At 65.0% G+C, this 52,053-nt stretch carries 50 protein-coding genes and 1 pseudogene; 30 read left to right on the top strand and 21 right to left on the bottom strand.

Annotated features, from left to right (window positions below):
• Positions 1–488 precede the first annotated feature (488 nt).
• Both E3T24_RS17940 and E3T24_RS08515 read right to left on the bottom strand, forming a co-directional pair.
• Positions 489–674: pseudogene (locus E3T24_RS17940) on the bottom strand (restriction endonuclease); the annotation flags it as partial.
• A gap of 31 nt (positions 675–705) precedes the next feature.
• Positions 706–2,133 (bottom strand): PucR family transcriptional regulator, encoded by a 1,428-nt coding sequence (locus E3T24_RS08515; RefSeq protein ID WP_166789192.1) that lies wholly within the window; start codon positions 2,131–2,133, stop codon positions 706–708.
• Between the two features lie 182 nt (positions 2,134–2,315).
• Here E3T24_RS08515 and E3T24_RS08510 point away from each other — a divergent pair, with 182 nt between their 5' ends.
• From E3T24_RS08510 to E3T24_RS17330, 10 genes are all read left to right on the top strand, one after another.
• Positions 2,316–3,836 carry an amino acid permease gene (locus tag E3T24_RS08510; protein WP_134406061.1) on the top strand — a complete coding sequence of 507 codons (1,521 nt, stop codon included), beginning with the start codon at positions 2,316–2,318 and terminating at the stop codon, positions 3,834–3,836.
• On the top strand, positions 3,833–4,543 hold the full coding sequence (locus E3T24_RS08505) for an SDR family oxidoreductase (RefSeq protein WP_241976226.1): 711 nt from the start codon (positions 3,833–3,835) through the stop codon (positions 4,541–4,543). Before E3T24_RS08510 ends, E3T24_RS08505 begins: the two co-directional genes overlap by 4 nt.
• Positions 4,543–5,328 (top strand): SDR family oxidoreductase, encoded by a 786-nt coding sequence (locus E3T24_RS08500; protein ID WP_134406058.1) that lies wholly within the window; start codon positions 4,543–4,545, stop codon positions 5,326–5,328. The genes E3T24_RS08505 and E3T24_RS08500 overlap by 1 nt, the downstream gene beginning before the upstream one ends.
• Positions 5,329–5,392: 64 nt before the next feature.
• Complete coding sequence (gene speB, locus E3T24_RS08495) at positions 5,393–6,364, top strand: agmatinase (RefSeq protein WP_134434511.1); 972 nt, start codon at positions 5,393–5,395, stop codon at positions 6,362–6,364.
• Positions 6,361–7,227, top strand: a complete 867-nt coding sequence (locus E3T24_RS08490) for a polysaccharide deacetylase (RefSeq protein ID WP_134406052.1) — start codon at positions 6,361–6,363, stop codon at positions 7,225–7,227. The genes speB and E3T24_RS08490 overlap by 4 nt, the downstream gene beginning before the upstream one ends.
• Positions 7,228–7,322: 95 nt before the next feature.
• Positions 7,323–8,660, top strand: a complete 1,338-nt coding sequence (locus E3T24_RS08485; RefSeq protein WP_134434510.1) for an aspartate aminotransferase family protein — start codon at positions 7,323–7,325, stop codon at positions 8,658–8,660.
• 183 nt (positions 8,661–8,843) lie between these two features.
• On the top strand, positions 8,844–10,343 hold the full coding sequence (locus tag E3T24_RS08480) for a CoA-acylating methylmalonate-semialdehyde dehydrogenase (RefSeq protein WP_134406047.1): 1,500 nt from the start codon (positions 8,844–8,846) through the stop codon (positions 10,341–10,343).
• 236 nt (positions 10,344–10,579) lie between these two features.
• The gene (locus E3T24_RS08475) at positions 10,580–11,047 is read left to right on the top strand and encodes a hypothetical protein (protein WP_134434509.1); all 468 of its coding nucleotides are present in this window, start codon (positions 10,580–10,582) and stop codon (positions 11,045–11,047) included.
• 489 nt (positions 11,048–11,536) lie between these two features.
• The gene (locus E3T24_RS08470; protein ID WP_134403289.1) at positions 11,537–11,710 is read left to right on the top strand and encodes a CsbD family protein; all 174 of its coding nucleotides are present in this window, start codon (positions 11,537–11,539) and stop codon (positions 11,708–11,710) included.
• A 51-nt stretch (positions 11,711–11,761) separates the two neighbouring features.
• Positions 11,762–11,926 (top strand): hypothetical protein, encoded by a 165-nt coding sequence (locus E3T24_RS17330; protein ID WP_166787117.1) that lies wholly within the window; start codon positions 11,762–11,764, stop codon positions 11,924–11,926.
• Positions 11,927–12,036: 110 nt separating this feature from the next.
• Here the strand turns inward: E3T24_RS17330 and E3T24_RS08465 are convergent, their stop codons facing one another.
• On the bottom strand, positions 12,037–12,738 hold the full coding sequence (locus tag E3T24_RS08465) for a FadR/GntR family transcriptional regulator (RefSeq protein WP_134404704.1): 702 nt from the start codon (positions 12,736–12,738) through the stop codon (positions 12,037–12,039).
• A gap of 225 nt (positions 12,739–12,963) precedes the next feature.
• Here E3T24_RS08465 and E3T24_RS08460 point away from each other — a divergent pair, with 225 nt between their 5' ends.
• Positions 12,964–13,881: an NAD(P)-dependent oxidoreductase gene (locus E3T24_RS08460; protein WP_255574097.1), complete on the top strand. Its 918-nt coding sequence runs from the start codon at positions 12,964–12,966 to the stop codon at positions 13,879–13,881.
• A gap of 64 nt (positions 13,882–13,945) precedes the next feature.
• Here the strand turns inward: E3T24_RS08460 and E3T24_RS08455 are convergent, their stop codons facing one another.
• Both E3T24_RS08455 and E3T24_RS08450 read right to left on the bottom strand, forming a co-directional pair.
• On the bottom strand, positions 13,946–14,782 hold the full coding sequence (locus tag E3T24_RS08455; RefSeq protein ID WP_134404706.1) for an aldo/keto reductase: 837 nt from the start codon (positions 14,780–14,782) through the stop codon (positions 13,946–13,948).
• A 58-nt stretch (positions 14,783–14,840) separates the two neighbouring features.
• Entirely contained in the window at positions 14,841–15,818 is a 978-nt protein-coding gene (locus E3T24_RS08450; RefSeq protein ID WP_134404709.1) for an aldo/keto reductase, read from the bottom strand.
• A gap of 184 nt (positions 15,819–16,002) precedes the next feature.
• On the opposite strand from E3T24_RS08450, the gene E3T24_RS17935 reads away from it, so the two are divergent.
• From E3T24_RS17935 to rbsD, 10 genes are all read left to right on the top strand, one after another.
• On the top strand, positions 16,003–17,325 hold the full coding sequence (locus tag E3T24_RS17935; protein ID WP_241978657.1) for a four-carbon acid sugar kinase family protein: 1,323 nt from the start codon (positions 16,003–16,005) through the stop codon (positions 17,323–17,325).
• Positions 17,325–18,344 (top strand): 4-hydroxythreonine-4-phosphate dehydrogenase PdxA, encoded by a 1,020-nt coding sequence (pdxA, locus tag E3T24_RS17930; protein WP_241978656.1) that lies wholly within the window; start codon positions 17,325–17,327, stop codon positions 18,342–18,344. The genes E3T24_RS17935 and pdxA overlap by 1 nt, the downstream gene beginning before the upstream one ends.
• 40 nt (positions 18,345–18,384) lie before the next feature.
• Positions 18,385–19,158: a DeoR/GlpR family DNA-binding transcription regulator gene (locus E3T24_RS08440; RefSeq protein ID WP_134404712.1), complete on the top strand. Its 774-nt coding sequence runs from the start codon at positions 18,385–18,387 to the stop codon at positions 19,156–19,158.
• A 191-nt stretch (positions 19,159–19,349) separates the two neighbouring features.
• Positions 19,350–20,027, top strand: coding sequence for an aspartate/glutamate racemase family protein (locus tag E3T24_RS08435; protein WP_134434508.1), 678 nt, complete (start codon positions 19,350–19,352; stop codon positions 20,025–20,027).
• The gene (locus E3T24_RS08430; protein ID WP_134405091.1) at positions 20,024–21,505 is read left to right on the top strand and encodes a four-carbon acid sugar kinase family protein; all 1,482 of its coding nucleotides are present in this window, start codon (positions 20,024–20,026) and stop codon (positions 21,503–21,505) included. Before E3T24_RS08435 ends, E3T24_RS08430 begins: the two co-directional genes overlap by 4 nt.
• Before the next feature lie 109 nt (positions 21,506–21,614).
• Positions 21,615–22,586: a sugar-binding protein gene (locus E3T24_RS08425; RefSeq protein WP_166787145.1), complete on the top strand. Its 972-nt coding sequence runs from the start codon at positions 21,615–21,617 to the stop codon at positions 22,584–22,586.
• 85 nt (positions 22,587–22,671) lie between these two features.
• Complete coding sequence (locus tag E3T24_RS08420; RefSeq protein WP_134405097.1) at positions 22,672–24,186, top strand: sugar ABC transporter ATP-binding protein; 1,515 nt, start codon at positions 22,672–22,674, stop codon at positions 24,184–24,186.
• Complete coding sequence (locus tag E3T24_RS08415; RefSeq protein WP_134403279.1) at positions 24,183–25,229, top strand: ABC transporter permease; 1,047 nt, start codon at positions 24,183–24,185, stop codon at positions 25,227–25,229. The genes E3T24_RS08420 and E3T24_RS08415 overlap by 4 nt, the downstream gene beginning before the upstream one ends.
• 63 nt (positions 25,230–25,292) lie before the next feature.
• Positions 25,293–26,180 carry an NAD(P)-dependent oxidoreductase gene (locus E3T24_RS08410; RefSeq protein WP_134405100.1) on the top strand — a complete coding sequence of 296 codons (888 nt, stop codon included), beginning with the start codon at positions 25,293–25,295 and terminating at the stop codon, positions 26,178–26,180.
• Between the two features lie 110 nt (positions 26,181–26,290).
• A complete protein-coding gene (rbsD, locus tag E3T24_RS08405) occupies positions 26,291–26,695 on the top strand; it encodes a D-ribose pyranase (RefSeq protein ID WP_134403277.1) in 405 nt (134 codons plus the stop codon).
• Positions 26,696–27,289: 594 nt separating this feature from the next.
• Here the strand turns inward: rbsD and E3T24_RS08400 are convergent.
• From E3T24_RS08400 to E3T24_RS08375, 6 genes are all read right to left on the bottom strand, one after another.
• A complete protein-coding gene (locus E3T24_RS08400; protein WP_134366823.1) occupies positions 27,290–29,074 on the bottom strand; it encodes an ATP-binding protein in 1,785 nt (594 codons plus the stop codon).
• A gap of 256 nt (positions 29,075–29,330) precedes the next feature.
• The gene (locus E3T24_RS08395; RefSeq protein ID WP_241976192.1) at positions 29,331–30,140 is read right to left on the bottom strand and encodes an FAD:protein FMN transferase; all 810 of its coding nucleotides are present in this window, start codon (positions 30,138–30,140) and stop codon (positions 29,331–29,333) included.
• A gap of 13 nt (positions 30,141–30,153) precedes the next feature.
• The gene (locus E3T24_RS08390) at positions 30,154–30,633 is read right to left on the bottom strand and encodes an FMN-binding protein (RefSeq protein ID WP_134366853.1); all 480 of its coding nucleotides are present in this window, start codon (positions 30,631–30,633) and stop codon (positions 30,154–30,156) included.
• On the bottom strand, positions 30,633–31,373 hold the full coding sequence (locus tag E3T24_RS08385) for a hypothetical protein (RefSeq protein ID WP_134434507.1): 741 nt from the start codon (positions 31,371–31,373) through the stop codon (positions 30,633–30,635). Before E3T24_RS08385 ends, E3T24_RS08390 begins: the two co-directional genes overlap by 1 nt.
• Positions 31,352–32,044: a ferric reductase-like transmembrane domain-containing protein gene (locus E3T24_RS08380; protein ID WP_160141064.1), complete on the bottom strand. Its 693-nt coding sequence runs from the start codon at positions 32,042–32,044 to the stop codon at positions 31,352–31,354. Before E3T24_RS08380 ends, E3T24_RS08385 begins: the two co-directional genes overlap by 22 nt.
• A 475-nt stretch (positions 32,045–32,519) precedes the next feature.
• Positions 32,520–33,380, bottom strand: coding sequence for an MBL fold metallo-hydrolase (locus E3T24_RS08375; protein WP_134410620.1), 861 nt, complete (start codon positions 33,378–33,380; stop codon positions 32,520–32,522).
• Between the two features lie 193 nt (positions 33,381–33,573).
• Between E3T24_RS08375 and E3T24_RS08370 the strand changes: the two genes are divergently transcribed.
• Both E3T24_RS08370 and E3T24_RS08365 read left to right on the top strand, forming a co-directional pair.
• The gene (locus tag E3T24_RS08370) at positions 33,574–34,983 is read left to right on the top strand and encodes an aldehyde dehydrogenase family protein (protein ID WP_134366819.1); all 1,410 of its coding nucleotides are present in this window, start codon (positions 33,574–33,576) and stop codon (positions 34,981–34,983) included.
• Between the two features lie 139 nt (positions 34,984–35,122).
• Positions 35,123–38,050, top strand: coding sequence for an EAL domain-containing protein (locus E3T24_RS08365; protein WP_134366818.1), 2,928 nt, complete (start codon positions 35,123–35,125; stop codon positions 38,048–38,050).
• Between the two features lie 62 nt (positions 38,051–38,112).
• Here E3T24_RS08365 and E3T24_RS08360 read toward each other — a convergent pair whose 3' ends face one another.
• A complete protein-coding gene (locus tag E3T24_RS08360) occupies positions 38,113–38,871 on the bottom strand; it encodes an SDR family NAD(P)-dependent oxidoreductase (protein WP_134405937.1) in 759 nt (252 codons plus the stop codon).
• A 76-nt stretch (positions 38,872–38,947) separates the two neighbouring features.
• Positions 38,948–39,775, bottom strand: a complete 828-nt coding sequence (locus E3T24_RS08355; protein ID WP_134366816.1) for a shikimate 5-dehydrogenase — start codon at positions 39,773–39,775, stop codon at positions 38,948–38,950.
• A gap of 96 nt (positions 39,776–39,871) precedes the next feature.
• On the opposite strand from E3T24_RS08355, the gene E3T24_RS08350 reads away from it, so the two are divergent.
• Positions 39,872–40,873 (top strand): CapA family protein, encoded by a 1,002-nt coding sequence (locus tag E3T24_RS08350; RefSeq protein WP_134366815.1) that lies wholly within the window; start codon positions 39,872–39,874, stop codon positions 40,871–40,873.
• 5 nt (positions 40,874–40,878) lie between these two features.
• On the opposite strand, the gene E3T24_RS08345 is transcribed toward E3T24_RS08350, so the two are convergent.
• The 3 genes from E3T24_RS08345 to E3T24_RS08335 are packed head-to-tail and all read right to left on the bottom strand — an operon-like array spanning position 40,879 to position 42,432.
• Positions 40,879–41,208 (bottom strand): hypothetical protein, encoded by a 330-nt coding sequence (locus tag E3T24_RS08345; protein WP_134366814.1) that lies wholly within the window; start codon positions 41,206–41,208, stop codon positions 40,879–40,881.
• Positions 41,201–41,857 (bottom strand): Asp23/Gls24 family envelope stress response protein, encoded by a 657-nt coding sequence (locus tag E3T24_RS08340; RefSeq protein WP_174776168.1) that lies wholly within the window; start codon positions 41,855–41,857, stop codon positions 41,201–41,203. Before E3T24_RS08340 ends, E3T24_RS08345 begins: the two co-directional genes overlap by 8 nt.
• Positions 41,854–42,432, bottom strand: a complete 579-nt coding sequence (locus E3T24_RS08335; protein WP_134366813.1) for an RNA polymerase sigma factor — start codon at positions 42,430–42,432, stop codon at positions 41,854–41,856. The genes E3T24_RS08340 and E3T24_RS08335 overlap by 4 nt, the downstream gene beginning before the upstream one ends.
• Positions 42,433–42,551: 119 nt before the next feature.
• On the opposite strand from E3T24_RS08335, the gene E3T24_RS08330 reads away from it, so the two are divergent.
• The 3 genes from E3T24_RS08330 to E3T24_RS08320 all read left to right on the top strand — a co-directional run bounded on the left by E3T24_RS08330 (position 42,552) and on the right by E3T24_RS08320 (position 43,626).
• Complete coding sequence (locus E3T24_RS08330) at positions 42,552–42,755, top strand: hypothetical protein (protein WP_134366812.1); 204 nt, start codon at positions 42,552–42,554, stop codon at positions 42,753–42,755.
• A complete protein-coding gene (locus tag E3T24_RS08325; RefSeq protein WP_134366811.1) occupies positions 42,752–42,925 on the top strand; it encodes a CsbD family protein in 174 nt (57 codons plus the stop codon). The genes E3T24_RS08330 and E3T24_RS08325 overlap by 4 nt, the downstream gene beginning before the upstream one ends.
• Positions 42,926–43,044: 119 nt before the next feature.
• Complete coding sequence (locus E3T24_RS08320) at positions 43,045–43,626, top strand: hypothetical protein (RefSeq protein WP_134366810.1); 582 nt, start codon at positions 43,045–43,047, stop codon at positions 43,624–43,626.
• Positions 43,627–43,648: 22 nt separating this feature from the next.
• On the opposite strand, the gene E3T24_RS08315 is transcribed toward E3T24_RS08320, so the two are convergent.
• The 5 genes from E3T24_RS08315 to E3T24_RS08295 all read right to left on the bottom strand — a co-directional run bounded on the left by E3T24_RS08315 (position 43,649) and on the right by E3T24_RS08295 (position 50,004).
• Positions 43,649–44,623 (bottom strand): magnesium transporter CorA family protein, encoded by a 975-nt coding sequence (locus E3T24_RS08315; protein ID WP_134366809.1) that lies wholly within the window; start codon positions 44,621–44,623, stop codon positions 43,649–43,651.
• 49 nt (positions 44,624–44,672) lie between these two features.
• On the bottom strand, positions 44,673–46,163 hold the full coding sequence (locus tag E3T24_RS08310; protein ID WP_134366808.1) for an alpha-amylase family glycosyl hydrolase: 1,491 nt from the start codon (positions 46,161–46,163) through the stop codon (positions 44,673–44,675).
• A 51-nt stretch (positions 46,164–46,214) separates the two neighbouring features.
• Positions 46,215–47,486: an MFS transporter gene (locus tag E3T24_RS08305; protein ID WP_134434506.1), complete on the bottom strand. Its 1,272-nt coding sequence runs from the start codon at positions 47,484–47,486 to the stop codon at positions 46,215–46,217.
• Between the two features lie 58 nt (positions 47,487–47,544).
• The gene (locus E3T24_RS08300; RefSeq protein ID WP_134366806.1) at positions 47,545–49,134 is read right to left on the bottom strand and encodes an APC family permease; all 1,590 of its coding nucleotides are present in this window, start codon (positions 49,132–49,134) and stop codon (positions 47,545–47,547) included.
• Between the two features lie 162 nt (positions 49,135–49,296).
• Positions 49,297–50,004, bottom strand: coding sequence for a TetR/AcrR family transcriptional regulator (locus tag E3T24_RS08295; protein ID WP_134366805.1), 708 nt, complete (start codon positions 50,002–50,004; stop codon positions 49,297–49,299).
• Positions 50,005–50,272: 268 nt separating this feature from the next.
• Between E3T24_RS08295 and E3T24_RS08290 the strand changes: the two genes are divergently transcribed.
• Genes E3T24_RS08290 through trxA form a run of 3 tightly spaced genes read left to right on the top strand, consistent with a single transcriptional unit; the run spans position 50,273 to position 51,879 of the window.
• A complete protein-coding gene (locus E3T24_RS08290; RefSeq protein ID WP_134366804.1) occupies positions 50,273–51,046 on the top strand; it encodes a sulfite exporter TauE/SafE family protein in 774 nt (257 codons plus the stop codon).
• 52 nt (positions 51,047–51,098) lie between these two features.
• The gene (locus E3T24_RS08285; protein ID WP_134366803.1) at positions 51,099–51,440 is read left to right on the top strand and encodes a rhodanese-like domain-containing protein; all 342 of its coding nucleotides are present in this window, start codon (positions 51,099–51,101) and stop codon (positions 51,438–51,440) included.
• 46 nt (positions 51,441–51,486) lie between these two features.
• Positions 51,487–51,879, top strand: coding sequence for a thioredoxin (gene trxA, locus E3T24_RS08280; RefSeq protein WP_134366802.1), 393 nt, complete (start codon positions 51,487–51,489; stop codon positions 51,877–51,879).
• Positions 51,880–52,053 lie beyond the last annotated feature (174 nt).

Raw genomic sequence — 52,053 nt, 5'->3', positions numbered from 1 at the left:
TGAACTCCTGGGTAAATTTCCGACGTGATGCGGTCATGCTGATCTCTACTTTCAGTAGTCCCTCATTTTAAGAGGGCCCACTGTCCGAGAACTCCGCGGCAGGTCAATCGACGGTGCCTAGCGAAGCGGGTCGCCTGGGTAGTGAAGCCCTTACTCTGATCGGCACGATTGGCCCCGATCGCCTTCCCGAACTCTGGGCGAGCCACATAAACTCGGACGACTCGCTGCGGGCCCTGCTGGTTGATCCAGAGATGCCCTCGTACAAGAAGGAGGCGATCGAGGTCCAGCTTGCGCTAAACGCGTCCCGCCGTGCACTCTACGCGCACTTGGAGTCGCCGGTGCGCGTGGGGCGGCGATAGCCAAGACGTCGCGACGGGAGCCTCTTGTCAAACCACTGTTGGCTTGGGAACGACGAGCTCATGGGGTCCATCGACGAAGCTATGAGAATGGACGGATCTTACTGAGAACGTGGCCATCCGTTCCTCGAACTAGCCCTGGTGAACTCGAACGGTGTCCCGAATTGCACCTGCATGCATATAGATCTCATCGAGTGAATCGATGGGATGGCGCGTCTCGACCTTGTCGCCGTCGAAAATCCCGATGTACTTCTGTTTCTTGCTATTGAAGTGCAAGCGAGCGATCGGCTTCCGATTGTTGTCGTCAAGCGGAATTGCAAGCTCTCCTCTCGCTCGATCGCACCGTGCGTCAGGGAACGTATCGACGCGACCTGTCGTAGGCCCACAGTGCAATGGCAAGGGAGGCCCGGTCGTTGTCTTCCAGTGGGTTGCGGCCGGTGATGACCCCAATCCGTCCAAGCCGATGGCGGACCGTATTGACGTGTAGATACTGGGCCTCGGCGGTCGCTTGCAGGGACCCCTGCTGCTCGATGAACGTCCGGAGGGTTGCCACGAGCTGGCTGCCACGACGCGCGTCATGCTCGAGCAGCGGACGGACGAGCTGGTCGATAAAGGGAACCAGCCTCATGGGCGGTTGTTGTTCGAGAAGCCCGGTCAGGCTGGTCAGGCTGTCTGGCCCGGCAACCTTGCCGTGACGGCGCGCCAGGCGAAGCGTTGCGCGGGCTTCCCCGATTCCACGGGAGATTTGTGAGACGTCGACAGGGCTCCCGTGGCCGCAGACTAATCCGAGATCGCGAGCGGCACCATATACGTCCTCAGGGCCGACCGTGACGACAAAGGTCGCTTCGGGCGCGTCGGCGATCAACGTGCCTGGCAGGTGCGCGGCTAGCAGCGACGCCGTCTCCGCCGGCCACGCCGAGATTGTCAGGGATTTCCCCACGAGGCCTGCCCTTTGCAACTCCGGCATCAGGGCCGCGGAATCGGCGAGGCCCTCGGAAACCAGGGCGAACAACTGCCCGATGCGTTGGCGATCCTGATTGTCGTGGTCCACCCGCTCGTGCCTAGCGATTTCCAGGACTCGACCGATCTGGCCGAGCACGTCGGCATCAGGCGACGGAGGCTGACCCTGCCAAGCCAGAAGGTTCCCTTCCGCGGTCCTGACGGACAGCGATCCCGGAGCATCATCAACCACCGCGCTGAGGGTTGCCATCGGTAGCGACTCCGCCGCCGGATCAGCCAGCGCGTAGGTGAGCGATCCCCCGAGGGCCGCGGAAGATACGCTCAGGATATCTTCCATCGGCGCGTTCTCGCGAAGAGCCGCAAGCAGCCTGCTGACCAGCTCTGCATTCCGCTGGCTGCTGCCAGATTGAGCCCGAACGCGCGCGTCGGCGAGAACATCATTAATCGCGAGGAAGGGGACTCCGTGCGCCATTTCGATGAGCGGCACGGACAGTCTGTGGCATTCCGTGATCAGTGCCCGGGGGATCTGCGTGTGGACTTCCCCGATGCCGAGACAGATCCCGGCTGAGCCAGTCGCGTGGACCGCCTCGACCAACCTCGCGCAGTTGGCGGCGGTGAGAAGCGCCGACCCCACGGTGCAGACCAACTCGGATCCACGCAGATGTGGCCTGGGGTCCGTCATTTCTGTGGCGTGCGCCCAGCTGACAACACGAGGGAGCGCCCACTTGGAGCCGACGATGAGGTGAAGCCCCAACTCGGGCACGTCGACGAGTTCCCCGAGTTCAAGGCCAAAGGCGGTGGAGATCGATTTAGTCACTTCTACTATCCTCAGGTCAAAATATGGGGAAATAGTCCGCAGAAGCGTGGATCCGACTGTCATTCCTTGTAGCTTCGTACAATATCACGCACCGTGCCCGGTGGTTCATCCTAAGTTGTGGCAGAAAGTGGCCGTCGCTTCCCGAATGAATTCATAATTGCGGGAGTCGAAGGAGACCCACCATGGCCCAAAACGAAACGGTCGCTGCCACCGAAGGCATCACCCTCAAACGAGATTTCAATCTCTTCTCATCCTTTGCGTTCGGTTTTGCGTTCATCTCGCCTATCGTCGCTCTCTACGGGATCTTTGGCGTTGCCCTGTCCATTGCCGGCCCGTCCTTCTGGTGGGGCTTTCTAATCGTCTTCGGCGGCCAGCTCCTCGTCGCCCTCGTCTTCGCCATGCTGGTCTCGCGCTGGCCGATCGAGGGGTCGATCTACCAGTGGTCGGCTCGCCTCGGGGGCAAGACGTTCGGCTGGTTTGCCGGCTGGGCGTATATGTGGACCCTTCTTATCGCGATGGCCACCGTCGCGATAGCCGCAGCGGGCTTCATCGCTAACGTCATGGGCATCGCGAGCCCCACCGGCGTGGATAAGGCGTGGATCGCACTTGTGGTCCTGATTCTCGGAACGATCGTGAACCTCGCCGGCCGGGTGGTGTTGAAGGTCTTCATGATCGCCAGCATCGTGGCTGAAATCGTCGGCTCGCTCGGCCTCGGCACCTGGCTGCTGTTGTTCCACCAGCACAACTCCATTAGCGTCCTGTTCGACGGGAGTGCCGGCCTCGCACCGGGAACGGATTACCTTTCCCTCAGCGGCCCCTTCCTGCTCGCGATGGTGTTCATCGGTTTCTCGTTCGTTGGATTCGAGAGCGCCGGCGCTATCGCCGAGGAAGTCAGCGAGCCGCGCAAGAACCTCCCCAAGGCGATCCTTTTCGCACTGATATTCATTGCCGTTGTTGTCATGTACACGAGCCTTGCTCTTATCCTCGCCGTCCCGGATCTCAACGCCGTGCGCAGCGGGAACGTCGCCGACCCCGTGAACTTCACCCTCACGTCCCAGCTCGGCAGCCAGATTGCCAAGCCCGTGGAGATCCTCTTCATCATCGGCTTCCTGGCAAGCTTCTTGGCGCTGCAGACCTCGGCCTCACGAATGATCTGGTCGTTCGCAAGGGATGGCGCACTACCGGCCTCGAGGATGCTCTCCCGCCTGAGCCGCAAGCAGCGCCAGCCCGTCGGACCGTTGCTGATCACGATGGTCGTGGGCGCAGCTTTGTTCCTGCTCAGCGACGTGGCCGAAAACGTCTACACGCTGATGCTCAACTTCACCTCCGGCGGATTCTTCCTCTCATTCCTCTTCCCGCTGGTCGGATTTGTCGTCGTGCATCTGCGAGGACGCTGGCGTGCCGGTCCGTTCACGCTCGGCAAGGCAACGCTCCCGCTCGCTGTAGTCGCGGTTGTCTGGGCTGTCTTCGAATTCCTCAATATTGCTTGGCCCCGGGCCGTCTACGAGCAGTCCTTCTTGGACTGGTCGATCTGGATCGCCATGGCTGTCCTGAGCGTGGTGGGGACGGCGATCTACCTGTCCGTCCACAAGGCCATCCCAGTGGTGACAGGACGGGAATACATTATGCCGGAAGAGCTCCTCTCTCCCGATGAGCTCCCAGAAAACGATGAGCTCCCGGAAAAGAAACCGCAACTCGCATGAATATGACCCCAGGGGCGCGAACGGTAGCCATTGTGACGGGCACGGCCAGCGGGATCGGAGCAGCCGTCGCGGCGGAGCTCGAGTCCCGCGGCTGGACCGTTGCCGGATTCGACCTGAGGCCCTCGCCGCAGTGTTCCTTCGACCTGTGCGTCGACATGGCCAACCCGGATGAGGTCCGGGCCGCGGTCAGGCGGGTCGAGCAGGAACTCGGACCGGTTGCGGCCGCGGTTTCCGCCGCCGGCTATTACGAGATGCTGCCAGTCTCCGAGATCACCCTCGACAAGTGGCGACGCATGCTCTCCGTCCACGTCGGAGGATTCGTCAACCTGAGCCGTGCCGTCCTGCCAGGAATGACAACGGCCGGATCCGGGTCGATCGTCGCCATCACGAGCGAACTGGCCATCGGCGGCGGGTCGGATGACGCACATTATGCGGCTGCGAAGGGTGCCCTCCTTGGTCTAGTGCGCAGTCTTGGCGCGGAGCTTGCGCCCCAGGGCATCAGGGTGAACGCCGTCGCACCGGGCCCAACGGACACGCCTTTGCTGGCAGCCGATTCGCCGTGGCGTGCCCCGGAGTACCTGGCCACGCTTCCGTTGGGGAGGCTGACCTCGCCGGAGGAAGTCGCCCTCTGCGTAGCGTTCCTCCTCGATGAGGGGACGTTCTGCGTCGGGGAAACCCTCAACCCGAATGCTGGAGCGGTGATCTGATGTCCGAGAAGAGAATACGTTCCTACCCCGATCTCGAGGGCAAGATTGTCCTCGTCACCGGCGCAGCGCAGGGCATGGGGGCGCAGCACGCGCGTCGACTTGCCGCATCAGGCGCCACCGTGGCCGTGAACGACCGGGAAGCCTCGGCGGGGCTCTCCGCCCTCGCCTCTGAGCTGTCCGGCCTGGCGGTGCCCGGAGACGTGTCCGAGCCGGAGCAAGTGCGGGCCCTCGTGCAGCAGGTGGAAGACAATATGGGCCCGGTTGACGTTCTGGTGGCGAACCACGCCTTCATGACGATGGGGCCGTTCCTGGACGCCGACCCCGCGGAGTGGTGGAAGGTCATCGACACCAACCTCGGCGGCACGTTCCATCTCGTCCAGGCGGTCCTGCCCGGGATGCGGCGCCGGGGAGCCGGACGCATCGTGGTCATCTCCAGCGAGTGGGGTGTGACGGGGTGGCCGGAGGCGACGGCGTACTCGGCCTCAAAAGCGGGACTGATCTCGCTGGTCAAGACGCTCGGCCGCGAACTGGCCCCCGAGGGGATCATCGTTAATGGTGTCGCCCCTGGCGTCACGGACACCCCGCAGCTTGAGGTCGATGCGCGAAGTGCCGGGATAACCCTCGACGAGATGCGTGCCGCCTATGCCGCCGACATCCCCCTGGGGCGGATCGGCACCTCGCCTGAGATCGCCGCGGCCGTAGCGCTCCTGTGCGACTTCCGCCTCTCCGCGATCATCGGACAGGTGGTGCAGATCAACGGCGGCTCCACGCGAGGGCGAGCGTAACCATGTCCTCGGTTCAATACTCTTCACGCCTCCGGGCGGCACTGCAGACAGAAAGAAGCACGCCATGAACACACGAGTTGTCCGCGATGGAAGCAGGCCGGTGAGCCAGGTCGACGGCCAGAAGTCCCCGCGCTATGCCGGACTGACCACGTTCGCCCGGCTCCCGCGGCGCGAGGATGTACCGGATTTCGACGTCGCGGTTGTCGGCATCCCGTTTGACGCCGGAGTCACCTTCCGTCCCGGAGCACGATTCGGCCCGTCGTCGATTCGTGAGGCATCCCGCCTCCTGCGTCCGTACAACCCAGCCCTCGACTCGATGCCGTTTGCTGACGCGCAGGTGGTTGATGCGGGCGACATTGACTGCAACCCCTTCGACATCGTGGAGGCACTCGGGGAAATCGAGGCAGGGCTCGCCGAGCTTATGTCCGGCGGCCGCCCGGTCCTGTCCCTCGGCGGTGACCACACCGTCGCGCTCCCGGCGTTGCGGGCAGTCCACGCGCAGCACGGTCCGGTCGCGCTGGTTCATTTTGACGCGCACCTCGACACCTGGGACACGTACTTCGGCGCGCCGTACACGCATGGCACCCCCTTCCGCCGCGCCTCAGAGGAAGGTCTGATCCGGAAGGACCGGTCGGCCCACGTCGGCATTCGCGGGTCGCTCTACGACCCCGCAGACCTTGCCGACGACGAGGAGCTGGGCTTCACCATCGTGCACTGCCGGGATTTCGACCGCATCGGCGTCGACGGCATCCTCGGGCGAGTCCTCGACCGGGTAGGTGACGCTCTCGTCTACATCTCGATTGACATCGATGTCCTGGATCCGGCGTTCGCGCCGGGCACCGGTACGCCGGAAGCGGGCGGCATGACCAGCCGAGAGCTCCTCGCGCTGCTCAGGGGGTTCCGCCACCACACGATCGTCGGCGCGGACATTGTCGAGGTGTCGCCGGCATACGACCACGCGGCCATCACGGCCGTGGCGGCCGCGAATCTTGCCTATGAGCTGATCACGATCATGTCTGCGCAGCGCCGCGAATGACCGGCGGGGGCCCCATCCGCTGGCCGGAGGGGAAGCAATCGGCGGCGGCGTTCACGTTCGATGTGGATGCCGAGTCGGCCGTGCTCTGGAACGCACCAGCAAACGCGAACCGGATGAGCGTGATGAGTCACCAAGCGTACGGCCCGCTGGTCGGCGTTCCCCGGCTCTTGCGGATGCTTGACCACCACCAGATCCGGTCCACCTTCTTCGTGCCCGGCTATACCGCCCACCGGTATCCAGGAGTTGTCAGGGACATCGCCCGCGCAGGCCACGAGATCGCTCATCACGGCTACCTGCACGAACAGCCGAGCGCCGTGGATCTGGCCGGCCAGATCGCCAACCTCGACCGTGGGCTGGAGGCTCTGGCCGAGGTCGCCGGCGTGCGTCCGGTTGGCTATCGCGCCCCGATGTGGGATCTCTCCTGGGAGAGCCCGGCGCTCCTGGCCGAACGCGGATTCCTCTACGATTCGAGCCTGATGGATGCGGATGCGCCATACGAACTTTCGATCACGCCCGGCTCCGCGGAGTCGATCGTTGAGATTCCGATCCAGTGGGCGCTGGACGACTGGGAACAGTATTGCTTCCTCCCGGACATTTCGGGCAGCGGCCGGATCGAGACTCCGGCCAAGGCCCGGGAACTCTGGACCAGCGAATTCGAGGCGCTCCACGACGAAGGCGGATGCTGGGTGCTCACGAATCACCCCTTCCTCTCCGGCCGCCCGGGGCGAGCCCGGCAACTGGACGAACTCATGGCGGAGGTCACTGCAACCCCGGGGGTCTGGGTCGCATCCCTCGAGGAAATCGCGCAGCACACCCGCAGCCTCGGCCTCGCACCGCGGTCAATCGTCCGCCCGGACCTGTAGCCGCAATTCCAACTTCTCCGAAATCAAATCGTCCGGAACTACCGCTTCACCGCGCTCCGGCGCCCATCCTCACTACAGAAAGACTCCAGATAATCGTGAATGCCACCACCGTAAATGACACAGCAGGGGCAGGGCTCGACCAGCGCACAGTCGAGCTCGATCGTGCATTCGTTTTCCACTCCTGGTCCGCGCAGGGCGCCCTCGCACCGCTTGTGATCGCCGGCGGGCTGGGCTCTTGTGTGTGGGACAACGCTGGGCGCAGCTACCTGGACTTCTCCAGCCAGCTCGTCAACGTGAACATCGGCCACCAGCATCCGGCCGTCACCCAGGCGATCATCGACCAGGCCGGCACCCTCGCCACCGTCGCGCCATCGACCGCGAACCTGATGCGCGGCGAGGCCGCCAAGCGCATCGTCGACCGCGCCCCGGCCCGCTTCAACAAGGTCTTCTTCACCAACGGCGGGGCGGATGCGATCGAGAACGCGATCCGGCTGGCCCGGCTGCACACCGGGCGGGACAAGGTGCTCTCCACCTACCGCTCGTACCACGGCAACACCGGGGCGGCGATCGTGGCGACCGGCGACTGGCGGCGCATCCCGAACGAATTCGCGCGCGGGCACGTTCACTTCTTCGGCCCGTACCTCTACCGCAGCGAGTTCTGGGCGACGACGCCCGAGCAGGAGTCGGAGCGTGCGCTGCGCCACCTCGAGCGCATGATCCAGAGTGAGGGTCCGACCACGATCGCGGCCGTGCTGCTCGAATCGATCCCCGGCACGGCCGGGGTGCTCATGCCGCCGCCCGGCTACCTGGCCGGGGTGCGCGCGCTCTGCGACCGCTACGGGATCCTCCTGATCCTCGACGAGGTGATGGCCGGCTTCGGCCGCACCGGGCGGTGGTTCGCGTTCGAGGGTTTCGACGTGACCCCCGACCTGATCACCTTCGCCAAGGGCGTCAACTCCGGCTATGTGCCCACCGGCGGGGTGATCATCTCGGACTCGATCGCGCATACCTTCGACACGACCGTCTTCCCCGGCGGACTCACCTACAGCGGTCACCCGCTGGCGATGGCGTCCATCGTCGCGGCGCTCGACGCCATGGAGAACGAGGGCATCGTCGCCAACGCGGCCCGGATCGGGCGAGACCGGCTCGCGCCGGGTCTCGCGGAGCTGGCGGAGAAGCACCCGATCATCGGCGAGGTGCGCGGCGAGGGCGTGTTCTGGGCGCTGGAGCTCGTCGCCGACCGGGAGACCTGTGAGCCCCTTAGGGGCGCGGTGATGGGCCGGATCAAAGCGGAATTGCTCGCCCGCAACCTGCTGCCCTTCCTCGCCGACAATCGCATCCATGTCGTGCCGCCGTGCGTGGTCACCGACGCCGAGGTCGCCGAGGCGCTTGCCATCTACGACGAGGTGCTCAGCCTCGACCTGCTCGCCTGACCTGCCTGCCGGTGGTCGAGCCCGGATCTCAACAGGCTCGATCACCGGAACCCGACAAGCTCGATCACCGAAGCCCGCACCTTTCGAATTCGACGGAGATTTTGCCCTTTTCCCGTCACGAACCGGCCGCTGCGGGCCCCAAACGCCACAATCTCCGTCGAATCGACCTAAGGACACGACACCATGACTGAACTTCCCGTTATCAACCACTGGATCGCCGGCGCTGCCGCCGACGGACAGTCCACGCGCACCGCCCCAGTGTTCAACCCGGCCACCGGCCAGGTTGCCAAGAATGTGCGCCTCGCCAGCACCGCCGACGTCGACGCCGCCATCGCCGTGGCGCTGGCGGCGTACCCGGCCTGGCGGGACACCTCGCAGGCCCGGCGCCAGAGCATTTTGTTCAACTTCCGCGAGCTGCTGAACTCCCGCAAGGGCGAGCTGGCCGACATCCTCACCGCAGAGCATGGCAAGGTGACGGCGGATGCGCTCGGCGAGATCCAGCGCGGCCTCGAGGTCGTCGAATTCGCGCTCGGCATGCCGCACCTCTCCAAGGGCGACTACTCCGAGAACGTGTCGACGGGCGTCGACGTGTATACCCTCAAGCAGTCGCTCGGCGTCGTGGGCATCATCAGCCCGTTCAACTTCCCGGCGATGGTGCCGCTGTGGTACTTCCCTATCGCCATCGCGGCGGGGAACACCGTCGTGCTGAAGCCCAGCGAGAAGGACCCGTCGGCCTCGAACTGGATGGCCGAGCTCTTCGCCGAGGCCGGTCTGCCCGCCGGCGTGTTCAACGTCGTTCACGGCGACAAGGAGGCTGTCGACGCGTTGCTCGTGAACCCGGACGTGCAGGCCATCTCGTTCGTCGGCTCCACGCCGATTGCGAAGTACATCTACGAGACGGCCGCTCTCCACGGCAAGCGGGTGCAGGCCCTCGGTGGCGCGAAGAACCACATGCTGGTGCTGCCGGATGCCGACCTCGACCTCGCTGCGGATGCCGCGGTTAACGCCGGGTTCGGCTCTGCTGGGGAGCGCTGCATGGCGATCAGCGTCATCGTCGCGGTCGAGCCCGTCGCCGACGAGCTGATCGCGAAGATCACCGAGCGCATGTCGGGGCTCAAGGTCGGTGACGGCATGCGCGGCACCGACATGGGCCCGCTGATCACGAAGGTGCACCGCGACAAGGTTGCCTCGTACATCGACGTCGCCACCGCCGACGGTATCGACGTAGTCGTGGACGGTCGCGGTATCGAGGTCGACGGTGACCCCTCCGGTTTCTGGCTCGGCCCGACCCTGTTCGACAAGGTCGGCACGGACTCGACCGTGTACCAGGACGAGATCTTCGGCCCGGTGCTGTCGGTCGTGCGAGTGGGCAGCTACACCGAGGGCCTCGACCTGATGAACCGCAGCCAGTACGGCAATGGCACGGCGATCTTCACCAACGATGGTGGGGCGGCCCGCCGCTTCCAGAACGAAGTGCAGTGCGGAATGGTCGGCATCAACGTGCCGATCCCGGTGCCCGTGGCGTACCACTCCTTCGGCGGCTGGAAGAACTCCCTGTTCGGCGATGCGAAGGCGTACGGCCCCGCGGGCGTCGCGTTCTACACGCGGGAGAAGGCCGTGACCAGCCGCTGGCTCGACCCGAGCCACGGTGGAATCAACCTCGGCTTCCCGCAAAACGCCTGAGGTGGGAGCGCCTCTGTTGCGCGTAGACCATCTGCGCGCAACAGAGACTCGGGTCGCGAGGTAAACACTCCCTACCGTCACGGTCGCGACGGGCACCTTGACGGCAACGCATTCACTTCCGCTGCGCGTCAGTGCCTTGGCCCAAGGCTATGGACCACGCGTTCGCGGCGGACCTGATTGTCGGCAACGCCGGGCTGAACCGCGCCGCCAGTCGCCCGGGCTCATAGGGTTGCGGCATGTTGGTCTCAGCGTTCCAGTGGCTCCCCGAACGCCGCCTCGGAGTGGCAGCGACGCTCGCTCATGCAGACGAGTTGATCGAGCAGGTGGGCGAGTTGCTCTTCGGGTACCTCGCGCAGGAGGGCGGCGTAGTCAGTATCAAGGAGGTTCCGAAGGGTCCGGTCCCAGTTCAGCTCTATCGCGATGGCGTCCTGACCAGCTTCGATGACATCCCGGTCGGCTGGGAGACCAGCTCCATCCGTTCGGGCAGGGACTTTGTGGAAGCTCTAATCGAAGGAAGAGACCCGCAATTGAGTGGCGAATCCGCGAAGGAGCTCCTGGCATTTGACTTGTCCGCGCAAATTTCAGCGGCCATTGGAAGTGAACAGGTCCTCTGCGGCAACCAGATCCCCGCGACGGCACCGGACCCCAGTCGGGAAGCTTCCCGAACAATAGATTGCCGGATGTCAGCACTCTTGGAGATGTAGACCAGCAAATACTCGGCGAGTATCAGGTCTCGTCGCAACACGCCACCGCGATTGGATGCGTGATCACAGTGCAGGATTGGGCGGAGATTCGGCGCCTTCACGTCCGCGAGGGCTTGTCCGGGCTGGCCGTCATCATGCGGCGAGGAACCGGGGAAGGCAGGCAACGCGCCACGCTCGCTCGCACAGGAAAGCTATCCGCCGTGGTCGCCGACGCCATCCATTCAAGCTCTCGCTCGCAGCCGCCTGGCGGGAGCGCCGCCGGTGTCGGGCTCCTCAGCACGGGGTGAGTTGCGAAAGTGCGACCGCGACAAACGACCGCCGAGTGTCCTCCTCCAGACCATCGGGAGCCAGCCTGGAAGTGATCGTCTGGCCGGGGGCTCATCCAGTGCGGATTCCCCGCCGATCGCGGGCCGAGAGTATCGTGGCCGGAAAGGTGCTCGTTCGGAACGCTGAGGATCCGATCGGCCGGCGCTGCCTCGCTGTCTTCGAGTGAGTGAGGCCGACAAGATCAGGAACGCGGCTGAAAAGGCCGCGGGAAAGCTCAAGGAGAGCGCAGGCAAGATCGCGGGGGACAAGTCGCTTGAGACTGAAGGCAAGACCGATCAGGCCAAGGCGAGTCTGAAGCAGGCCGGCGAACATGTGAAAGACGTGTTCAAGAAATAGCGAACGAGTCTGGTAGTCCGTAGATTCCGGGAACCTTGGAAAGGAAACACCATGAACATGTTGCTGATCGTCGTGGCCATCATCGCGGTCGTCCTCTTGCTGACGGGCGGTTTTGTGCAGTCGCTGAACTTCCTCTTGTGGGTGGGCGTGATCCTGCTGGTGTTGGCGGTGATTGCATTCTTGGTGCGTTCGATGTCGGGTCGCCGAGGCGCATAACAGGCGTCGGAATCCCGTCGAAGCCACGGAGGCACGGCTTGCTCAGAGTCCCACCCCGCCCAGGCTTTCAGAAGGAAGCTCATCGCTCGCTCCGGCGCCAGGATGGCGCGTCAGATATGCAGGACGAAAGTCTTCAGATCGTTCATGGTCTGAGCCATGTGGCTGTCCATCGCCAGTCGCGCCCGCTCAGGATCGGCTGAGGCCAGAGCCGCGAGTATTTGGGCGTGCTCGTGGATGGCGTGGATCTGGATCTGCACCACTTTGGACGTCTGGGCCCTGCGTGCGGAAAGAACCTGCGAGAGTGGAGCGAAGAGAACGGCCACGAACACGTTGCCGGAGGCCTGCAGGATGACGTCATGGAAGGCGAGGTCCGCGTCGACGAAGCGTCCGACCTCGTTTGCGTGGTGGGCAGCCCTCATCGTCGTCACATGATCGCGCATGCTCTCGAGTTCCTTGGCCGTGATACGAGTGGCAGCCAACTCCGCAGCACCGGTTTCTAGCATCCGACGTAGTTCGATGAGCTGAATGGACGCGGCGGTGTCATTCTCGCCCTCAGAGGTTGCGCGAAGTACGGCTTCCATCGATGTCCATCGCGACAGCGGATTCACGTAAGTGCCCCGGCCGCGCTCGATTCGCACCACGCCCTGAGCCTCCAGCGTCTTGACGGCTTCACGGACGGTCAGTCGGCTTACCTCATGCTGGGCCGTCAGTTCCAGCTCGCCCGGCAGAGTAGACCCGGGGCCGAATTCTCCGGACACGATCCGGTTGAGAAGGTCATCAGACACCATACCCACCAAGGACTGACGTGCCATGTTGCCCTCCTGAGGGGATGTTCCTGCTGATCTTATGGCGTGGTGCGATACTCGACGGAGGCGAAATTGCATTTCAACACTCCATGTCGATGATAACTAAACATATGATGTCAGACATTCGCTGATTTTGCTCGAGCGTCTGCGCGTCGGCGGTGGATCAATGAGTCGTGCACTGCGGGCTCGACCCCTGCTCAATTTCACTCATCAACTATCGGAGATGTCATCTTGTCGTTGCAGACAGAGAACAATGTCAAGAGAACCATTGTCGCCGTCCTGGGCCTTGGAGCGATGGGACTTCCCATGGCCGTTCGGCTGGCCAGCCAGTTCACCGTCCACGGCTTCGACACCCACGAGAGTCGCAGAGCTTTGGCCGGCGGCGCGGGTGTGGTGAGTTTCGATACGGCTGCTGCCGCGGTATCCGGAGCCAGCTTGGTCTTGCTCGCCGTGCGCAACGGCGAGCAGCTGAACGACGTGTTATTCGGTGACAACGGCGTCGCCGAAGTCCTCGATTCTGACTCCGTCGTGATCCTGACCAGCACCGTCGGCACGGAGGTGATTCCGGCGACCGTGGAGCGGTTGGCCAGCGTGCATATCGCCTTGGTTGACGCACCCCTGTCCGGAGGGCCGGTACGGGCCGCCCAAGGCGATCTGCTGATCATTGCGGGGGCTGAGTCCAAGGCGTTGGAACAAGCACGCCCGGTGCTGGAACTCCTCGCCTCCACGCTCACTGTTGTGGGCGACAAGCCCGGGGATGGTCAGGCGCTGAAGACCGTCAATCAGCTGCTCTGCGGTGTGCACATTGCGGCCGCGGCCGAGGCGCTTGCGTTGGCGGATTCACTCGGTCTGGACCGGGCCAAGAGTCTTGAAGCCCTGGAGGCAGGGGCGGCAGGCTCCTTCATGCTGTCCAACCGCGGGCCACGCATCCTCCAGGCATATGAGGAGAGCGGTGTCGAAGTGCTCGGTCGGCTGGACATCTTCGTCAAAGACCTGGGCATCGTCGGTCGGGCGACGCGAGCCGCCGGATTGCCGTCCCCTCTGGCCGCAGCCGCAGAGCAACTCTTCTTGTTGGGCCAAGCGCAGGGCCTGGGCGCTGCCGATGACTCAGCGATCATCCGGGTTATCGCACCGCGCAGATTGTCCTAATCACGAGAAGGAAAATTCGTGCGGACTCGACTCGATAACCGCGGGTAGACGAACTGCGTGAGTTCTAGATCTGCGGGAAATCGAAGGTGGCCGGGTCGCCACTTGTTCGCAGGCCCGACTCGAGTCCGTTGATCAGGGCGACCTCATCCTGGCTCAGTGAGAAGTCGAAAACGTCGATGTTTTCCTGAACCCGCTGCGCTGACACGGACTTCGGAATCACGATGAAACCACGCTGCAGATGCCAGCGCAGTACTACTTGGGCGGGAGATCTTCCGTGCGTCGCGGCGATTTCCTTCACCACGGCCCCGGACAAGTCCTGTCCTTGGCCGAGAGGGCTGTAAGACTCGACAGAAATGCCGCGGGCAATGGAATAGTCCGTCAGGTCGGCCTGCTGGAAGCTCGGATGAAGCTCGATCTGGTTCACAGCTGGAACGATGTCGCCCTCTGTCAAGATTCGCTCAAGGTGCGGCTGAAGGAAGTTGGAGACTCCGATTGCCCGAACGACACCATCCGAATAAAGCTTCTCCAGCGCCTTCCAACTGTCCACAAAGAGGTTGTGCCGGGGGTAAGGCCAGTGAATGAGGTACAGGTCGATGACCTCGAGTCCCAACTCATGACTGCTCCTTTCGAACGACCTGAGGGTGCTTTCATAGCCTTGATCTGCGTTGCGCAACTTGGTCGTAATGAAGATCTCGTCTCGGGGAATCCCGCTGTTGCGAACGGCCTCACCGACGCCCGCTTCATTGGCGTAGGCCGCCGCCGTGTCGATGTGGCGGTAACCGGCGTTCAGGGCTCGCTCTGTAGCGGAGCGGACCTTGTCCGGCTCAATCTGATAAACGCCGAAGCCCAACTGCGGGATTTCTACTGAGTTATTCAGGACAATTGAAGGTGCGTTGGGCATCAGTTCTCGTTTCCGTTGAGTAATCGTCGTCGCGAATCGTCGTGAGGGGGCAATACGTCTATCGGTTGTAGCTGGCCATCGGTCCCCGAAGTATCCGGCCCACGTCATCACAGGCAGCGATCATGTCGACCGAGAGCGGGCCTTTTTGCGCCGCGCTGATGTTGGACTGCAGCTGCTCAACCCCAGAAGCGCCCAGCAGGATGGCTCCGACATCTGGTTTGCTCATGAGCCAGCGCAAGGATAGCTCGATGAGCGTGATGCCGGCGCCGGTGGCGATTCTCTCCAATGCTTCGATCGCGCCGAAGAGTTGAGGATTCCAGTACCGCTGTCTGTACATTGTTGCCAACTTGGAGCTTCCGAATCGGCCCTCGGTCGGCACCTCCGCGAAACGGTGCTTTCCCGTCAGCAGACCGCCGCCCAGCGGGTTGTACACCATGGTCAGCAGACCGGCCGTGCTGGCAAACTCAAGGTATTCGTCCTCGATCCGCCTCGCCACCAGGTTGAAAAGTTGCTGGGCGACGACGGGTCGGGGGGTGCCGATGGCATCCGCGACGCGGTTGAGCTCACATATCTGCCAGGCAGCAAAATTCGAGACGCCCAATGCGCCGATCGTCCCCTGGCGGACCAGCTCCGCGATGGCACCCATCGTCTCTTGCAGGGGCGTGGCGCGGTCCGGCTGGTGCAGATAGAACAGGTCGATGCGCTCGACCCTCAGGCGACGGAGGCTGCCATCCACACTGCGGCGCAGTCCGGCAGCGGAGAGCGGGGAGTGCTCCCCGGCATCAGGATGAGGCATGCCGGCCTTGGTCGCGAGAAGGACAGAATCTCGGCGCTTTGGAATAAGCGAACCGAGGATATCCTCGCTCGATCCGCCGGCATAGACATTGGCCGTGTCAATGACGGTGATGCCTGCATCCAGTGCGGCGTCTACCAGCGAGGCGGCTGCGGCAGCGTTCACCGTGTCCCCGAAGGTCATCGTACCGAGAACCAGATGGGAGAGGGGAAGCTCGAGACCTTCGACATGCGTTTCGTTCATCGTTTCACTTCCTCTGCCAGAACTCACGTCTGCCGAGTTATTAACATCTCATGATTGCGCGAAACGCGCAACCAAAGTAGCGTGATGTGCGCAGTGACCGTCGGTGGCGTGTTCTCGAGCACAGCGACCCGCCACGGAGGTCTCATTGAGAAGATCAACAGCAGCCAGCGTCGGAGAGGCCGGGATGAAGCGCGTCTTTGCGATCGCGGATGACCTTTCCGGCGCAGCCGAAACGGCCGCAGCCTTCATGCAATTCTCTGCACAGACCGCGCAAGAACGTGGACAGGGGCTTGTCAAGACGGCGCGCATCGTGCTGGTTCCGGTAGACCCCGCGGATACCGAGTTTGAGCATCCCGGGCACACCTGTGTGGTCTTCGATTCCGACAGTCGCCGGCTGGACGCCAAGAGCGCGTCTGCGCGACTGGAGGCGCTCGTGCAGCGGATTCCTGAAGGCAACGAAAGTATCTGCGTCTTTCTCAAAGTCGATTCTCTTTTGCGAGGACACATGTCCAGCGACCTCGGGGTTTTGCTCACGCGTGGCCCGGTCGTTCTTGCGCCCGCGCTGCCGGCTCTGGGCCGCGGCACGATCGGCGGTGTAGTTCACATTGCGGGCGTACCCCTGCACGAGTCCTCGCTCTGGTCCAACGAGGGGCGGACGGTTCCGGCAACAATCGCCGACGCGATAGCCCCGCTGGCCTCCCTGCTCGTTGAGTTGAGCGCCGTCCGTGGGGACGCACGGGAATTGGGCCGAGTTCTGGGTGTGCTTGCCGAGCAGAACGCAATCGCCATTTGCGACGCGGAAACCGCGGAAGATCTAGACCTGATTGTTGCCGCGGCCATGAGCGGAGAGAATGCCCAGCTGGCCGGTTCGTCTGCCCTGGGCGCGGCACTCTTTCGGGCGTTGGACGAGCCTCGGATGGTTTGCTCCTCAGGGATCGACCGGAGCGAGGAGGGGATGCTGGACATTTCACCACCCATCGAGGTCTCGCTGCGCCCGGTCGTTGCGCGGAAGCCTGTTCTCTTTGTGATCGGCACCGCATCAGCGGCGAGTCGGATGCAATTGGAGGCCTTAGCTGCGTCCGGAGTTTGCATGGTCACGATGAACCCGGCGGAACTTCTTGGGGGCGGTGCGGATTCCGCCGCGCTGCGAACGGCATTGCTTGCGGGGCCCGTCGCCGTGAGCCTCAGCGCGACGGAGGTGGACGCAGCGGCGTCTAGGGCGCTGTCCGCAGCCCTGGCCGAGTTTGTTTCTCCCTTTGCCTCACAGGCGCCCTTGGTGCTGACTGGCGGAGAGACGGCCCGTGCCGTTTTGAACTCACTGAACATCCACTGGCTTGAGCCGCTGGCTGAAATCGAGCATGGTGCCGTGCTGTCACGTACCGACCGCAACACGCTGGTCGTAACCAGACCTGGATCGTTCGGGGGGCCGGACAGCCTGTGCACCATCCTCGATCACATTCACTCGTATCTTTCAGCCGAGCCGGAAACGCCTAGAAAGGCACACTGATGAACACCATTGATCCGCACGACCTTCCCTTCATCGCGGTCACGATGGGCGACGGCGCAGGCGTCGGGCCCGAAATCGTGGTTGCTGCGCTGCTGGACCCGATGTCGAACGCAGAGTGCCGGCCAGTTGTCATTGGCGATGCCATCCGGTTGCGGCAAGCTGCGGCCCTGATCGGGGTGCAGGCCACCGTCGTGCCGGTTGACAGTGTGGGCGACGCTGTCTTCGAGCCTGGCCGCATCAACGTCATTGACCTGGCCATGCTCCCCGAGGATTTCCCCTGGGGGCAACTGTCCGCTGTCGCCGGAAACGCGGCATACGAATACATTAAAGTTGCCGCTGAGCTGGCTATGTCCGGAGCGGTCCAAGCGATCTGCACTGCTCCCCTGAACAAGGAGGCGCTGCATGCGGCCGGGCATCTCTATCCCGGCCACACAGAACTTCTGGCACGCCTGACCGAAACACCCGAGGTGTCGATGATGCTCTCCACCAGCAGGATCAAGGTCATCCACGTCACCACCCACGTCGGCCTTATGGATGCGGTCCGGATGATCAACCCGGGATTGGTGGAACGCACAATTCGCCGAGGGCACGAGGCGCTTGTCCGGGCGGGCAACCCGAACCCGAAAATCGGTGTCTGTGCCATAAACCCGCATGCCGGAGAGGGTGGCCTTTTTGGCCAGGGCGAAGAAGCGGAGAAGATCGAACCCGGCGTCAGGGCGGCGCGTGAATCCGGAATCGATGCATACGGCCCGCTGCCGGCAGACACGCTCTTCTTCCTTGCAGGTCGTGGCGACTACGACTTGGTTGTTGCGATGTACCACGACCAAGGCCATGGCCCGGTCAAAGTGCTCGGCATCGAGGCTGGCGTGAATATAACTGTCGGTACGCCGGTCATTCGTACCTCGGTAGATCACGGCACCGCCTTTGACATTGCCGGAAAGGGCATCGCGGACCCACGGAGCATGGTCGAGGCGCTTCATCAGGCGGCAGAAATGGCCACCCGGCCGGGCGCCCGGTGAATAGACAGCACGGAAATCGGACTCGTCAGGGACGGCTCAGATGACGTCCTCGCGAACCCGCCGTGAGGAAATCGTCCTATTGGCAACAGGGGGAAAGGCAAACGTAGAGGACCTGGCCACCCAGTTCGACGTCACTGCGTCAACGATTCGCCGCGATCTCGCAACCCTGGACGCGCAAGGAAGGCTCGTCCGAACGTATGGAGGCGCAGTAAGTCTCGTTTCTCACGCTGAAACCTCTTTGCGCGAGCGCATGGGAGAGGCCTTCGAGGAGAAGCGAGCCATCGCGCGATGGGCCGCCGCCCAGGTGCGTCCAGGTGAGATCCTGCTGCTTGATGCCGGCTCCACTGTCGCCGCAGTCGCACATGAATTGCGCTCCGCCAATGATCTTCGCGTAGCGACCGTGGGGTTGACCGTGCTGGAGGAACTGGCCGACGCGGAGGGGATACGGGTTGACTGCCTCGGAGGTCGCTTGCGCACATTGAGTCAAAGCTTCCTTGGCCCGCTGACCGAGGCAGCGCTTGAGCGGATGACGTTCGATCGCGCCTTCCTGGGCGCCGACGCCGTGACGGCCGGCAGGGGCATCTGCGAAGCCGACTTGGAACAGACCAGACTCAAAGAGCTCATGGCTCGCAGAGCAGGAACGATCTATGTTCTCGCACACGGAGCGAAGCTGGGCAAGAAGCCCTTTCACGCCTGGGCTCGACTTGCCCTGCCGTGGGTTCTCGTGACGGACAGGTCCGCGTCCGAAGAGGAGATCAATGCTTTCATCGCCGAGGGCGTCACCGTCGTAGTCGTGGACGGCGACAGGGCCTGACTCGTATCAGTAGTCGCGACCGGCGCGCGCGGCCTCTCTCTTCGATTCCCGAGCCTGCAGTTCGGGCGAGTGGGGGTGGCCCTGTAGCCGACGATTCTGAATTGTTACCTTTCCGGATTGACAATTCTGATCTACTCGATAATGATAAGTCATCAGACGTCTTGCGTCTTACATCAAGGGAGATGATTGTCGTGTCAAAGAAGATTGCGATCCTGCACACTAGCTTTGTTTTTGTCTCCGTCGAGCCGGTGATAAACAACCTCATCGCGGAACTCATTCCGAGCGCTGAGGTCATTCACTTCGTTGATTCGGACGTCCTCGCTACGGTGGTCCGCGAGCAGGGGATCTCGACGAACAGCGCATTGCGCATGACGCATCTCGCCCAGGCGGCGGAAGCGGCCGGTGCTGACATCATCTTCTCGGCGTGCTCGTCCCTCGGCCCGGCGCTCGATGTCGCCGCCCAAAGCGTGCACATCCCCGTCGTGAAGATCGACGAGGCCATGGCCATGCAGGCAGCCCGCGAGGGAACCAGGATCGGCGTCCTGGCCACTGTCCCCACCACGCTCGGGCCGACTTCTGACCTCATCCTCGCAAAGGCGGCGGAGATTGGGCGCAGAGTCACGATCGAGCAGCGGTTGTGCAGTGGTGCCTTCGACGTGTTGATGTCGGGGGACCGCGAGAAGCATGACGCAATGGTTACCGAACAGGCCATCGACCTGGCAAAGAGCGTAGACATGATCGTCCTCTCGCAGGCATCCATGAACCGTCTCGCCGGCAGCCTGCAGGATCAGACGAAAATGCCCGTCCTCTCGAGCCCGCGCATCGGCGTGGAATACCTCGCCAAGCGCGTCGCGGAGCTCGGGGAATGAATCGGGAGCGCCTCGTTGATGAAGTGAGGGACGCCGAGGAGCTGTTGGCTGCGGGACCGCCCGTCCTGTGTATCCCCGACGCCCGCCTGCAGATTCGCACAGCAAATGCGGCGACAGCAACCTGGGTGATCGTGCTCGATGACGATCCGACGGGAAGCCAGTCGGTCCAGGGCGTCCCAGTGCTCACTGGGTGGACCGCGGACGATCTGCGCTGGGCATTTGATCAGCCCGGCCATGGCTTCTTCATCCTCACCAACACCAGAGGGCTCAACGAAGTTGAAGCTCGATCTGTTGTGGGGGAGGTCGCGGAAGTGATTGACCGGGTAGCCACTGATCTGGGTGCGCGCTACACGCTGATCACTCGTAGTGACTCAACCCTGCGTGGCCACTACCCACTGGAGACCGATGTGCTCATCGATCTGGCTCGTTCAGCGGGCTCGCCGTATGACGCGCTGATCATGGCCCCCGCGTACATAGCCGCTGGAAGGGTAACCGAAGGCGACGTGCATTACGTCGGCACCGGCGCCACTTTCGTGCCGGTCGGCCAAACAAACTATGCACACGATGCGACCTTTGGATTTGCGAGCTCGAACCTGAGGTCCTATGTCCAGGAGAAGACTCACTCCGTCATTACCTCGAACGATGTCCTGAGCCTCAGCCTCGAAGACATCCGGAGTGGCGGCCCGGAACGAGTGTGTGATGTCATCCGCGCATGCAAGAACGCGACCCCGATTGTTGTCAACGCGGTTGATGAGGCCGACCTTGACGTGGTTGCGCGGGGCCTCATCTTGGCCGAAGCGGCCGGGGCTCGGGTGCTTTGTCGAACGGGGCCTTCTTTCGTGGCTGCAAGACTCGGCATCGAGGGTCGTGCACCGCTCACTCATGATGAGATATTTTCGTCGGGAGAGCGCGCTGGCAACGGCCTGGTGGTCGTCGGCTCGCACGTTGAGCTGACCACCCATCAGGTATCGCGGCTAAAGGCCGCGTTCACGGATCTCGAAACCGTCGAAGTCGACGTGCCGAAACTACTCGATCCTTCGCAAGCCGAGAATGAAATGGCTCGATGCGGGGACGCTCTGGTGGCAGCCCTGAAGCAGACTGATGCCCTGCTCGTGTCGAGCAGGGAGCAAATCATCGGTGATACCGGTCATTCCAGCCTCGTGATCGCCCAAACCGTGTCGCGAGCGCTGGTCTTCTTGACTGCTCGGGCGGTGGACGAAGTCCCCATCAAATGGGTACTCGCGAAGGGTGGAATCACATCGAGCGACGTTGCCACTGAGGGGCTTGAAATTCGGCGGGCAACGGTCTTGGGGCAGATGTTTCCGGGAATCGTTTCGGTGTGGGTCCACGAAGGCGGCAACAGTCGGGGACTCAAGGGTCTGCCGTACGTCGTCTTTGCCGGAAACGTCGGAGATGAGGCCACGCTCGCAGAAGCGGTACGGATCCTGCGGGGGAGCGAGAAGGGAGCACGTCTATGAGGAGATAACGAAACGGTTCTCTACATGGATGCGATTCGGGAATCTATCCGAACCAGGAACAGTAAGCCCTTCACCAATAGCCAGATGCACTAATTACAAAGGAGTAGTAATGCGCAAGATCACGATCACGGTCGCCATGATGGCCACGGCGGCGTTCGCCCTCGCGGGCTGCAGTGCGACGACCACCTCGAGCACGACCGCACCCTCATCAGGCGACAAGCCGGTGTACGTGTTTCTCCCGAAGTCTCTCAACAACCCGTACTGGGTGGATGCCCGCAAGGGCATGGAGGACGCGGCCGCCAAGCTCGGCGTAACGGCCAAGTTCCTGGGGCCGGACACGGATGACGCCGCCGCACAGGTAGCAATCTTCGATTCCATCCTCGCGACCAACCCTGCGGGCATCGCCATCTCCCCGAATGACCCGGCATCCGTCCTCGACGATATCGCCAAGGCTACGGCGGCCGGCATCCCGGTTATCGCATGGGACGGACCCGTTCCGAACAGCGATGTTCTCGGCTACATCGGCACCGACAATGTCGCGGCCGGTGAACAGGCTGGCGAGGCTCTGGCCAAGAGCGTCGGTAACAAGGGCAAGGTTGCCGTTGTCATCGGCAGCCTCAGCGCGGTGAACCTGAACCAGCGGTTGGAGGGTGTCAAGAAGGCATTGGCAAAGTACCCGGACATGAAGTTGGTGGCCACTGAGGTTTCCGGCGAATCCATCGCAACAGCGCAGACGGCGTCGGAGACTGTCCTCCAGGCCAACCCGGACCTGGCCGGCTTCATCGGCATCGGCGGTTCAGACCTTCCAGGTATCGCTGGCGCGCTGAAATCAGCGAACAAGTGTGGGGCGGTCAAGGCCGTCGGCTTCGACGTCGTGCCACAGGGCGTTGAGGGAATGAACGGCGGATGCGTCGATGCGCTCATCTCGCAGAAACCGTTCGGAATGACTGCCCAGGCTCTCCAGATCCTGGTCGATTTCCACAACAAGTCGTCGAAGCTCAAGAAGAACTTCGTCGTTGACACTGGCGTTGACACGGTCACGCCGGACACACTGGCCGAGTTCCAGAAGACCGCGCACTAGCAGTCAGCTCGGGGTTCCGGGGCCGGCTGACAATCAGCCGGCCCCTCAATCCGCTCACACCCGTCCCAAGCACAAAGGAGTAGCAATGGCTGAGCATCCGCTCATTGCAATGCGGGGAATTGTCAAGAGGTATCCAGGGGTCACCGCGCTTCGCGACGTCAATTTGACTGTCGAGCCCGGAGAAGTGATGGCTCTCGTCGGCGAGAATGGTGCCGGCAAGAGTACACTCCTGAAGATTCTCGCCGGCGCTGCGCGCGCAGATGAAGGTGTGATCGAGGTTTCTGGCGAGATCGTCAATGTTCATTCGCCCCGAGAATCACAGTCTCGCGGAATTGCCGTTATCTACCAGGAACTCAACCTCGCGAATGACCTCAGCGTCGCCGAGAACATCTATGTCGGGCGGGAGCCGCGAACCAGGTTCGGAACCGTTGACTTCCGCGCGATGAGAGACGGTGCAAGCCGAATCCTGACGAGTCTTGGCATTAGAGTCTCTCCCGATCAAATCGTGGGAAACCTGAACATCGCCCTTCGCCAAATGGTTGAAATCGCCAAGGCGTTGCTAGTCGACGCCCGCGTCGTCGTGATGGATGAGCCAACCTCGTCCTTGACGGAAGAGGAGGTGGCAACCCTACTCAATCTCGTCCGTCAGCTACGGTCCAGTGGAATCAGCGTGATCTACGTCTCACACCGTATGCGCGAGATATTCGAGATCGCCGACCGCATAACTGTTATGCGTGACGGTTCGGTTGTCGGCGTGCGGGACGCCAGGACCACGCGACCCAGCGATATCGTACAGATGATGGTTGGCCGCGAGTTGGAGGACCTCTACGGGGTACGAACTGCGCCGCTGGACCACACGGCGACCCCGACGCTGGAAGTGCGGAACCTTAGTTCCGGGAAGCTGCTGCACGACGTCAGCTTCTGCGTGCGTCCCGGAGAAATACTCGCCCTGGCCGGATTGATCGGAGCCGGTCGCAGCGACGCCGCGTTGACAATATTCGGTGCGGCAAAACGTAGTGGCGGCGAGATCATCATTGATGGGCAACCGATGGCATTGCGCACGCCGAATGAAGCGATGGAGGCCGGGATCGGTTTCGTGCCTGAGGATCGCAAAAGCCAGGGTTTGTTTCTCGGCCTGCCCGTCCGCGAGAACATGTCTTCCGCGTCTTTGTCGAGAATCAGTCGGATGTCTTTCGTGTCACAACGCCGCGATCGGGACCTTGCGCGCCAGTACGCGAAGCAACTCGGCCTTCGCGAGTCGGCAATCGAGGTAGCCGTTGGAACCCTTAGCGGGGGGAACCAACAAAAAGTTGTCCTGGCTCGATGGCTGGCGCGCCTCCCCAAACTCCTCATCCTCGATGAACCAACGCGCGGCGTAGACGTTGGTGCGAAGGCCGAGATTTACCAGCTGATCCGAAAGATCGCGGGCGAGGGTGTCGCGGTGCTGGTTATTTCCTCCGAGCTGACTGAGGTGTTGGGGATCGCTGACCGCATCCTCGTCATGAGGGAGGGCTACGGTGTCGGCGAACTCACCGCCGCTGACGCCACCGAGAAACGCGTAATGGCAATGGCAACAGGAGTACAGGAGGACGTTTCATGACCATCAATGGAGAGACCGTGAAGCAAGGAACACAGGGTGCGACAGCCCACGGATCCGCTGTGCCCGTGGCAGCCCAGACATCACTGAAGCACAAGATTCGCGATCGGCTGTGGAAGATCGTCACAGCCCGAGAGTCCACCCTCGGCGGGGTCGTCATCCTCCTCGTTGTTTACCTGTCATGGGCTTCGCCGTACTTCTTCACGGCGGGCAACCTGACAGTCGTCGGGCGGCAGATCGGTCTTGCGCTGATCATCAGTGTGGGCATGACCTTCGTCATTCTGATCGGGGGGATTGACCTTTCTGTAGGCTCCGTGGTGGCGCTGGTGAGCGTTCTAATCGGCGAATTCATGGTCAACCTGGGCATTTCGCCGATAGTGGCAGTCATTCTCGCCCTCGTTGGGGGCGCGCTCGTCGGGCTGGTGAACGGCTCCATCAACGCATTCATGGGCATCCCGTCTTTCGTGGTGACGCTGGGCATGCTCGCTGTGGCCCGCGGCCTGTCTCTGGGCATCACAAGCGGATCCACAATCAGTGGGTTTCCCTCAGAATTCCTATTCATCGGACAGGGGGCCTACCTCGGCATTCCCATCCCCGTTTGGGTCGCCGCAGTAGTGGCGGTCGCGGCACATTTCGTGCTCACCCGCACCACGTTCGGTCGTCATGTCTACTTCGTCGGTTCGAATGAGGAAGCGGCCAAACTGTCCGGCATCCGAGTGCGCCGAGTGAAAGTCTCGGTCTTTGTAATCGCGTCTACCCTCGCGGCCGTCTCGGGCATCCTGGAAACCGCGCGATTGAGCGTAGGCCAGCCGGCTGCAGGAAACGGTTACGAACTGCTGGCGATTGGGGCAGCCGTCATCGGTGGCGCAAGCCTCTTCGGTGGGGTCGGAGGGGTGCTTGGCACAGCGCTGGGAACCTCTCTGCTCCTGCTCATCCAGAACGCGCTCATTCTCTTGGGCATCTCGGCCTATTGGCAGCAGGTCTTCAGCGGGGTGATCATTGTCGGCGCCGTTGCCCTGAACATGTGGCGCAAACAACGTAACTAACATGCGAAAACACGCACGCGCGTCGTTTGACGCGCGCAACACGGCAACACAAAAGGAGCAATCATGAAGGTAGTTATCACTGGCGCCCACGGCAAGGTGGGGCGCGCCGCCACTCAAGCGCTGCTCGACGCAGGGCACGAGGTCCTCGCCACGGACCTGACCCGTCCAGGCTTTGAACGTCGAGAAGAAGGAACCGCCCGCTATCAGATGGCGGATCTCACAGATGCCGGTGAGGCCTTCGCAGTCATACGTGGAGCGGACGCCGTCGTACACGTCGCCGCGATTCCAGAACCCACCGGAAACCCTGCCCATGTCGTGTTCCGGACGAACCTGATGGCGACCTTCAATGTTCTCGAAGCCGCCGTGCGGTTCGGGGTCAAACGCTTCGTGAACATTTCGAGTGAAACCGTCCCGGGGTTCTTCTTCCCTGAGCGGCCCTTCCTGCCCGAATACGCGCCCGTAGATGAGGAACACCCCGTCCACCCGCAGGATCCGTACGCACTGTCCAAAACCTTCGGTGAGCAGCTGATGAATGCGGCCGTGGAGCGCTCCGACATTCGTTGCATCTCGCTGCGCCCGAGCTGGGTCCAGAATGAAGACAACTACGAGCAGAACCTCGGCCCGCAGGTTCGCGACGCATCCGTGCTGAGCCCCAACTTGTGGAGCTACATCGACGCCTACGACCTTGCCGACGCTATTGTGCTGGCCACCGAGTCCGAACTGCCTGGGCACGAGGTCTTCTACATCGCGTCACCCGATAACGTCGGCGGACGAAACTTCGGGGAGATCCTTCACACCTACTACGGCGACAAGATTGAACTGCACGCGACGGACCGTCCAGACGCCTCCGGGATCTCCAGCGCGAAGGCGCAGCGGATGCTTGGATGGACGCCGAAGCGATCCTGGCGCGACTACCTCGACACCGACGGCAAGGCCCTGCCGCGCGCCTGAGAGCCGTTCACGACGCCGTCGCGGGCGGGGCCGGATGACCGCCCCGCTCGCCGACGCCCATCGCCTCGTGCAGGTCGGCCACATAGTCGACGAGAGAACAGGAAGAACCAATGAGACGCAACAACGGAACTTTGAATGCACAGCTGTCGCGAGTGATATCCGAATGCGGGCACACAGACTCGATTGTCGTGGCGGACGCCGGCCTTCCAATTCCCGCATCAGTGGAACGAATCGACCTTGCGTATCGAGCCGGATCGCCAGCCTTCCTCGACGTACTCGAGACGGTTCTGTCGGAGTTCGTAGTCGAGAAAGCCCTCGTTTCGCTTGAGATGATCGAGAACAGCCCCGACATGCTGAGAGCCATCCAGCAACGGCTGAACGACGCGGGCGTCTCGGTTGAATTTGTGCCTCATGTCGACTTCAAACAGAAGACTCACCGGGCTCGCGCAGTCGTGCGCTCAGGCGAGTTCACGCCCTACTCCAACATCCTCTTATATTCAGGAGCTCCTTTCTAAGGGATCACATGATTCAGTTGATGCACGCCTCCAGGTCCGTCGGTGGCGCGCGTCGCTGAACGCCCCAGGTTCAGGCAGACTCACCGAACGAATACTGCAGAGGCCCAGGGGTGACAGTGCCAACTTCGTCTCAACAAGCGTGCCCAACAAGTGATCATTTCGTTCGATCGCAAGCCAAATGATCCGTGACGGCATCCCTGCATCTGTCGGGCGGCGAGGCGCCCAGAGGATTATTTGGCAGAGCGCAGAGGATGTTCGCAAAAGCACCGAAAAACTGGCCAGTGATTCAGCGGCCTGTGAGTTATAGGAACAACCCGCCACGGAAAACCCCCTGCAGCCCGTTATTTGATTGGGAGGCAGGGGGTTTTTCTTGCCGGGATTGACCCAGTGAGGAGTTCTTCCGCCCGTGAACAGATGCGCAATCATGGGTACGCTCGATGAGGTGCGTTTTGCGGAACTAGTTGACGTGCCGCTCGGCGGGCAATGTCCCGTCGCGCTCAGCCAGTCATCCCCGACTGAGCCGCAACGCCTGCGGCCCTTTTCGCGGAATGTCGAGACACGATGTATCTGTTGGGTTATTGAATATTTCGTGACCTAATCCTCGCCTATTTCCAGGTCCAGCTGGGTCGCCGGCTCCCGAGAAAGACCCGTATTCTTCCGACCTTTAACTCGGGCCGGGAACTTCGCGCCTGGTCCATAGCGGACTGCAGTTCCGCTCTTCGCCTTCGTTGTGCGGACGAGGATCTCACGGCCGACGAGATCCTGAATCACGTTTCGCGCGTTAAAGACGTCGAGATCGAACATGCGCTGGATCGTGGCGTTGTTGATGGAACCGTACTCGTGAAGATGGGCGATGATCTTCTGATCACGGTCGCTTCGTCCCCGCGGCTGGTAGCCGAGCGCGGATCCGAGCCCTGCCAACGCACTCGCTCGCAGCCGGTAGTCGGGGTTGCTTCTGGTGACGGTGCGTGGCGTCGGCTCGATGAGCTCTGCCTCGCCGTTCGCCAAACGTTGAAGCTCTGCTTGTGTCACGCCGATATCCCTTTGAATCATTGGGGCGACTTCCAACGCAGTCACAGTGCGCTTGGCGGTGAGCATCGAGACGACGACCAGTGCGTTGGTGTCGTTCTGCACGCCGGGCGGAAGCGTGGAGAAGAATTTCGCGACACGTGCGTTGGGGCTGCCGCCGCTGAAAGTAACCGATGTCTCAGGGTCATCGCCGTCAAAGACTTCGATCGTTGGTGCTTTCTTGCCGCTCCGAATCATTTCCCGATACATGCGGTCGACACCCTGGCCCCACTTCTCGGCCAACCCGAGCCCTCTCATCGTGTCAGCCAGCAATGGGAAGCGGGGTTTCGTGGGGTGTGTGAGGATGTTGGACGGCGTCACACCGGAGACGAGGGGCCCCGGCGAGCGGACTTCCAGCGATTGGTCGGAATGCTCGATTGTGATCGGTCGATTAAGCCGATGGTCGCCGTGCATCACTGCATTTGCGACTGCCTCACGAACCGCCTCGAGTGGGTAGTCCTGAATCTGAATTTGTTGGCCCGAAGCGAGGTTGATCGGTGTCGTCTGTACGCGCGCTTCGATGACTCCTAGGACATCGACTAGCGCCGTGAGTAGCGGGCCTGTCCAGCGTCGCCCGGCATTGACTTCTCCTCCCATGTTTTCCCGATGCTGATACACGAGAACCTCCACCGTCGGGTTCGTGTCGCTGTGACAAAGGAGTATCGAAGCGGTGCGAGTGAGGGTGCCATTGCTGGTGATTAATCCCAAAGTGGCGAGGATGAACTCAGTGTCGGCATCCGCGATCGCTCTGCGAGTCTCATCTGGAAGCTGACGCAGCAGCGCTTTCACTCTCAGTATGGCGTCCGGGTCGATGTCCTGAACTGGGCGCCCTGTGTCTTGGGCGCTCCAATCGCCTCCCTGACGCTCTTGGTGGAGGCGGCTAATCTCGGCAGTCGTCATCGGGATGCATTCGTCATTGAATCTCCGGGACGGAACCTTGCCGCGTGAAACATACACATCGAGACCTTCCTGAACGGTAATCTCCAGGAGACGTTTGCCCTCAAATTCAAACTCAGCAACAACTGCATCGAGACTCGGTGCGGTGACCTCACGAATCCTTTTGCGCAAAGCCAATGCGTCGAGACTCGTGCCTTCAATTGCATCTGGGCCCTCGATGCGATCACGAACCCCCAGAATCACCGATCCCCCTCCGGCATTAGCGAAGCAGACCACGGCGTCCGCAATGTTGTTGCTGGTGTCCGAGATTGAATTGTCTTGACGTTTGAAGTCGAGCGTTACACTTTCGCGCTTGTCGGCGACAGCCGAGCCTGAATGAATTGCCCGGAGTGCGGCAGATATCTCGTCGTTCATTGATCGGTCCTTTGATAGTTCTGCAAGTCTTGCACTTAAATCAAAGAAGAATCAATCGAATCTCGCCGCCAAAGACGGGACCGGCACGAAGCCCACTGAGCATACTGCCTCCGAGCAGGTCGCGGCTCCGTGCGCAGGACTTCCTATCGCGGACGTTGGCTCTCACGTTCGCGTCGGCGTTAATGGCGAGATTGGCCGCCGAGCGCCGGAGGTCATGCGGAGTGATCAGCGGGAGGCGGGTCGATCGCCTGAGCCCTCATGACTGCGTTGACGAACCAGCCGCCGATGCTGTGGGAATGCTGCTGGGGGTGCCGTCGGGATCGCGGGCGATGAGCGCGCGGAAGGCCGGGTTCGCCAGCAGGGCGCCGTCGGCGAGTTGCACGAGCACGGCGATGCGGAATCTGTCGGTGACGTGATCCAGCGTCGGCCGTCCGCCCGCGATGATCGCTGTGGCCAGGACATCCGCGGTCACGATGTCCCCGGCGATGACGGTGGCCTGGAGGAAGGATCGGTCGGTGTCTGGTCGCCGCCAGATGTGGTTGCCGCGTTCGGCCGAACCCGACGTCGCCGCGGCCGGCCAGTCGGGAGTGAGGCCCACGCTGGTCAGCAGCCTGGTCCGGTCGGCCGCATCGGTGATCCCGGTGATCCAGGTGCCTTCCGCGGGCACGCCTCCGGTCAGGATGTCGCCACCCGCGTTGATGGAGAAGACCCGGTGTCCGTGGCGCTCGAGGACCAGGCCGGCCTGCTCCACCGCGACACCCTTGATCAGGCCCGATAGATCGAGCACGCCGTCTGGCCGGTGCGGGGTGAAGGCCCCGTTTGTGCGCTCCCGCCAGCCCAGGGCATCCGTGTAGGCGCCGCGCATTTCCGGGCCGGCGTGGGAGAGCGGCAGCACGCCTGCGACGATCAGCGACAGTTCCGACTCCGGGGCGTAGAGGCTGAACCGTTGGTCGAGGTCGTCGAAAACCCGGTGGACATCGGCCAGGGCGCCGGCGCTGGCACCGGCATCCGTTGCCAGACGGATGCTGACCACGGTGCCCATGGTCTCGAACGTGTGCACGCCCATCGGGTTGCCCCGGCTATCCCGTGAATCCCGCGGCATCGAGCGCCGATTGCACCGAACCGAGATAGCCCTGGGACGTGTAGGTCGCCCCGCTGACGTTGCTCACGGCAGCCGACTGCGCCGCCAGCACCTCCTCCCGCAGGATCGGCGCCGCCCGTGCACTGATCTCCACCGAGGTCTCACTCGTGTCGGTGAGTTTCAGGGCGACGACATCCGTGATCACACCGTCCGTGAAGACGACCCGCACCTGCACCGTTCCGTACTTGGTCTCGATCAGCTGGCCGTCGTAGGCCGTGGCAAGCGGCACCGCCTCGGTGGGCGACGGAACCGCACTCGGCCCGGAATCCGATGGGGGCGAGGTTGGTGTCGTGGTCGGGAGCCGCGTCGAGGGGGCGACGGGTACGTCATCCGTGAACCTGTTCGAACCTGCCAGCCAGCCCACGACCAGCACGGCGACGGAGCCCACCCCGACGATGGCGGTGCTCAAGCGTCGCATCACCAGTCGAACCGTTCGGCATGGATGCGGTGTGCGGGAATACCGGCCTCGCGCGCATCGCGGATCACGAGTTCGGCCCACGGCTTCGGGCCACAGACGAAGAGGTCGACATCGGGGATGTTGGGCGCGAGAGTCGAAATAGTCTGGCCCGCAGCGAACACGGCCGACGGCAGCCAGGTATGACCTTCGTGGGGTGGCAAACCCACGAGCACCTCGAGGCGGGCGCCGACACGGCCACAGATCTCTTCGACCTCCCGCCTCAGGTACACGTGTTCAGGGTCGTCGCCGCGAAGGATCACGGTGAGCGCCCCGGCTGGCGTGTCGATGTCCTCCAGGAGGGCTCGGATCGGGGTGATTCCAATTCCCCCGCCGATCAGCACCGCCCTGCCGGTGGTGCGGGCCGAGGCGGTGAACAGGCCGTACGGTCCCTCGAAGAAGACCCGGGTTCCCGGCTGCACGCCGAGAAGGCGGTGACTCCCGTTGCCCAGATTGCGCACGGTGATCCGCAGGCTTCGGCCGTCGGGAGCCGCCGACAGTGAATACGGATGCGCCTCCAGGCGAAGCCCGGGCGACCAGAACCGCCAGCTGAAGAACTGAACGCCGTGCGCGGCCAACCGGTCCAGGTCGTGACCCGTCATCACGATGGACGCTACGCCGGAAGCCTCGGCGCGCACCTCTGACACCCGCAGCCGGTGGTGCAGGTTGCGAACGAGGGGGATCAGGAACCGGAACACTGCCACGGCGGCCAGGGTGCCGACATACAGGGACAGCCAGTACCAGCGCGCCCACGTTCCGACCGCGAAAAGCTCGCCCTGACCGAACTGATGGGGAGCGCGAGCAGCACGGCGGCATAGACCAGGAGATGCACCAGGTACCAGGCCAGGTACGGCAGCTTGTGCCGCACGATCACGAGGGAGGTCACGACAACGAGCACGAAGAGGACGAGGGCGATGAAGGCCTGCGGCATGTCCGGCATGGACGTGATCATGGCGATTGCCTCGGCCACGGGGTTGCGCCCCAGCGCGAGGCCGTAGCTGATGAGCAGCAGAACCATGTGGGCGAGAATCAGATACAGCACAGGTTTGCCGAGCCGTCGATGGGCCGCGAGGGCACGGTCGTAGCCGATCGCCCCGTCGATGACCGGCAACCGGGCGGCCAGCAGGAGCATGACGAGCAGGAGATTGCTTCCGACCAGGCCGGCCACTATCCCTATTCCCGTGGTGACGTCCCGGATATTCGTGAAGTATGTCCAGCCCCCGTCGGCCAGGAAGAGAGCCAGCACCACGGCCATCGAGAACCAGGCCAGACCTTCAAGCGCGTCCGCCCGGCGTTGACGCCACAAGAATCGCCGCGCGGGCGGTTCGGCGGTCTGCGCGACGGAATGGACACCAACACCGTTGGGCCGAGTCACGTCGCTCCCCTTCATCTCACCGAATGGCTCTCAATGTAGTCGGTTCCGCGCCTGCGCGCGGGTGAGAGCCGAGGGTACCCCGGAGATCGTCGACGCTGTCTTTCTGCGATGAGTCACGCCGAGTTCGACCGTTCCGGTCGAGCCGGACACTTGAGCCGGTCGAACTCGACCGGAACTGTCGAACTCGGTGCGAGACGCGGGCCGGGTGCGGGGGCCGGTCGGCGCCGCGCCTCGCGGCCGGCCGCGGTAATCCGGCGCCGGGCGTGAGGAGCCCGCATTGCCCCGGTGCGGCGAGGTCCCACGAACCAGCTCACTGACTAACCAATTCGACGGAGATTTTGCCGAAATCGGGCTGTTTTGGCCCAAAACAGGCTGTTTAGAGCAAGATCTCCGTCGAATTCGTTCCCCGTCGGGAGGGACTGGGGCCCCCGGGAGCGCGGCCGGGGCGGGGGCGGTCCGGAGGCGCCGGGAACCTTCACTGGTCCGGTTCGGGCACCAGCGGCGGCGCGGGCGCGGGCACCAGCGCGGGCACCGGCACCGGCACCGGCTCCGCGCCGCGAAGGTAGGCCAGCTGCGCGTGAACCGAGGCCTCGGCGGCGAAGCGGACGGCAGCATCCGTGTGGGCGTAGACGCGATCGGTGACCAGCGCGACCGTCGCGTCGGGCCCCAGCTCGGCCAGAGCACGGCGAACCTCGGCCAGGCGCTGGTGGCGGTGCGCGAGATAGGCGTCGCAGACCGCCTCGAGGTTCGGCAGCACCGGCCCGTGGGCGGGGAGCACCGTTGCGGGCCCGAGCGCCCGCAGGGCGGTGAGCGAACGCAGGTAACCCTCGAGCGTGCCGTCGGGAGCGATGATCGTCGTTCCCCGCCCGAGGATCGTGTCCCCGGTGAGCACCGACCCGTGCGGTCCATCATTGGGCAACTGGAAACACGCCGAATCCGCGGTGTGCCCCGGCGTGGCGATGACACGGATGCGCGTTCCCCCGGCCTCGATCACCTCTCCGTCGGTCAGCGGTCCGGCATCGACACAGAACGCCGGGTCGAGGGCCCGCACCGGCGCACCGGTGAGCCGAGCGAACCGTGCGCTCGCCGCGCTGTGGTCCGCATGGCGATGCGTGATCAGCACCAGGGCAACCGAACCCGTTGCCGCGAGCGCAGCCAGGTGGGCGTCGTCGAGCGGTCCGGGGTCGACCACCACAGCCGAGGCGGAACGGGGCGCGGCGATGAGGTAGCTGTTGGTGCCGTCGAGGGTCATCGGTCCGGGGTTGGGCGCGAGCAGCCTCCGGGTGAGCGGGCTGCTGCGCTGAATGCCGACCGGCGGGTGTGCGTCGTTGCCCATGCCGGGAAGCCTAGCGGCCCCGGGGTCGCCGCCACCGCGCGGCGGCGCACGGCACACGGATGCCGCTCTCACTGCGCACGGCAAGCGGATGCCGGTCCTGCGCCCGGCAACAACCGCACTGCGCGCTGGAACAAACGGGCCCGGCATCCGCTGGATAGGTTCAGAGAACTAACGGACTCAAAGTGGAGGACCCATGGACACCTACGACAATCTCCTTGCGACGATCACGCCGGCATCGGGACCGACGAGAGAAATTTTCGATCCCGCAACGGGTGCGGTGGTGGGCCTGGCCCCCGTGGACACCGCCGAGGACCTCGACCGCGCGGTCACCGCCGCCGGTGCGGCTCAGCCTGCCTGGGCTGCCCTGGGTCACGCGGCCCGCAGCGAGGTGCTGAACCGCGTTGCCGATGCCATCGACGCCGCGGCAGAGCCGCTCGCCGAGCTGCTCTCCCGGGAACAGGGCAAGCCGCTGAACGGGCCGAACGCCCGCTTCGAGGTCGGCGCGTCATCCGCCTGGCTGCGCGCCACCGCGGCGACGCCGCTCGAGGCCGAGGTCGTCGTCGATGACGGCCAGGTTCACGCCGAGGTGCACTACCGCCCGATCGGCGTCGTCGGCGCGATCGGCCCCTGGAACTGGCCCATGATGATCGCGGTCTGGCAGATCGCTCCGGCGCTGCGGATGGGCAACGCCGTCGTGGTCAAGCCCTCCGAATATACCCCGCTCAGCGTGCTCGCCCTCGTCGCGGTGATGAACCAGGTGCTGCCGGCCGGCCTGCTGAGCGTGGTATCGGGCGACCGCGAGATCGGCGCGCGACTGTCGACCCACCCCGACATCGGCAAGGTGATGTTCACCGGCTCGACCGCAACCGGCAAGGCGATCATCCGCAGCTCCGCCGACACGATCAAGCGCCTCACCCTGGAGCTCGGCGGCAACGACGCCGGCATCGTGCTGCCCGACGTCGACCCGAAGGCCATCGCCCAGAACCTGTTCTGGGGCGCCTTCATCAACACCGGTCAGACCTGTGCCGCGCTCAAGCGCCTCTACGTGCACGACGACGTCTACGACGCGGTCTGCGAGGAGCTCACCGCTGTCGCCGCGGCCATGCCGATGGGCAACGGGCTCGACGAGAAGAACGTCCTCGGCCCGCTGCAGAACCAGGCGCAGTTCGACATCGTGTCCCGTCTGGTCGAGTCGGCGAAAGAGTCCGGCGCCCGCGTGCTCATCGGCGGAAACCCCGACCTCGACCAGCCCGGCTACTTCTACCCGACCACCCTCATCGCCGACATCGACGGCGCCAATCCGCTCGTCATCGAGGAGCAGTTCGGGCCGGCGCTGCCGATCATCCGTTACACCGACCTTGACGCGGTGATCCGGGAGGCGAACAGCGTTGACGTCGGGCTCGGCGGCTCCGTGTGGTCGGCCGACCTCGACAAGGCCCGCGAAGTCGCGGCGCGCCTCGAGACCGGCACCGTCTGGATCAACGGCCACGGCGGAGTGCACCCGATGGTTCCGTTCGGCGGCTCCAAGCAGTCCGGTTACGGCCTGGAATTCGGCGTGGACGGACTCAAAGCGCTCGGGGTGCCCCAGGTCATCAACGGCTGACCAAGCCCGACGGCTGACCAGCCGCCACGGCCTAGAATCGCCGTTCACCACGCGAGTGCGGTGAACGGCGATTTTTCGTGGCGTCGCGGCCGACCCCGCGCGAAATCCCGTCGATAATGAACTGGTGGGGTGGAGGACTATGGATGGCGAATCGCGGGAGACCGCGAGCACGACGATCAGCCTGCTCCTGCGCCACGTGCGCCGGCTCGGCGGGGAGGAAGCCGTCGCTGAAGTGCTCGCGCGGGCGGGCGTGCATCAGGATGCGGCCCTTCTTGAGAACCCGTCCACGTGGGTCGGCTACGACACCCGCATCCGCCTGTTCGAGGCGGCGACGGCCGTGCTCGACGATCCGAACACGATGTTCACGGTGGGCGCCGGGTCGGTGATCGGCGACATTCAGCCCGTGCTCGTGCAGTTGCTGAGCGTGTTCGCCTCGCCGGGCGCCATCTATCGCCAGATGCCGCGAATGGTGCCGAAGTTCACCACCACGTCCACGATGGATGCCATCAAGGTCGCCAAGACCACGGCGACGGTGGGTTACCGGCTCCACGAGGGCTATCGGCCCTCCAGACTGGACTGCCAATATGCTCAGGGACTGTTCTCGTCCGTTCCCGCCATCTTCGGTCTCGCACCCGCTCGGGTCAGTCACCCTCGGTGCCAGTCGGACGGTTACCCGGAGTGCGAATACGAGCTGACCTGGTCAATGCGGGAACACTGGTGGTCCCGGCGTGCCAGGAACCGGTTCGTCGACGCGTCTCTCACCGTCCTGCGCGACAAGGTCAGGGAGGTGCAGCTGGCCGCCGCGGACCTCGTCAGCAGCGACGACCTCGACGAGATGCTTGCCCGGATCGTCGACCGCGCCGGCTCAGCCGTGCTCGCGCCGGGCTACCTGCTCATCGTGGAACCCGACGGGGGCGGCGCCCCGCTGGTGCGCCACCGAGGGGTCACTGAGGCCCGTGCCGACGATCTGGTCGAACGGATGCTGCGCGGCGAGCAGTTGGGCGAGCGCGCGCTGGTCGTCGACATCGCCTCGAATCGCAGGATCCACGGCCACCTGGCCGCCCTGTTCCCCGTGGGACACACCGCGATGGTCGGCGACCGGGCCCTGCTCGAGGCGTACGCCGGACACGCCGCGGCCGCCCTCGACCTGTTCACCGCGCTGGAGGAGTCCCGTCGCGGAGGGCTGCGCACGGCCGCGCTGCTCAGTCTCGCGCACGAGCTGGCGACCAGCGACAGCGTCGAGGGGATCGCGGATGTCGTCGCGTTGGCACTGCCGACGATCGTCGGCAGTGACTCCGCGGCGGTCCTGCTCTGGGACGCCGACCTCGGTGAGCTTCGCCCGGTCGCATCCACCGGGCTCGGAACCCCCCAGCGCGAACAGTTCCTGCAGACGACGATTTCGGTCGACCAGACGCCGGAATTGATCGGACTGCTCACCCGGCAGGAGCTCGTTCTGATCACCGCGGACGGGGCCAGCCCCGCCTTGGGCGACCTGGTCCGCTCGGTCGGTGTGCACAGCCTGGTGGCGGTGCCGCTCCTCGCCGGGGATGTGCTGATGGGCGTCGCCACGGTCAGCTGGCGCGGCGCGGTCGGGGAAGCGGTTCTGGTCGATGCCATGGCCCGGATCGAGGGTGTCAGCCACCAGGGGGCCACGGCCATGCAGAAGGCCAGGCTGCTCGCCACGGTTCGTTACCAGTCGCAGCATGACGCCTTGACCGGCCTGCCCAACCGGGTCCTGTTCGCGGCCCGACTCGACACCGCACTGTCGGAATGCCGGGACGGGTCCACCTCGGCCGTTCTGTTCTGCGACCTCGACAACTTCAAACGCGTCAACGACCGCCTGGGCCACCAGGTCGGCGACGAATTGCTGCGGCAGGTCGCGGCGCGATTGCGCGCGGAGGTGCGCGGCGGCGACGTGATCGGACGGCTCGGCGGTGACGAGTTCGCGGTGCTGGTCACCGAGCTGGAGGGCGAGGCGGCGGCCATCGAGCTGGCCCGCCGGACAGTCGATTGCCTGAACCATCCCTTCCACCTGGCCGGCCAGGACCTGCGTATCTCCGCCAGTGTGGGCGTGGCCGTCCACACGGGACCGGGAGGCCACGGCGAGCACCTGCTCGACGAAGCCGACGGCGCCATGTACACGGCCAAAAGAACCGGACGCAACCAGATCGCCGTTGCGGGCCGCCAGGAGGAGCCGGGGGCCACCGGCCCGTCACTGCCGCTGGAGCTGGCGTGTGCCCTGGACGAGAACCAGATGAGGCTGCACTTCCAGCCGGTCGTCGACATCTCCCGTGCGGGGGAGGAGCGCGTGGTCGGCGCGGAGGCCCTCATCCGCTGGGAGCACCCCCGGCTGGGTCTTCTGGCTCCGGCTGCGTTCCTGCCTCTGGCTCAGGAGATGGGCCTGCTGCCCGAACTGGACCTGTGGGTGGTCGGAGCCGCCTGTGCTGCGGTCGCCGACTGGCCGCGGCCGGCAGTGCGGCCATACGGCGTCGCAGTCAACCTCGACGCGGCCACGCTGCTCGACCGGAGACTGGTTCCGACGGTTCGAGCCGCACTCAACCGACATGCCCTCGCCCCGGAGCGGCTCATTCTGGAGGTTGTGGAGAGCAGCGCTCTCATCGACCTCCCCGGCATCGTCGAACGGCTAGTGGAGTTGCGCCGTCTGGGCATCCATATTTCACTCGACGACTTCGGAACGGGTTTCTCGACCCTCGCCTGGCTCAACACCCTGCCGGTCGACCAGATCAAGATCGACCGCAGCTTCATCATGAATCTGCCTGACGCCGCCTCCGTGCCGCTCGTGCAGGGAATCCTCGCGCTCGCGTTGAAGCTCGGCGTCGAGGTGGTCGCCGAGGGCGTGGAGACCCGCGACCAGCTCGAGATTCTGCGGGCCAGCGGATGCGTGCTGGCCCAGGGCTACCTGCTGGGGCGCCCGAGCGCGACCTTCGATCCGCTGGCCGGGCGGCCTCTGACGGCGCCCGGGGCGGCGGCCGGGCGGCGGCCCCTCACCAATTCGACGGAGATTTTGCCCGAACCCAGCCCGAACAGCCCGAATCCGGTTTTTTAGAGCCGAATCTCCGTCGAATTGGTTCGTCGAGGCCGGTCAGGGGCCGGCGCGGGAACGCTCGGCTAGATGGCGGCCCAGCCGCCGTCGACGGGCAGGATCACGCCGTTGACGTTGCTGGCGTCGCTGCTCGCGAGCCAGGTGATCGAGGCCGCAAGCTCCTCCGCCTCGGCGAAGGTGGGGATGATCGCCATCAGCGGCCCGAGGCGCTCCTGCGCCCAGGCGGACTTGAACGGCGCCTCGATGTTGGTCTTCACGGCGCCCGGGGCGACGGCGTTCGCCCGGATGCCCTTCGGCCCGTAGACCACCGCGACGCTCTTGGTCAGCCCGTTGAGGGCGTGCTTGGAGGCGGCGTAGGCGACCCCCGACGCGGATGCCCGCAGGCTGGCCTCCGAGGACACGTTCACGATCGCGCCGTGTTCGGCCTCGATCATGCCCGGCAGCACCGCGCGGGTGAGCCGCATGACCGAGGTGAGGTTCACCGCGAACACGCGCTCCCAGGTGGCGTCGTCGATCTCGGCCAGCGGGAGGAACGCATCCATGATGCCGGCCACGTTCGCGAGCACGTCCACCGTGCCGCCCGCGGCCGTGACCAGGGCCTGAGCCGTGTCCTCCAGGCTCACATCACCGACGAGGGTCGTGATGTCGAGGTCGGGGAAGTCCGCGGTCAACTGGTCCAGGCGGTCCGCCACCACGTCGGTGGCGATGACCCTGGCGCCCTCGCGGGCGAAACGGATGGCCGTGGCGCGCCCGATTCCGGACCCGGCCCCGGTCACGATCGCGGTCTGGCCCTGGAAGCGGTTCGGGATGAATTCGATACTCATGGAATGCTCCTCACCGAACAACTGGCCGCCCGAATGCGGCCCTATCCACTGTCTAGCACTCGCTCCCCGCCGCGGGCTATCGGCTCCGCGAGAATTCGGAGGCCGCGACGATCTGCTCCGGGGTCGGACGAACCCCGGTGTATCGCTCGAACTGCTCCGCAGCTTGCAGCGCGATGAGCTCTGCGCCCGTGATGACGACCTTCCCGGCCGCCCGGGCGGCGCGGATCAGCGGAGTCTCGGCCGGCAGGGCGACGACGTCGAACACCGTGGTCGCGGCGGCGATGGCCGCGTCCGAGTAGGCCGAGTCATTCGACTCCGCCCCTCCGGCCATCCCGATCGGGGTCACGTTGACGATCAGCGGGGCGGTCAGCCCGGTCGGCTCGGCCACCCACCGAAATCCGAGCTCGTCGGCGAGGGCGCGCCCCTTGCTCTCGTTCCGGGCGATCAGGGTGCCCTGCTCGAAGCCGGAATCGCGGAACGCCGCCGCGACCGCCTTGGCCATCCCGCCACTGCCGCGGAGCAGGAACGGCGTGGCGGGGTCGATACCGCGCGCGCGAATCAGCTCGGCCGCGGCGATGTAGTCGGTGTTCGAGGCCCGCAGGCAGCCCTCGTCGTTCACGATCGTGTTGATCGACCGGATGGCGGTCGCGGACGCGTCCATCTCGTCGACCAGCGCGATGACGTCCTCTTTGAACGGCATCGACACGGAGCACCCACGGATGCCCAGCGCCCGCACCCCGCCGATGGCCGTGGCGATGTCCGTGGTCGTGAACGCCTTGTAGATGAAGTCGAGGCCCAACTCCGCGTAGAGGTAGTTGTGGAAGCGCGTGCCGAGGTTGCTCGGCCGGGCAGCGAGGGAGATGCAGAGGCGGGTGTCTTTGTTCAACGCTGGTTTCAGGGGCATGGGTCAAGGCTACGCGGCGGGGTGACCGGAGCCGGTGTCGCCCCGAAGGTCGCGGGGAAGGGCGCGAGGGTTCCCCGGGCGACCTACACTGCCGGAATGAGAATCGCTTTCCTCGGAGACGTGATGCTCGGTCGGCTCGTCAACGAGCATCTGGCCGAGTCGGCCGACCCGGCCTTCCCGTGGGGCGACACCCTGCCGGTCCTGGCCGACGCCGACCTGCGGATCGGCAACCTGGAGTGCGTGCTCTCGGATGACGGCACGCCGTGGCCGGGGAAGGTGTTCCACTTCCGCTCCGCTACCCGGAACGCCGGATGCCTGACGGCCGCGGGCATCGACATCGTCTCCCTGGCCAACAACCATGTGCTCGACTACGGCACGGGCGCGCTCGAAGACATGCTCGGGACGCTCGACCGGTATCGGATCGGGCGTGCCGGCGCCGGTCGCGACGAGGACGAGGCCCGGCGGCCGGCCTACTGGCGAAACGACGAGGCCACGGTGGGGTTCATCGCGGTGACGGACAACGAACCGGGGTGGGTAGCCGGCCCGGGGCATCCGGGTGTGCACTACGTTCCGGTCGACCTGCCGGATGCCCGCGTCGACGACCTCCTCCGGCTCGTGCGGCAGATCAGCGGCCGGGTGGACCTCCTGATCGTCTCCGCCCACTGGGGCGGCAACTGGGGTCGCTCGGTCCCGGCCGAGCACCGGGTGTTCGCGCACGCGATGATCGATGCCGGCGCCGGAGTCGTCTACGGGCATTCGCCGCACATCGTGCGGGCGGTCGAGGTCTACCGCAGTCGGCCGATCATCTACAGCGCGGGCGATTTCGTGGACGACTACGCGGTCGACCCCGTGGAACGCAACGATCAGGCCTTCGTTTTCGTGCTCGAGACGAGCGGCGCGGTACCGCGCGCACTGCGGCTGTATCCGACCCGGATCGTCGGTTTCCAGGCCCGGCTCGCCGGCGCGGAGGCGCGGCCGATCGCCCGGCGACTGGAGCAGCTGAACGCCGCGCTCGGCACGCCCGCTCAGTGGCTGGAGTCCGAGAGCTGCCTGCTCATCCGGTTCGACGGGGCAGCCTGGGCGAATGAGGTCGACTGAGACCGTCAGCCGATTCGGGCCACCGTGACCGTGATCGCGTCCACCGGCCCGGTGCCGGACCGGTCGAGCTGCTCCGCGATGGCGTCGTGTACGCGGCGGCACACGTCGGTGGCGGCGAATGACTCGACGATGCCGATCTTGACCGAAACGCTCAGACCCGACTTTCCCTGAGCGATCTCTACGGAACCAGCCGAGGGTGATCGGCCGGTCACCGCGTCAACCGCCGTGGCGATCACGGCGGCCACGAGTGGGGCGGACGAGTACAGCTCGTCCACGCCGGGGACGGCCCGGATCAGGTCGTCGAGTTGCTCCTCGGAGGGGAGGACGTCACTCATCGGTGCTCGATTCCGTTCGCGGGGCGGCGGCTGCTGCGACTCCGGCGTAGAGGTCGCGGATCGTGATGTCGACCGCGGCAACGGTGAGGTCGGTGTGCTGGCGCAGGGCGGCGTAGACCGCCTGCCGCAGGGCGTCTGCTGTGGCCGGGATATTCTCACCCTCTCGGATCGAGGCATCGACACGCACGGTGATGGGTGTACCCGGCACGGTCACGTCGCCGTCCAGACCGCACCGGCCCACGATGATGTTCGGGAGGCTGTCACCCGCGGCCCGCAGAATGCCGCGCACGGCCCCTTCGGTCACGACCAGGCGTGCGGCCGGCGAGGGGTGCTCGATCGGGATGTCGCGCCCTGCGCGTGCCTCGAGGCTGATGTGCGCCAGGATCGACGACACCCAGCCGTCACCGCCCTCGACTTCGCGCCGCACGTCCTCGTCCAAAAGGGCGCGGTGCGCCTTCCGAAGCCGCTGCATCCCCTTCAGGGCGATCTGGCACTCCGGGGAGCCGTCGATACTCGGGTCGGCGGGCGTGCGGTCCCGATCGAGATATTCGCTCAGCTGTTCAAAGGTGTGACCGTCGTACTGCGCGAGTTCGCGAGCGGTGTCGTCATCAGCGACGGATGTTGCGGAGGGATCATTCGATGAGGTCATCGCCATTCCTCCATCTCGTGAAGCAGGGTTTTGCGTGCTCGGGCCAATAATCCGCGAATCGTCGAGACGGGCAGTTCCAGCTGTTCGGCGATCTCGCCGTAGCTGCACTCTGCCAGTTCCCGGAGCATCCAGCAGCGTCGCTGGTCTTCGGGCAGTGTAGCGAGAACACGTGTGAGTTCTTCCGTCTGTGACTCCGCTTCCACGAGTCTATGCGGGGATTCGTGTTCCGGAGCCGCGGCATCCGTGAGGTCGATGTCCACGTGCCGACGCCGTGCGCGCACCCGGTCGATGCTCTTGCGACTGACGATCCGCATCAGCCAGCTCTTGACGGCGGCGCCGTTCTCGAGGGTGGGAAGCTGCTGCCAGGCCGTGATGAAGGCCTCCTGCACGACGTCGTCCATCTCGTCGTTCGACCCCAGGACCCGGCTGGCATACACCCGCATCAGCGGGCCGTAGCGGCGCACGAGCACCTCGAAGGCCCGCATGTCCCCGTCCGCGGCGCGATCGGCCAGGGTCTGGTCGGGGAAGGACTCGAGGGGAGACGCGAGCGGCGCCCGAGTCGGGGTCGTTGTCATCGTCCCTCCGCCTCCTTCACCGCCGTGTTCAAAAAACTTTTGACAAATACGTGTGACAAATATGGCACAACCCACGTCTTATCACTGACAGCCTCAATCGCAGACCCGAAGGATGCCCGATGTTCCACTCACTCGCCGCCGATGACACCAAACCTGCCGGTGCCGTCCTGCCCACGTTCGATGCGTTGCTCATCGGGCCGGCCGATGACGATGGCGATGATGATGTGGACGCCGGGGAACCGACGGCTGCGAGCATGTTCGTCTGGCGCACCCGCGCCTGGCTGCCACCCACGAGACATCAACCGAAAGGGAACACGCCATGAGCGCATCCGACAAGATCGAGAACGCCGCCGAAGACCTCAAGGGCAAGGCCACCGAGGCCGTCGGCCGGGCCACGAATGACGACTCCAAGATCGCCGAAGGCAAGGCCGAGCAGTCCAAGGCCAGCGTGAAGAAGGCCGGCGAAAACGTCAAGGACGCTTTCAAGCACTGAGCCTTCACCTCCAGACTGGCGCTCGGGTAACCGGGGCGCCGCACGACCGGGGGCCGCGAAACGACAGGGGCGAACCGCGGCCTCCGACCACTCTTCACGCTCCGTGCTAGCGTGCGGGGATGAAGCAGAAAGAGATGTTTCTCCAGGCGGATGCCGCGTTGCGCTCCGTGCTCGACCGGCTCATTCCAACGCAGCTCACGATGCCGGCTCCGTCCGACTGGACACGCAGGCCGGATCCGACCCTGGGCGACATCGTCGCCGAGCACGCTCGTGACGAGGCCTGGGTGCCCGACGTTCTCTCCGGACGCACGATCGACGAGGTCGGCGACACGTACGACGGCGACCTCCTCGGACAGGATCCGATCGCGGCCTACGACCGACTGAACGACCTCGCCACCGGCGCCGTCAACCGTGAACTCGATCCCGACGCGATCGTTCATCTCAGTTACGGCGATTTCACGCTTGCCGAGTACCTGCAGCACGTGAGCATCTACCGTGCGTTCCAGGCGTGGTCGATCGCGCGCTTGATCGGGCTCGACTACTCCCTGCCGGCACCTCTGGTCGAGAACCTCTGGGAGCAGATCGTTCCCCAGGCGGATGCCTGGCGCACCATGGGCGTGTTCGGGCCGGAAATCGACGTGTCGCCGCAGGCCGATCTCGAAACCCGGCTGCTCGGCAAGACCGGCTACTGGGTGCCGTGACGCCGGGGGTGCCGCCAGCCGATCAGATCCAGTCGTTGCGTTTGAACAGCAGGTAGAGCAGCCCCGAGAGGCCGAGGATCAGTGCGCCGGAGGTGTAATACCCGAGCGGCTGGGCGAATCCGGGGTAGGGAACGTTCTGGCCGTAGAACCCGGTGATGGCGGTGGGCACGGCGATGATAGCCGCGTACCCGGTGACCTTCTTGGTGATCACGTTGAGCCGGTTGCCCTGAATGGCGAGATTGGCCTCGAGGATGCTGGTGGCCAGGTCCCGCAGGCTCTCGGTCCACTCCATGGCCCGCAGCACGTGGTCGTACACGTCCTGGAAATAGGGACCCATCTCGTCCTGGAGCAGGTGCAGGTCGCGGCGCAGCAGCGTGTTCACAACCTCGCGCATCGGGAGGATGATCCGCCGCAGCGTCACCAGGCTCTTGCGCAGTTCGAAGGAGCGCCGCTGAACCTGTTCCTGGTCGCTGTTGGGAAGGAACAGAAGGTCTTCGAGATCCTCGATCTCGTCGTCCAGCGCCTCGACCGCCTCGAAATACCCGTCGACGAGGTAGTCCAGCAGGCCGTGAAGGAGGTAGGAGACCCCATTCGTGGCCAGGTCCGGGGTGGAATCCCAGCGGTTCACCACCGCGTCCAGGTCGAATCGGCCGTTCTTGTGCACGGTCACCAGCGCCTGGTCGGTGATGAACGCGGCGATCTCGTTCGTGCTGACCCGGGCCGTGGACTTCTCCAGGCTGATGGAATACGCGGACAGGAACAGGTGGTCCGGGTAACGGTCGAGCTTGGGCCGCTGCCGCAGGTTGAGGGCGTCCTCGACCGCCAGTTCGTGCAGACCGAGCTCGTCGGCCAGGAGGGCCAGGTCGCTTTCGTCGGGGTCGGACAGGTCGACCCAGACGACGCTGGCGGGCAGGGCGAGATGCTCGGACACGTCGACGAGGGGGAAATCCTCGTCGACGAGGATTCCGTCGCGGTAACAGCGGGTTCGGGTGCGCACAGCTCAGTCAAGCGCGAACGCCCGGACTCGGGCCCCGGGCGCGCCGCGATCAGCGAATCACGAGGGTCCAGTCGGCGACGGCCGCCAGGGTGTCGAGCACCTGCGTGTGCCCGGCATCCGTCAGGACGATGCTCACGGTCGGCGCGCCCACCGTGGTGGTCACGGCGAGTCGCGCGGTGGCGTCGTCGTGCGACCAGCGGAGCTCGAGGGCGTCGTCGCCGGTGACGCCCCAGGAGAAGTCACCGTCGAACGCGGGGTGGGTCGACCGCAGCCGGGCGAGGCCGAGCTGCGCCCGGGTGATGTCGGTCGTCAGGGCCTGCTCGATCTCCCCGGCCGTGTAGACGTGGCGGTTCACGTCCCGCCCGTTGCCGGTGCGGGCGAACAGTGCGGAGTCGTCGAGCCCGCCGAGGAGGCCGACGTAGTAGACCTGCGGGCGACCGGGCAGGAAATGCTGCACGGCGCGGGCCAGGAAGTAGGGCAGGTCCTCGCCGCCGAGCACGCTGAAGAACGTCGCGTTGATCTGGTGCGGCAGGGTGAACCACTCGGGCACCACGGATGCGATCGTGGAGTGGCCGGCCGTGGCCGTGTGCGCCCGCGCGAAGATGTCCACCATGTCGTCGTGGGTCAGCAGGCCGGGCTTCGTTCCGATCGGACCCGCGTCGATGATGCCGATGCCGTCGTGGGTGTCGAGCACGGTGATCGCGTTCTCCGGCCGGATCTCGAACCAGCGGGCGAGCCGGTCCACCGTTCCGGTGCCCAGCGAGTGCAGGAGCAGCGGCGCGAGCGCGAAGTCGTAGACGCGGTCCACGATCGGGGCGATCGCGAGCTGCTGGCTGTAATGCGCGTGCACCTCGACCAGCACCTCCAGCTTCTCCTCGTGCGCCATCTCCACGACCGTGCGGGCGAACGCGAGGGTCTGCTCCGTCATGAAACTGTCGGTGCCCGGCGTCTTGACGGCGTACCCGACGGCATCCAGGCGCACGGTCGTGACCCCGCCGCCGGCCAGCGTCTTCAGCACCCGGGCCAGGTAGGCGAGGGCCGCGGGGTGGTGCACGTCCAGGTCGACCTGGGTGGGCATGAAGGTCGTCCAGACCAGGTGGCGACTGCCGTCGGCGCCCTGGTAGGCCGAGAAAGGGAGGCCGGGCCGCGGCCGGTAGAACGCGGTGATGTCCTTCTCGGTGCCCCCGTGCGGGAAGACGGTGTCGAAGGTGAGGAACATGCCCTCGTAGGCGGAGGCGGTGCCGCGCGCGAGCCAATCGACGAATTCGACCGAGGAGGAGGAGACGTGGTTGACGATCAGGTCCGCTGTCAGACCGCGCGTGCCGGCCAGGCTGCGCATGTCGTCCCAGGTGCCCAGGCGCGGGTCCACCGCGGCATGGTCGATCGGGTCGAAGCCGGCATCCGCTCCGTCGAAGGGAACATAGAACGGCAGCACGTGCACGCTCCCGAAGGCCCGCAGCGGCCCGTCGAGCAGTGCCCGCAGATCGTGGATGGTGCCACCCAGACGGTCGGCGTAGACGAGCAACTCGACATTGGTCATGGTGCACTCCCTGTTCGTTCCGGCACCGCACGAGCGGTGACGATTCAGAAGTTACGACACCCGCTCGGCCAGTGCAATTCCGGCGCGACCGCGGGGGAGCAGAGCCAGCGTGAGGGCTCCGGCCAGGGCGGCGAGGCCGGCCACCATGCCCGCGGTGCCCAGCCAGCCGAAGCTGACGAAGAAAACCCCGCCCAGCCAGCCGAACAGGCTCGAGCCGGCGTAGTACGAGAAGTTGTAGAGCGACGAGGCCTGCGCGCGCCCGGTGGTGGCATCGCTTCCGGTCCAGCCGGAGGCGATCGCGTGCGCGGCGAAGAACCCCGCGGTGGCCACGACCAGGCCGATCAGCACCGGCAGGACCGCGGTCGTCAGGGTCAGGAGCACCCCGGTGACCATGACCGCGATCGAGACGAGGAGAACGTCGCGGCGACCGAACCGGGATGCGAGGATGCCGGCCTGGGCCGAGGACCACGTGCCGGCGAGATAGGCGATGAAGACGAGGCTGATCAGGGTCTGCGGCAGGTTGAACGGCGGTGCTGCGAGCCGGAAGCCGAGGTAGTTGTAGAGGGCGACGAAGCCGCCCATCAGGAGGAACCCCTGGGCGTACAAGGCCAGCTGCCGCGGTGAGCGGAGGTTGACGGCGAGCAGGCGATGGAGGCTCTCCGCGGGGTTTCGCGCACGCGCCCGTCGCGGAACGAAGCCCCGCGGTTTCGGGGCGAGGGCCACGAACAGTGCAGCCGCGACCGCGCAGAGGACTGCCACGGAGAAGACCCCGATGCGCCAGTTCGACAGCTCGGCGACGGGTCCAGCCACGAGCCGGCCGAGCAGACCGCCGATGGTGGTGCCTGCGACATAGGTGCCGGCCGCGCGCGCGGCGTGGCCGGGCGTGATCTCTTCGCTGAGATAGGCGATGGCGATGGCGGGAACGCCCCCGATCATCAGGCCCTCCAGCAGTCGCCCGGTCAGGAGCAGCGGGAAGGTGGGCGCGAACGGCACCACGAGCCCGAACACGGTGGCCGCCGTGACGGCGACGGTCATCGCCCGCACGCGACCGATGTGGTCGGCGACCGCCGACCACGGGATGACGCCGATCGCCAGGCCCAGCGTGGAGGCGGAGACCACGAGGGCGGCGGTCGCCGCGCCGACGTGCAGGTCCGCTGCGATCTGGGGCAGCGTCGCCTGGGGCGAATAGAGCTGGGCGAAGGTCGCGATGCCGGCGAAGAACAGGCCGGCCAGGAGCCGGCGGTAGTCGCGGCTGCCGCGGGAGTGCCCCGTCCAGGCGCGGGGCAGCCCGGATGCCGGGGGAGCGGAGCGGGGTGCGGTCATTGCTGCACCCACGCTACGCCAGAGCGCGCTCCACCCCCGCCGTGAGGCCGGCCGGCCCCTACTCGGGCACGACCAGTGCGGGAGTGTCCTGGCGCAGGGTCTCACCGCGGAAGAAGCTCGGCTGGCGCCAGTAGGTCAGGCCCATCACGGCGACGCCCAGGAGCAGCAGTCCGACGCCGATCACGAAGACCAGCCCGATCCCGAAGACCTCGGAACCGCTTCCGAAGTCGGGGCTCCAGCTGCTCACCGCGGTCTGAACGAAGACGATGCTGAGCATCAGGCCCCCGAGTCCCGGGACGAGCAGGCGCATGAAGAAATTTCGGATGCTGCTGAACAGGCTCTGCCGGAAGTACCAGACGCAGGCGAAGGAGGTGAGCGCGTAGTAGAAGCAGATCATCAGGCCCAGGGACATGATGGTGTCGTTGAGAACGTTGACGCTGATGATCGTCATGACCGCGTAGAACCCGCCCGCGATGGCGCCGGCGGCGATCGTGGCGTAGCCGGGGGAGCCGAACCGCTTGCTGATGCTGGCGAACTTCGGCGGGAGCGCGTTGTAGTGGGCCATCGCCAGCAGTGTCCGTGCCGGCGATGTCATCGTGGACTGCAGCGAGGAGGCGGAGCTGGCCAGCACGGCCAGGGACATCAGAACGGCGAGCGGCCCCATGATCGGCGACGCGATGGCCGCGAAGATGTTGCCCTGGTTGTCCGGGTTGCTGAGCCCGATGCCGTCGACACCGATGCCGGACACCATCATGGTCGCCACGATCAGAGCGAGGTAGAGCCCGAGCACGACGAGCGCGGTCAGGGTTCCCGCCTTGCCGGCCGTCTTCTGGCCGCCCTTGGTCTCCTCGTTCATGGTGAGGCAGACATCCCAGCCCCAGTAGACGAAGATCGCCAGCGAGATTCCGGCGGCGAACTGGCTGAAGCTCTGCACCTGGGTGGGATCGAACCACTCCCAGCTGAAGGGGATGGCCGTGGTCGAGGCGGCGGCGCCGGCGCCGATCAGGGCCGAGACGGTGAAGATGCCGAGCACGACCAGCTGGAACCCGACCAGGCCGTACTGCACGAGCTTCGTGGCGTGCAGGCCGCGGTAGCTGACCCAGACGGCGAGGGCGACGAAGGCCAGGCAGGTGATGATGTTCACCGCGGTGTTGTCGGCGAGGTCGGCGAGGGCGGGATTGCCGGAGACCTCGCCGAGGAAGACGTAGAAGAAGCTGACGGCGACGCCGGCCAGGCTGGAGAGCACGATGATGTTGGCGGCGAGCATGCCCCAACCGCCCATCCAGCCGACGAACGGTCCGAACGCCTTGGTGGTCCAGGTGAACGACGTTCCGCTGTCCGGGGAGTCGGCGTTGAGCTCACGGTAGGCCAGTGCCACCAGGATCATCGGGATGAAGGCGACGATGAAGATCGCCGGAACCTGGAATCCGACCTCGCTCACGGTCGCACCGAGCGAGCTGGTCAGGCTGTAGGCGGGGGCGACCGAGGAGACGCCCATCACGACGACGGCCAGCAGGCCCAGCTGCCCGCCCTTGAGTCCCTTGCCCGTGATGCCGTGGCGGGTGCCCGCCGCGTCGTGGATCTGAGCGCTGTGCGCGTGAGCGGGGGTGCCCGGAGCCGGTGCGGCCCTGGTGGAAACTTCGGTCATGATGACTCTTTCGGGAAGCAGGGCGCGCGCGTCAGCTCTGACGAGGCGTCGTGGGGAGGGGGTTTGTGACTCAAAATGAATTGAGTTCGTTTAGTTTGGGTGTGGACCTGCGAGATTGCAAGCGAATGAAGAAAACTGCCTGCAGATCGTTGCCGAGGCGGATCAGTCGGCCGAGGCCTTTTGCCGGGTCGAGTCCAGTTGGGCCAGGAGGGCGTCCAGGCCGAACCGGAACGCGACGTCGGCCGGCTCGCCGGTGTCCCGGTCCTGGGCGGCGACCGCGGCGGTGAAGGTCGGGCTGGTGCCGGACAGGTCCGCGGTGTCGAAGATGTCGGCGGGGGCCGTGGCGTCCAGGGCGGAGCCGAAGATGAACGACTCCAGGGCAACGATGCCCGGCACGATCAGGGCTGCCGGTACCCCGGCTGCGGCCAGGCCGACGGCGACTTTCTCGTACATCTTCAGGGTCTCGGGGGCGCCGGCGACGGGCAGCACGGCGACGATGGGAATCAGGGGAACGTGGCCGGCGAAGACGTCACGGTAGGACCAGGCCCAGCGGCGCACCGCGGCGTCCCACGGCTCCGCGGTGAACCCGCTGACGTCCACTTGGGTCATCACGTGGTCCTGTAACCATCGCAGTACCTCCTGCTTGGAGGTGACGTGGTTGTAGAGGGCCGACGGGGCTACGCTCAGGCGCCGGGCCAGGCTCGACATCGTGAAGGCGCCGTAACCCTCGACTCCGATCACGGTCAGCGCCGCCTCGGTGATGAGCTTCCGGGACAAAACGTTTTCGTGCGGTCGTCCGGCTCGGCGCTGACGGCCCGCGGACTCCTGCCCGGTGGCGGCCGATGGTGCGGCGGGCGATCCGTCTGCCATGGTGGGGGCTCATTTCCGGGTGGGGGAGACTGGCCTGAGATCGGCGGCCAGCAGCGGGATACACGCTACGCCACCGGGCTTCTTGCATACCCCCAGGGGTATGTGCGAGACTGGGGCGATCCACCGCATCCGTTGCGGTCGGCTGACTCCGGAGGATACCCATGATCGTGAAGCAGTACTACATCGGGTGTCTCTCGCGCGGCGGCCGACGCTCCAGCGTGGCCCCGAACGCCTGGGCCGCACTGCGCGTGCCGGCGCACGCCTGATCATGGGGGTACTTCTCCTCGCCCTGCCGCTCGGACTGCTGGTCGGCGGCCTGCTCGGGCTCGTCGGGGCCGGCGGCTCGATCATCGCCGTCCCCGCCCTCGTCTACGCGCTGGGGCTCAGCCCCGCCGAGGCCATCCCCTCCTCGCTGATCGTCGTGGGCCTGGCCGCGCTGGTCGGGGTGCTGCCGCGCATCCGTCAGGGCGTCGACTGGAGCACGGCGACGATCGTCGCGCTCGCCGGCATCCCGGCCGCCTGGCTGGGTGCGGCCGTCAACCGGATGCTCGACCCGAACCTGCTCATGCTCGTGTTCGCCGCCCTGATGGTGATCGCCGGCATCCGGATGATCCCGAAGCGGGGCCAGGCGGCCGTTGTGAGCCCCGAGCGCCGCAACCTGCGCACCCACGTGCCCCGGGCCCTGCTGGTGGGGGCGCTGGTGGGGTTCCTGACCGGCCTGCTCGGCATCGGCGGCGGTTTCATCATCGTGCCGGCGCTGACCCTCGTGCTCGGCCTGGGCATCGGAGTCGCCGTGGGCACGTCCCTCGTGATCATCGTGATCAACTCGGCCGCGGGACTGGCCGCGTACGCCAGCACGCTGGCGCTGGACTGGCCCCTCGTGCTGACCTTCGCGGGAGCCGCCATCGCGGGCTCGCTGGTCGCCGCCCGATTCGCCACCCGGCTCTCCGAACGCAAGGTCAAAGCCACCTTCGCCGGCGTCGTGCTGGTCGTCGCCGCCGGGGTGAGCGTGGCCAGCGTCTACGCCCTGGTCACCGGCTGAGCTCCGCACCTGCACCCGCACCCGTTTCTTCATCACCGAAAGGACCCGTTCCATGGGAATGCTCGACTCACTCAAGGCCATCTTCACCAAGCCCTACAAGACCATCGGGGTGGCAGAAGCCAAACAGCTGATGGCCTCGGGGGCGACCCTGGTCGATGTGCGCAGCCAGGACGAATGGCGCAGCGGACATTCGCCGCAGGCCAAGCACGTGCCGCTGGACCGACTGCAGACCAGCACGGCCGGCATCCCCAAACACCGCCCCGTCGTGGCGATCTGCCGGTCCGGCGCGCGCTCCGCCTCCGCCGCCCGGCTGCTGGCCGAGAAGGGGTATGTGTCGTATTCGGTGCGCGGCGGCATGGGCGCCTGGCGCCAGGCCGGCGAACAGGTGCGCTGACCGGCGCGACTGACCCGTTTCACCTCACGAGAAAGAAGGAAGCCGAATGGCCACACTCACTCTGACCGACGCCACGTTCAACCAGACCGTGGCCGACAACGACATCGTCCTGGTGGACTTCTGGGCGGCCTGGTGCGGACCGTGCCGGTCCTTCGCGCCGACCTTCGAGGCCGGCTCGGAGCAGCATCCGGATGTTGCCTTCGGCAAGGTCGACACCGAGGCCCAGCAGCAGCTCGCCCGCACATACTCGATCTCGTCGATCCCGACCCTGATGGCGTTCAAGGAGCAGATGCCGGTCTTCTCCCAGGCGGGAGCGCTGAACCCGACCCAGCTCGAGACGCTGGTGCAGGCGCTGAAGACCCTCGATATGGACGTCGTGCGTGCCCGGCTCGCCGCGCAGGCGGCCGCGCCACCCGCTTCGCAACCGACCGCCCCGTAGCCCCTAACCAATTCGACGGAGATTCTCGCTTAAAACCTGTGTTCCTGAGCGTTTGAGGCCGTTTCGGGCAAAATCTCGGCTCTCCTGCTGCATCTGTGGGTCTTTCGGAGCGCCTTAACGGCCGCACGCCGCTTCCTGTCTAGGTTTCTGACTGTCAAGGAAAGAAACTTTATA

Source organism: Cryobacterium sp. TmT2-59, assembly GCF_004403545.1.
GTDB classification, from domain to species: domain Bacteria; phylum Actinomycetota; class Actinomycetes; order Actinomycetales; family Microbacteriaceae; genus Cryobacterium; species Cryobacterium shii.
This window is presented reverse-complemented; position numbering and strand designations above follow the sequence as displayed.

Coding starts and splice junctions, on each gene's coding strand:
- E3T24_RS08305 (WP_134434506.1), bottom strand. CDS start 47,486: ATGACCGCACCCCGCTCCGCTCCCCCGGCATCCGGGCTGCCCCGCGCC.
- E3T24_RS08425 (WP_166787145.1), top strand. CDS start 21,615: ATGCGCAAGATCACGATCACGGTCGCCATGATGGCCACGGCGGCGTTC.
- E3T24_RS08320 (WP_134366810.1), top strand. CDS start 43,045: ATGAAGCAGAAAGAGATGTTTCTCCAGGCGGATGCCGCGTTGCGCTCC.
- E3T24_RS08465 (WP_134404704.1), bottom strand. CDS start 12,738: ATGGCACGTCAGTCCTTGGTGGGTATGGTGTCTGATGACCTTCTCAAC.
- E3T24_RS08370 (WP_134366819.1), top strand. CDS start 33,574: ATGGACACCTACGACAATCTCCTTGCGACGATCACGCCGGCATCGGGA.
- E3T24_RS08505 (WP_241976226.1), top strand. CDS start 3,833: ATGAATATGACCCCAGGGGCGCGAACGGTAGCCATTGTGACGGGCACG.
- E3T24_RS08420 (WP_134405097.1), top strand. CDS start 22,672: ATGGCTGAGCATCCGCTCATTGCAATGCGGGGAATTGTCAAGAGGTAT.
- E3T24_RS08500 (WP_134406058.1), top strand. CDS start 4,543: ATGTCCGAGAAGAGAATACGTTCCTACCCCGATCTCGAGGGCAAGATT.
- E3T24_RS08335 (WP_134366813.1), bottom strand. CDS start 42,432: ATGACAACGACCCCGACTCGGGCGCCGCTCGCGTCTCCCCTCGAGTCC.
- E3T24_RS08430 (WP_134405091.1), top strand. CDS start 20,024: ATGAATCGGGAGCGCCTCGTTGATGAAGTGAGGGACGCCGAGGAGCTG.
- E3T24_RS08290 (WP_134366804.1), top strand. CDS start 50,273: ATGGGGGTACTTCTCCTCGCCCTGCCGCTCGGACTGCTGGTCGGCGGC.
- E3T24_RS08455 (WP_134404706.1), bottom strand. CDS start 14,782: ATGCCCAACGCACCTTCAATTGTCCTGAATAACTCAGTAGAAATCCCG.
- E3T24_RS08365 (WP_134366818.1), top strand. CDS start 35,123: ATGGATGGCGAATCGCGGGAGACCGCGAGCACGACGATCAGCCTGCTC.
- E3T24_RS08340 (WP_174776168.1), bottom strand. CDS start 41,857: ATGACCTCATCGAATGATCCCTCCGCAACATCCGTCGCTGATGACGAC.
- E3T24_RS08395 (WP_241976192.1), bottom strand. CDS start 30,140: ATGGGCGTGCACACGTTCGAGACCATGGGCACCGTGGTCAGCATCCGT.
- E3T24_RS08325 (WP_134366811.1), top strand. CDS start 42,752: ATGAGCGCATCCGACAAGATCGAGAACGCCGCCGAAGACCTCAAGGGC.
- E3T24_RS08375 (WP_134410620.1), bottom strand. CDS start 33,380: ATGGGCAACGACGCACACCCGCCGGTCGGCATTCAGCGCAGCAGCCCG.
- E3T24_RS17330 (WP_166787117.1), top strand. CDS start 11,762: ATGAACATGTTGCTGATCGTCGTGGCCATCATCGCGGTCGTCCTCTTG.
- E3T24_RS08450 (WP_134404709.1), bottom strand. CDS start 15,818: ATGAACGAAACGCATGTCGAAGGTCTCGAGCTTCCCCTCTCCCATCTG.
- E3T24_RS08415 (WP_134403279.1), top strand. CDS start 24,183: ATGACCATCAATGGAGAGACCGTGAAGCAAGGAACACAGGGTGCGACA.
- speB (WP_134434511.1), top strand. CDS start 5,393: ATGAACACACGAGTTGTCCGCGATGGAAGCAGGCCGGTGAGCCAGGTC.
- E3T24_RS08440 (WP_134404712.1), top strand. CDS start 18,385: ATGACGTCCTCGCGAACCCGCCGTGAGGAAATCGTCCTATTGGCAACA.
- E3T24_RS08510 (WP_134406061.1), top strand. CDS start 2,316: ATGGCCCAAAACGAAACGGTCGCTGCCACCGAAGGCATCACCCTCAAA.
- E3T24_RS08300 (WP_134366806.1), bottom strand. CDS start 49,134: ATGACCGAAGTTTCCACCAGGGCCGCACCGGCTCCGGGCACCCCCGCT.
- E3T24_RS08490 (WP_134406052.1), top strand. CDS start 6,361: ATGACCGGCGGGGGCCCCATCCGCTGGCCGGAGGGGAAGCAATCGGCG.
- E3T24_RS08350 (WP_134366815.1), top strand. CDS start 39,872: ATGAGAATCGCTTTCCTCGGAGACGTGATGCTCGGTCGGCTCGTCAAC.
- E3T24_RS17935 (WP_241978657.1), top strand. CDS start 16,003: ATGAAGCGCGTCTTTGCGATCGCGGATGACCTTTCCGGCGCAGCCGAA.
- pdxA (WP_241978656.1), top strand. CDS start 17,325: ATGAACACCATTGATCCGCACGACCTTCCCTTCATCGCGGTCACGATG.
- trxA (WP_134366802.1), top strand. CDS start 51,487: ATGGCCACACTCACTCTGACCGACGCCACGTTCAACCAGACCGTGGCC.
- E3T24_RS08330 (WP_134366812.1), top strand. CDS start 42,552: ATGTTCCACTCACTCGCCGCCGATGACACCAAACCTGCCGGTGCCGTC.
- E3T24_RS08360 (WP_134405937.1), bottom strand. CDS start 38,871: ATGAGTATCGAATTCATCCCGAACCGCTTCCAGGGCCAGACCGCGATC.
- E3T24_RS08410 (WP_134405100.1), top strand. CDS start 25,293: ATGAAGGTAGTTATCACTGGCGCCCACGGCAAGGTGGGGCGCGCCGCC.
- E3T24_RS08400 (WP_134366823.1), bottom strand. CDS start 29,074: ATGAACGACGAGATATCTGCCGCACTCCGGGCAATTCATTCAGGCTCG.
- E3T24_RS08390 (WP_134366853.1), bottom strand. CDS start 30,633: ATGCGACGCTTGAGCACCGCCATCGTCGGGGTGGGCTCCGTCGCCGTG.
- E3T24_RS08285 (WP_134366803.1), top strand. CDS start 51,099: ATGGGAATGCTCGACTCACTCAAGGCCATCTTCACCAAGCCCTACAAG.
- E3T24_RS08295 (WP_134366805.1), bottom strand. CDS start 50,004: ATGGCAGACGGATCGCCCGCCGCACCATCGGCCGCCACCGGGCAGGAG.
- E3T24_RS08345 (WP_134366814.1), bottom strand. CDS start 41,208: ATGAGTGACGTCCTCCCCTCCGAGGAGCAACTCGACGACCTGATCCGG.
- E3T24_RS08475 (WP_134434509.1), top strand. CDS start 10,580: ATGTTGGTCTCAGCGTTCCAGTGGCTCCCCGAACGCCGCCTCGGAGTG.
- E3T24_RS08310 (WP_134366808.1), bottom strand. CDS start 46,163: ATGACCAATGTCGAGTTGCTCGTCTACGCCGACCGTCTGGGTGGCACC.
- E3T24_RS08355 (WP_134366816.1), bottom strand. CDS start 39,775: ATGCCCCTGAAACCAGCGTTGAACAAAGACACCCGCCTCTGCATCTCC.
- rbsD (WP_134403277.1), top strand. CDS start 26,291: ATGAGACGCAACAACGGAACTTTGAATGCACAGCTGTCGCGAGTGATA.
- E3T24_RS08480 (WP_134406047.1), top strand. CDS start 8,844: ATGACTGAACTTCCCGTTATCAACCACTGGATCGCCGGCGCTGCCGCC.